This is a genomic window from Paenibacillus sp. NPDC058174 (assembly GCF_042883865.1).
Taxonomy (GTDB): Bacteria; Bacillota; Bacilli; order Paenibacillales; family Paenibacillaceae; genus Pristimantibacillus.
Genome location: NZ_JBHVUY010000002.1, coordinates 648842 through 706142 on the forward strand (window position 1 = coordinate 648842; position 57301 = coordinate 706142).

At 45.0% G+C, this 57301-nt stretch carries 60 protein-coding genes and 5 tRNA genes (1 of these 65 only partly in view); 49 read left to right on the plus strand and 16 right to left on the minus strand.

Annotation, left to right across the window (positions count from 1 at the left end; translation table 11 throughout):
* Positions 1-441: 441 nt before the first annotated feature.
* Positions 442-582 carry a hypothetical protein gene (locus tag ACFVVF_RS14335; protein WP_155985915.1) on the plus strand — a complete coding sequence of 47 codons (141 nt, stop codon included), beginning with the start codon at positions 442-444 and terminating at the stop codon, positions 580-582.
* Here the strand turns inward: ACFVVF_RS14335 and ACFVVF_RS14340 are convergent.
* Complete coding sequence (locus tag ACFVVF_RS14340; RefSeq protein WP_387810459.1) at positions 579-947, minus strand: helix-turn-helix domain-containing protein; 369 nt, start codon at positions 945-947, stop codon at positions 579-581. The two genes, ACFVVF_RS14335 and ACFVVF_RS14340, sit on opposite strands and share 4 nt — an antisense overlap.
* A gap of 248 nt (positions 948-1195) precedes the next feature.
* Between ACFVVF_RS14340 and ACFVVF_RS14345 the strand changes: the two genes are divergently transcribed.
* From ACFVVF_RS14345 to ACFVVF_RS14365, 5 genes are all read left to right on the plus strand, one after another.
* Positions 1196-1618, plus strand: a complete 423-nt coding sequence (locus ACFVVF_RS14345; RefSeq protein ID WP_387810462.1) for a PilZ domain-containing protein — start codon at positions 1196-1198, stop codon at positions 1616-1618.
* Entirely contained in the window at positions 1615-2586 is a 972-nt protein-coding gene (locus ACFVVF_RS14350) for an LCP family glycopolymer transferase (RefSeq protein WP_387810465.1), read from the plus strand. The genes ACFVVF_RS14345 and ACFVVF_RS14350 overlap by 4 nt, the downstream gene beginning before the upstream one ends.
* Positions 2587-2604: 18 nt before the next feature.
* Positions 2605-2787, plus strand: a complete 183-nt coding sequence (locus ACFVVF_RS14355; protein ID WP_387810468.1) for a hypothetical protein — start codon at positions 2605-2607, stop codon at positions 2785-2787.
* Positions 2788-2990: 203 nt separating this feature from the next.
* Entirely contained in the window at positions 2991-3914 is a 924-nt protein-coding gene (locus ACFVVF_RS14360) for an ABC transporter ATP-binding protein (RefSeq protein WP_387811487.1), read from the plus strand.
* A gap of 16 nt (positions 3915-3930) precedes the next feature.
* Positions 3931-4698: an ABC transporter permease gene (locus ACFVVF_RS14365; protein WP_387810471.1), complete on the plus strand. Its 768-nt coding sequence runs from the start codon at positions 3931-3933 to the stop codon at positions 4696-4698.
* 118 nt (positions 4699-4816) lie between these two features.
* Here ACFVVF_RS14365 and ACFVVF_RS14370 read toward each other — a convergent pair whose 3' ends face one another.
* From ACFVVF_RS14370 to ACFVVF_RS14380, 3 genes are all read right to left on the minus strand, one after another.
* Complete coding sequence (locus ACFVVF_RS14370) at positions 4817-5275, minus strand: bactofilin family protein (RefSeq protein ID WP_387810474.1); 459 nt, start codon at positions 5273-5275, stop codon at positions 4817-4819.
* Positions 5276-6310, minus strand: a complete 1035-nt coding sequence (locus ACFVVF_RS14375; RefSeq protein WP_387810477.1) for a M23 family metallopeptidase — start codon at positions 6308-6310, stop codon at positions 5276-5278. It abuts the gene before it with no gap.
* Between the two features lie 152 nt (positions 6311-6462).
* Complete coding sequence (locus ACFVVF_RS14380) at positions 6463-8694, minus strand: O-antigen ligase family protein (RefSeq protein ID WP_387810480.1); 2232 nt, start codon at positions 8692-8694, stop codon at positions 6463-6465.
* 335 nt (positions 8695-9029) lie between these two features.
* Between ACFVVF_RS14380 and ACFVVF_RS14385 the strand changes: the two genes are divergently transcribed.
* The 22 genes from ACFVVF_RS14385 to cls all read left to right on the plus strand — a co-directional run bounded on the left by ACFVVF_RS14385 (position 9030) and on the right by cls (position 32395).
* Positions 9030-9839, plus strand: a complete 810-nt coding sequence (locus ACFVVF_RS14385) for an ABC transporter permease (protein ID WP_387810483.1) — start codon at positions 9030-9032, stop codon at positions 9837-9839.
* A 13-nt stretch (positions 9840-9852) separates the two neighbouring features.
* Positions 9853-11190, plus strand: a complete 1338-nt coding sequence (locus ACFVVF_RS14390) for an ABC transporter ATP-binding protein (RefSeq protein ID WP_387810486.1) — start codon at positions 9853-9855, stop codon at positions 11188-11190.
* Positions 11191-11210: 20 nt separating this feature from the next.
* The gene (locus tag ACFVVF_RS14395; protein ID WP_387810489.1) at positions 11211-12131 is read left to right on the plus strand and encodes a class I SAM-dependent methyltransferase; all 921 of its coding nucleotides are present in this window, start codon (positions 11211-11213) and stop codon (positions 12129-12131) included.
* The gene (locus tag ACFVVF_RS14400; RefSeq protein WP_387810492.1) at positions 12124-13623 is read left to right on the plus strand and encodes a hypothetical protein; all 1500 of its coding nucleotides are present in this window, start codon (positions 12124-12126) and stop codon (positions 13621-13623) included. Before ACFVVF_RS14395 ends, ACFVVF_RS14400 begins: the two co-directional genes overlap by 8 nt.
* Positions 13575-15434, plus strand: a complete 1860-nt coding sequence (locus tag ACFVVF_RS14405; protein ID WP_387810495.1) for a glycosyltransferase family 2 protein — start codon at positions 13575-13577, stop codon at positions 15432-15434. Before ACFVVF_RS14400 ends, ACFVVF_RS14405 begins: the two co-directional genes overlap by 49 nt.
* Positions 15435-15453: 19 nt before the next feature.
* Positions 15454-18135: a YfhO family protein gene (locus ACFVVF_RS14410; protein ID WP_387810498.1), complete on the plus strand. Its 2682-nt coding sequence runs from the start codon at positions 15454-15456 to the stop codon at positions 18133-18135.
* A gap of 54 nt (positions 18136-18189) precedes the next feature.
* Positions 18190-19080 (plus strand): glucose-1-phosphate thymidylyltransferase RfbA, encoded by an 891-nt coding sequence (gene rfbA, locus ACFVVF_RS14415; protein WP_387810501.1) that lies wholly within the window; start codon positions 18190-18192, stop codon positions 19078-19080.
* Between the two features lie 42 nt (positions 19081-19122).
* A complete protein-coding gene (locus ACFVVF_RS14420; RefSeq protein ID WP_387810504.1) occupies positions 19123-20049 on the plus strand; it encodes a glycosyltransferase family 2 protein in 927 nt (308 codons plus the stop codon).
* Between the two features lie 10 nt (positions 20050-20059).
* Positions 20060-20725, plus strand: a complete 666-nt coding sequence (locus ACFVVF_RS14425; protein WP_387810507.1) for an LbetaH domain-containing protein — start codon at positions 20060-20062, stop codon at positions 20723-20725.
* The gene (locus ACFVVF_RS14430; protein WP_387810510.1) at positions 20709-21656 is read left to right on the plus strand and encodes a hypothetical protein; all 948 of its coding nucleotides are present in this window, start codon (positions 20709-20711) and stop codon (positions 21654-21656) included. Before ACFVVF_RS14425 ends, ACFVVF_RS14430 begins: the two co-directional genes overlap by 17 nt.
* A gap of 29 nt (positions 21657-21685) precedes the next feature.
* Entirely contained in the window at positions 21686-22399 is a 714-nt protein-coding gene (locus tag ACFVVF_RS14435) for a WbqC family protein (protein WP_387810513.1), read from the plus strand.
* Positions 22383-22742 (plus strand): EamA family transporter, encoded by a 360-nt coding sequence (locus ACFVVF_RS14440; protein ID WP_387810516.1) that lies wholly within the window; start codon positions 22383-22385, stop codon positions 22740-22742. The genes ACFVVF_RS14435 and ACFVVF_RS14440 overlap by 17 nt, the downstream gene beginning before the upstream one ends.
* On the plus strand, positions 22739-23068 hold the full coding sequence (locus ACFVVF_RS14445) for an EamA family transporter (protein ID WP_387810519.1): 330 nt from the start codon (positions 22739-22741) through the stop codon (positions 23066-23068). The genes ACFVVF_RS14440 and ACFVVF_RS14445 overlap by 4 nt, the downstream gene beginning before the upstream one ends.
* Positions 23065-23598, plus strand: a complete 534-nt coding sequence (locus ACFVVF_RS14450) for an acyltransferase (protein WP_387810522.1) — start codon at positions 23065-23067, stop codon at positions 23596-23598. The genes ACFVVF_RS14445 and ACFVVF_RS14450 overlap by 4 nt, the downstream gene beginning before the upstream one ends.
* Positions 23585-24712, plus strand: a complete 1128-nt coding sequence (gene rffA, locus ACFVVF_RS14455; protein WP_387810525.1) for a dTDP-4-amino-4,6-dideoxygalactose transaminase — start codon at positions 23585-23587, stop codon at positions 24710-24712. Before ACFVVF_RS14450 ends, rffA begins: the two co-directional genes overlap by 14 nt.
* A 190-nt stretch (positions 24713-24902) precedes the next feature.
* Positions 24903-25460, plus strand: coding sequence for a dTDP-4-dehydrorhamnose 3,5-epimerase (gene rfbC, locus ACFVVF_RS14460; protein ID WP_387810528.1), 558 nt, complete (start codon positions 24903-24905; stop codon positions 25458-25460).
* Between the two features lie 9 nt (positions 25461-25469).
* A complete protein-coding gene (rfbB, locus tag ACFVVF_RS14465; protein WP_387810531.1) occupies positions 25470-26492 on the plus strand; it encodes a dTDP-glucose 4,6-dehydratase in 1023 nt (340 codons plus the stop codon).
* Positions 26492-27352, plus strand: coding sequence for a dTDP-4-dehydrorhamnose reductase (gene rfbD, locus ACFVVF_RS14470; RefSeq protein WP_387810534.1), 861 nt, complete (start codon positions 26492-26494; stop codon positions 27350-27352). The genes rfbB and rfbD overlap by 1 nt, the downstream gene beginning before the upstream one ends.
* A gap of 7 nt (positions 27353-27359) precedes the next feature.
* Positions 27360-28319, plus strand: coding sequence for a glycosyltransferase family 2 protein (locus ACFVVF_RS14475; protein WP_387811489.1), 960 nt, complete (start codon positions 27360-27362; stop codon positions 28317-28319).
* 101 nt (positions 28320-28420) lie between these two features.
* Positions 28421-29827 carry an undecaprenyl-phosphate glucose phosphotransferase gene (locus ACFVVF_RS14480; RefSeq protein ID WP_387810537.1) on the plus strand — a complete coding sequence of 469 codons (1407 nt, stop codon included), beginning with the start codon at positions 28421-28423 and terminating at the stop codon, positions 29825-29827.
* Positions 29817-30797 carry a glycosyltransferase family 2 protein gene (locus tag ACFVVF_RS14485; RefSeq protein WP_387810540.1) on the plus strand — a complete coding sequence of 327 codons (981 nt, stop codon included), beginning with the start codon at positions 29817-29819 and terminating at the stop codon, positions 30795-30797. Before ACFVVF_RS14480 ends, ACFVVF_RS14485 begins: the two co-directional genes overlap by 11 nt.
* Before the next feature lie 161 nt (positions 30798-30958).
* Entirely contained in the window at positions 30959-32395 is a 1437-nt protein-coding gene (cls, locus tag ACFVVF_RS14490) for a cardiolipin synthase (RefSeq protein ID WP_387810543.1), read from the plus strand.
* Between the two features lie 40 nt (positions 32396-32435).
* Here cls and ligD read toward each other — a convergent pair whose 3' ends face one another.
* The 3 genes from ligD to ku are packed head-to-tail and all read right to left on the minus strand — an operon-like array spanning position 32436 to position 35268.
* Positions 32436-33362 carry a non-homologous end-joining DNA ligase gene (ligD, locus tag ACFVVF_RS14495; RefSeq protein WP_387810546.1) on the minus strand — a complete coding sequence of 309 codons (927 nt, stop codon included), beginning with the start codon at positions 33360-33362 and terminating at the stop codon, positions 32436-32438.
* Positions 33359-34321, minus strand: coding sequence for an ATP-dependent DNA ligase (locus tag ACFVVF_RS14500; protein WP_387810549.1), 963 nt, complete (start codon positions 34319-34321; stop codon positions 33359-33361). Before ACFVVF_RS14500 ends, ligD begins: the two co-directional genes overlap by 4 nt.
* Entirely contained in the window at positions 34321-35268 is a 948-nt protein-coding gene (gene ku / locus ACFVVF_RS14505; protein WP_387810552.1) for a non-homologous end joining protein Ku, read from the minus strand. Before ku ends, ACFVVF_RS14500 begins: the two co-directional genes overlap by 1 nt.
* Before the next feature lie 110 nt (positions 35269-35378).
* Between ku and ACFVVF_RS14510 the strand changes: the two genes are divergently transcribed.
* Both ACFVVF_RS14510 and ACFVVF_RS14515 read left to right on the plus strand, forming a co-directional pair.
* Complete coding sequence (locus ACFVVF_RS14510; RefSeq protein WP_387810555.1) at positions 35379-35588, plus strand: hypothetical protein; 210 nt, start codon at positions 35379-35381, stop codon at positions 35586-35588.
* Between the two features lie 55 nt (positions 35589-35643).
* On the plus strand, positions 35644-35829 hold the full coding sequence (locus ACFVVF_RS14515; RefSeq protein ID WP_387810558.1) for an H-type small acid-soluble spore protein: 186 nt from the start codon (positions 35644-35646) through the stop codon (positions 35827-35829).
* A 122-nt stretch (positions 35830-35951) separates the two neighbouring features.
* Here the strand turns inward: ACFVVF_RS14515 and ACFVVF_RS14520 are convergent, their stop codons facing one another.
* Both ACFVVF_RS14520 and ACFVVF_RS14525 read right to left on the minus strand, forming a co-directional pair.
* A complete protein-coding gene (locus ACFVVF_RS14520; protein WP_387811492.1) occupies positions 35952-36266 on the minus strand; it encodes a dehydrogenase in 315 nt (104 codons plus the stop codon).
* Positions 36267-36327: 61 nt separating this feature from the next.
* On the minus strand, positions 36328-36774 hold the full coding sequence (locus ACFVVF_RS14525; protein WP_387810561.1) for a cupredoxin domain-containing protein: 447 nt from the start codon (positions 36772-36774) through the stop codon (positions 36328-36330).
* A gap of 148 nt (positions 36775-36922) precedes the next feature.
* Here ACFVVF_RS14525 and uptA point away from each other — a divergent pair, with 148 nt between their 5' ends.
* The 6 genes from uptA to ACFVVF_RS14555 all read left to right on the plus strand — a co-directional run bounded on the left by uptA (position 36923) and on the right by ACFVVF_RS14555 (position 42539).
* Positions 36923-37531 (plus strand): undecaprenyl phosphate transporter UptA, encoded by a 609-nt coding sequence (gene uptA, locus ACFVVF_RS14530; RefSeq protein ID WP_387811495.1) that lies wholly within the window; start codon positions 36923-36925, stop codon positions 37529-37531.
* A 43-nt stretch (positions 37532-37574) separates the two neighbouring features.
* Complete coding sequence (locus ACFVVF_RS14535) at positions 37575-38135, plus strand: thioredoxin family protein (RefSeq protein WP_387810564.1); 561 nt, start codon at positions 37575-37577, stop codon at positions 38133-38135.
* Between the two features lie 24 nt (positions 38136-38159).
* Positions 38160-38798, plus strand: a complete 639-nt coding sequence (locus ACFVVF_RS14540; RefSeq protein ID WP_387810567.1) for an MBL fold metallo-hydrolase — start codon at positions 38160-38162, stop codon at positions 38796-38798.
* Between the two features lie 139 nt (positions 38799-38937).
* The gene (locus ACFVVF_RS14545) at positions 38938-41121 is read left to right on the plus strand and encodes a Tex family protein (protein ID WP_387811498.1); all 2184 of its coding nucleotides are present in this window, start codon (positions 38938-38940) and stop codon (positions 41119-41121) included.
* 95 nt (positions 41122-41216) lie between these two features.
* Positions 41217-41726: an RrF2 family transcriptional regulator gene (locus ACFVVF_RS14550; protein ID WP_387810569.1), complete on the plus strand. Its 510-nt coding sequence runs from the start codon at positions 41217-41219 to the stop codon at positions 41724-41726.
* 168 nt (positions 41727-41894) lie between these two features.
* Positions 41895-42539 (plus strand): nitroreductase family protein, encoded by a 645-nt coding sequence (locus ACFVVF_RS14555; RefSeq protein ID WP_387810572.1) that lies wholly within the window; start codon positions 41895-41897, stop codon positions 42537-42539.
* A gap of 96 nt (positions 42540-42635) precedes the next feature.
* Here ACFVVF_RS14555 and cmpA read toward each other — a convergent pair whose 3' ends face one another.
* Together cmpA and ACFVVF_RS14565 are read right to left on the minus strand one after the other, a co-directional pair.
* On the minus strand, positions 42636-42788 hold the full coding sequence (cmpA, locus tag ACFVVF_RS14560; protein ID WP_155985907.1) for a cortex morphogenetic protein CmpA: 153 nt from the start codon (positions 42786-42788) through the stop codon (positions 42636-42638).
* A gap of 73 nt (positions 42789-42861) precedes the next feature.
* Positions 42862-43212: a hydrolase/acyltransferase gene (locus tag ACFVVF_RS14565; protein WP_387810576.1), complete on the minus strand. Its 351-nt coding sequence runs from the start codon at positions 43210-43212 to the stop codon at positions 42862-42864.
* 139 nt (positions 43213-43351) lie between these two features.
* Between ACFVVF_RS14565 and ACFVVF_RS14570 the strand changes: the two genes are divergently transcribed.
* The 6 genes from ACFVVF_RS14570 to ACFVVF_RS14595 all read left to right on the plus strand — a co-directional run bounded on the left by ACFVVF_RS14570 (position 43352) and on the right by ACFVVF_RS14595 (position 44563).
* A complete protein-coding gene (locus ACFVVF_RS14570; RefSeq protein WP_387811501.1) occupies positions 43352-43831 on the plus strand; it encodes a SprT family protein in 480 nt (159 codons plus the stop codon).
* A gap of 64 nt (positions 43832-43895) precedes the next feature.
* Positions 43896-43971, plus strand: a tRNA-Asn gene (locus tag ACFVVF_RS14575).
* A gap of 1 nt (position 43972) precedes the next feature.
* Positions 43973-44063: transfer RNA gene (locus tag ACFVVF_RS14580), tRNA-Ser, on the plus strand.
* A 183-nt stretch (positions 44064-44246) separates the two neighbouring features.
* A tRNA-Glu gene (locus ACFVVF_RS14585) sits at positions 44247-44321 on the plus strand.
* Between the two features lie 51 nt (positions 44322-44372).
* Positions 44373-44448 (plus strand) — tRNA-Lys (locus ACFVVF_RS14590).
* Positions 44449-44477: 29 nt separating this feature from the next.
* A tRNA-Leu gene (locus ACFVVF_RS14595) sits at positions 44478-44563 on the plus strand.
* A gap of 542 nt (positions 44564-45105) precedes the next feature.
* On the opposite strand, the gene ACFVVF_RS14600 is transcribed toward ACFVVF_RS14595, so the two are convergent.
* The 3 genes from ACFVVF_RS14600 to ACFVVF_RS14610 are packed head-to-tail and all read right to left on the minus strand — an operon-like array spanning position 45106 to position 45943.
* The gene (locus ACFVVF_RS14600; RefSeq protein ID WP_387810579.1) at positions 45106-45300 is read right to left on the minus strand and encodes a hypothetical protein; all 195 of its coding nucleotides are present in this window, start codon (positions 45298-45300) and stop codon (positions 45106-45108) included.
* A gap of 59 nt (positions 45301-45359) precedes the next feature.
* Positions 45360-45488, minus strand: a complete 129-nt coding sequence (locus ACFVVF_RS14605; protein WP_387810581.1) for a hypothetical protein — start codon at positions 45486-45488, stop codon at positions 45360-45362.
* Positions 45476-45943 carry a GreA/GreB family elongation factor gene (locus ACFVVF_RS14610; RefSeq protein WP_387810583.1) on the minus strand — a complete coding sequence of 156 codons (468 nt, stop codon included), beginning with the start codon at positions 45941-45943 and terminating at the stop codon, positions 45476-45478. Before ACFVVF_RS14610 ends, ACFVVF_RS14605 begins: the two co-directional genes overlap by 13 nt.
* A gap of 242 nt (positions 45944-46185) precedes the next feature.
* Between ACFVVF_RS14610 and ACFVVF_RS14615 the strand changes: the two genes are divergently transcribed.
* A complete protein-coding gene (locus tag ACFVVF_RS14615) occupies positions 46186-47082 on the plus strand; it encodes a fumarylacetoacetate hydrolase family protein (protein ID WP_387810586.1) in 897 nt (298 codons plus the stop codon).
* Here the strand turns inward: ACFVVF_RS14615 and ACFVVF_RS14620 are convergent.
* Together ACFVVF_RS14620 and ACFVVF_RS14625 are read right to left on the minus strand one after the other, a co-directional pair.
* Positions 47072-47887 (minus strand): WYL domain-containing protein, encoded by an 816-nt coding sequence (locus tag ACFVVF_RS14620; protein WP_387810588.1) that lies wholly within the window; start codon positions 47885-47887, stop codon positions 47072-47074. The genes ACFVVF_RS14615 and ACFVVF_RS14620 overlap by 11 nt on opposite strands.
* Positions 47862-49178 carry a helix-turn-helix transcriptional regulator gene (locus ACFVVF_RS14625; protein ID WP_387810590.1) on the minus strand — a complete coding sequence of 439 codons (1317 nt, stop codon included), beginning with the start codon at positions 49176-49178 and terminating at the stop codon, positions 47862-47864. The genes ACFVVF_RS14620 and ACFVVF_RS14625 overlap by 26 nt, the downstream gene beginning before the upstream one ends.
* A gap of 612 nt (positions 49179-49790) precedes the next feature.
* Between ACFVVF_RS14625 and ACFVVF_RS14630 the strand changes: the two genes are divergently transcribed.
* The 6 genes from ACFVVF_RS14630 to ACFVVF_RS14655 all read left to right on the plus strand — a co-directional run.
* Complete coding sequence (locus ACFVVF_RS14630; protein ID WP_387810593.1) at positions 49791-50912, plus strand: slipin family protein; 1122 nt, start codon at positions 49791-49793, stop codon at positions 50910-50912.
* A gap of 26 nt (positions 50913-50938) precedes the next feature.
* Complete coding sequence (locus ACFVVF_RS14635; protein ID WP_387810595.1) at positions 50939-51730, plus strand: nucleotidyltransferase domain-containing protein; 792 nt, start codon at positions 50939-50941, stop codon at positions 51728-51730.
* Between the two features lie 206 nt (positions 51731-51936).
* Entirely contained in the window at positions 51937-53277 is a 1341-nt protein-coding gene (locus ACFVVF_RS14640; RefSeq protein WP_387810598.1) for an O-acetylhomoserine aminocarboxypropyltransferase/cysteine synthase family protein, read from the plus strand.
* Entirely contained in the window at positions 53195-55030 is a 1836-nt protein-coding gene (locus tag ACFVVF_RS14645; RefSeq protein WP_387810600.1) for a CocE/NonD family hydrolase, read from the plus strand. The genes ACFVVF_RS14640 and ACFVVF_RS14645 overlap by 83 nt, the downstream gene beginning before the upstream one ends.
* A 43-nt stretch (positions 55031-55073) precedes the next feature.
* On the plus strand, positions 55074-55823 hold the full coding sequence (locus ACFVVF_RS14650) for an HAD family hydrolase (protein ID WP_387810602.1): 750 nt from the start codon (positions 55074-55076) through the stop codon (positions 55821-55823).
* A 31-nt stretch (positions 55824-55854) separates the two neighbouring features.
* Positions 55855-57301, plus strand: the 5' portion of a protein-coding gene (locus ACFVVF_RS14655; protein ID WP_387810605.1) for an ABC transporter substrate-binding protein. 158 nt of this gene lie beyond the right edge of the window; only the first 1447 of its 1605 coding nucleotides appear in the window; it begins with the start codon at positions 55855-55857; the stop codon falls past the right edge of the window.

Sequence of the window (57301 nt, forward strand, 5' to 3'; positions counted from 1 at the left end):
CCACGAGTTCAGTCTGACTTTTCGAAGGTTCCCATCATCCAGTTCGCGGAGCCGAACGTTAAGATGGAATCAAGAACGGCAGAATGAACCGTGATGCGCAGCGAGCGCATACTTTTGAATTCCGAACTAGCACATGCCCCCACGCCATCCCAACAAAAAAAAGGCCTGCAGCCAATTCAGCCGCAGCCCTATTATTTAACTTTCAATCCCTGGCCAATTCCCGGAGAAATAGGTCCGTCATATTAGGACCCGGCCAAGCATATAAAATGAGTATAGAAAAAAAGCTTGACTCATTGACAAATTCAATAAGTCCAGAGGATTAATTTCGACAAAAATTTATCAAAAAAGAAGAAAGTCGCTACCATGATCCGACATATTCCCGACTAATCATTAGGTATAATAACGATGTTGTAGTTTATTATAATAGAGTAGGAGTCGGATATGATGATAGATGGAGAGAGAAACGTCAATACAGATGATAAACGCATCGAGCTGAACATCAGAGAAATTCTTCAGCAGCTGGAAATCCCGCAGGATAAATGGCCGGCTGAACTTATTGTTCCGATATCGATGAACCGTTAGTTCATCATTCTCTCCGCGCGTACAAAGGCAATGAATCGTTTCGTCTCTTCAGCAGTAAGCTTGCGACCGTCTATGCTAAGGTTATACTTTTGCAAAATTTCTTCATCAGATAATTCAAGATGATCGACAAAATCACGAACGTCGTCACTTAAGGCTGACTGGGGGTTTAATGTTCTGCCGACTAAATAATCGATCGAAACCTGATACAGGTCGGCAAACTTTGCTAACGTCTCGCTGTCTGGCTCTCTACGGTTTTTCTCATAGTGAGAAAGTGCTGCTCGAGATATGCCGAGCTTAGCTGCGGTTTGCTCCTGTGTCCAACGTTTTTCATCCCTTAATTGAGCAATTCGGTTTCCGATACTCATCCTTTATCCTCCTAAAATTAACCGATTCCCGCTACACCTATATTAATACGTAAATGTTAAAAAAGCATTAATCTGCAACGAAACGTCGCAAATAACGGCGTTTTTTTTATTTTTAGTTGACATGTTACATATCGTAGCGTAAAGTGAAGAGAGGGTTAGATACGGTTTGTATCTTATTTAAGGATTGACCAATGCACTCTCCTTTAAACGCAGCTGACATTGGTCTCATTTCATATAGGGAGCCGAAAATGGAGACGAACAGCGAACCGCAGCGATCTTTTTTTCGAATGCGTTTAAATGAAGGAATTAAAGCTGAAATGCGTCTGCTTAATCCGCTCGGGCTGCTGTTAAGCCGGAATGCTGCGCATGTGCTGCTGATAAATATTAGTCAGGAGGGCCTTTGTTTTTTGTCTGGACTTAAGCTTCCGGTCGACAAGGGCTATTTGGTCGATTTTCAAATTATATTATCCGGAGTCTCTCTTCAATTGCGCGGTCACATCGTATGGCGGGAGCAAAGGGACAATCAATTTGAATACGGTGTTGCATTCCACCCGCCCAACCGGATGCAGCCCCTTATCATTCGTTTGTTGAACCAGGAGATGCTTCGCCAAAGTCCCAATCAGTTAAAAATCCATCAGCTGTATCGAAAGCTAAGGAGCCGGTCGACATGAAGCCTTGGGTGAAAAAGACAATAATAGGAACGGGAGCTTTCCTATTACTCGTTGCAGCAGGAGCTTTAGGATACAGTTGGTATCTCTATCATCATGTCAAACAAACGGCAGCGGCCATTTACGAGCCGATTCAGCCTAGCGAATATACAAGCAAAGATCCTGAGGTAAAAGCGAAAACGACGACTCAACCGGCTATAAAGGAACGAATCGAGAGCAAACATCCATTTACCGTTCTGGTGATGGGGGTTGATGAACGCGGAAGCGATAAGGGACGGTCCGATACGCTAATTGTGATGGCGGTTAATCCCAACAAAAAGTCGATCCTGATGTTCAATATTCCTCGGGATACGAGAACTGAAATCATCGGTCATGGTACGACGGATAAAATCAATCACGCCTACGCATTTGGCGGGGCGGAAATGTCCAAGCAGACGGTGGAGCATTTCCTCGATTACCCGATTGATTATTATATTCGAGTGAATATGGAGGGCTTCGCCAAAATGATCGATTTGATTGGCGGGGTGCAGGTCGATAATCCGTTTGCTTTCTTTTACGGGGAGCATCAATTCGATAAAGGTCCCTTAAAGCTCAATGGCGAGGAAGCGCTGCTTTATTCCAGAATGCGGTACGAGGACCCGCGTGGTGATTTTGGCCGCAATACAAGGCAGCGTGAGATTTTGAAGCAGGTGCTCAAGCGGGGACTGACATTCAACAGCATCAAACAGATTGAGAAAATTCTTGATCAGTTAGGCAGCACCGTGAAGACGAATATTACGTTTGACGAGATGAAAACATTCATAACCGACTATCGTTCGGATTTGGAGCAGGTGGATACCGTTGAAATTAGCGGCAGCGGGTCAACGATCAATCGTGTCTGGTATTACATCGTCGGCAACGACGAGAAAGAACGAATCCATAATTTGCTGAAAAATCAGATGAACGGCGGCGATGTACCAACCAAGCTGTAGCATCTATTAGGAGAGCGAGTGATTGGAATGAAAGATACCGATTATTTTTACTGCGTGGGCTGCGGCGCAATGGTTCCGGCAGAGCAGGCCAGGGAGATTTTCCGGACCGGTTTTTTCCGGGTTGTACAGCCGCTTGGCTGCTGCGAGGAATGTATGGGGGATGAACCGGACGAGGAGAACAGAATCACGCTTGTTATATAAAGTCCGATGGGGGAAAGAAATAGCATTGAAAGATAAAGAGACATAGGAAAAAGCGAGGGCTCCCTGGGATTGGGAGCTTTTTGCATGAACAATAGCATCAACATTGATATTAGGGGGGGGGGGGATTAGTACCCCAGTTGCTTTCATTTGAAGATGCCGTTGGCTATAATGTAAATTATGTTATTAGCGAGGGGGTTTGCTTTATCTCACAGCCAATCGTACAGCTGCAAAACGTAACGAAACGAATCGAGAAAAAGACGATTATCAACGAGCTGTCTCTAGATCTTCCGGCAGGCGAGGTATTCGGATTTCTTGGTCCTAACGGTGCTGGCAAAACAACAACCATACGAATGATGGTCGGGCTGATGTCACTCACCAGCGGAGAGATTAAGATCGATGGATACAGTATTACGAAGCAGTATCAGAAGGCTATCCGCAATGTAGGCGCAATCGTGGAAAACCCGGAGATGTATAAATATTTGTCTGGTTATCAAAACCTTGTTCATTTCGCTCGTATGATCCCGGACATATCGGATGAACGAATCGAAGAGGTTGTTAAGCTTGTCGGACTGGGTTCGCGTATTCACGACAAGGTGCGGACATATTCGCTCGGGATGAGGCAAAGACTTGGTGTAGCGCAAGCTATTCTGCATAGGCCGAAGCTGCTTATTCTGGACGAGCCGACGAACGGACTGGACCCTGCGGGCATCCGCGAGCTGCGCGACTATCTTCGGCAATTGGCCAAAGATGAGGGCATTTCGATATTCGTCTCCAGCCATTTGCTGGCCGAGATGGAGCTTATGTGTGACCGTGTCGCCATCATTCAGAATGGCAAGCTGATTGACGTCAGACCCATCAAACAGCAAAGTGATGATCAGGCGGATAGCAGACGTTTTGTTTTCGAGGTGGGCAATGTTGTAGAGGCGATTGCGATTGCAGCCCGGCTTGGGCAGCAGGCTGAAGCAGACGGAAAAACAGCGATTGCTGTTGAAGCCGACCGTGAGCTGGTTGCCAAGCTGAATGCTGCTTTTGTAGAAGGCGGAATTTCCGTTTATGGTATTCGCGCGCAAGGCAAATCACTCGAGGATCAATTCCTGGAAATGACGGGAGGCGAACAGCTTGTTTAATTTTGCAGGGCTCGTCATGAACGAAAATATGAAAATTTACCGCAGGGCGCGTACCTGGGTGATGCTAGGCATTATGCTGCTGCTCGTCCTTTGCATCTCAGTAGCTACCCGGTTCATTGCTAACAATCCTCCTTCTATGTGGTCGGTATTTAATTGGGAATCGACGGTGGGTTTTCTGCTGATTACGGTATTTACGACAATCGTTGCAGCGGGCAGCGTTGCGGATGAGTTTACGTCCGGAACGATCAAGCTGCTGCTGATTCGGCCATGGTCGCGTTCGAAAATATTGCTGTCCAAATACGCGGCTGTTCTCTTGTTCGCTTTGCTGCAGACCGTAGTGCTCTACCTGTTCTTGCTTGCTATGAATGCTCTATTGTTTGGCTATGACAGCAGCGCAGCATCCGATTCCATTGCTCCTTTCTATAAAGGAACCGCTGCTGTTTATTTCATTCAATATTATTTCTACGAATTCATCTCCCTGGTCGTAACGGCTACAATGGCGTTTATGATATCCGCCGTGTTCCGCAGCGGGGGACTGGCGATCGGATTATCGCTGTTTCTTATTCTGGTCGTCAATTCCTTCGTAGGACTGTTCGCAATACTGAACTACGCTTGGGTGGATTACCTGCTGTTCATTCATTTGAACCTCGTTCAGTATTTGAATGGAACGCCGCTGCGGGAGGGCATGACGCTAGGCTTCTCCTTGGCGGTATTAGCTGTCTATTATGTGGTGTTTGTCGCATTGACCTGGTTTGTGTTCAACAAGCGGGATGTTGCGGCTTAATTAGATACGAATCCTGTTGGCGAGTACAACTCAATAAAGCCGTCCGGAAGCTTTCCCGTCGTGCATTGAGGGAAGTTCAGACGGCTTTTTATTATGGATGAAAAGAAGAGTGGAGGATTTATCCCGCTTGTCTAGCTTTCTCCTTTTCCTTATGAGACGGCTCCTTAGCTGCTGATTGGTTTGACACGGCTGTATCCGTCTCTGATAAAGGACGGGTTTTGTTCTCGTGAGCGCGTTCCATATGGCAGCTCCCGTTCATCAACCCTCCGTCGTGAATAATAAGCGATTGCGCGGTAATGCTCCCGATAACTTGACCCGTTGCAGTGACGGTAAGCCGTCCCTTGGCGACGATATCGCCGAATACTTTGCCGGCAATCGTAATTTCCTTCCCGTGAATGCTGGAGCGGGCAATGCCGCTTTCTCCGATGATAACATCACCGACGCATTCAATGTCGCCGCTGAATTCCCCCTCAACCCGAAGATTGGCTTCGCAAATCAGCTTGCCTTCCATATGTGTGCCTTGGCCGATCAGTGTATCGGTTGCGGAGAAACGTTTGCTGTCCTTGAACATCGCCATTTAATCCTCCTTTACAAGAGACAAGTAGTTTAACGGATTGACCGCCTCATCTCTCTGCATGACTTGAAAATGCAAGTGAGGGCCCGAGCTTCGTCCTGTCGAGCCGAGAAGCCCGATTTTTTCGCCACGGACAATTGTATCCCCTTCACGCGCTTCAATCTGCTTCAAATGCATATAGACGCTGCGCAGGCCGTTGCCGTGGTCGATGACGATGTGATTGCCCTCCGAGCTGCTGTAGCCGCTCTCCTCTACGATGCCGCTTGCCGCGCTAAAGACGGGATCTCCGATTTGGCCGGCAATGTCGATTCCCGCATGAAAGGTTGCCTTTCCTGTAAACGGGTCCTTACGGTAGCCGAAGCCGGATGTCATCTGATGCGAGCTTGTCGGCCAGCCGGAGGGGATGGCGTCGAGCTCCGCTTGGCGCAATCTGTACTGCCTAAGCGAATGCGCCATCGTCTGCTCCATCTCATCTACCATATCGCTTACGGCATGAAGGTCGAGGGAGGAGCCTTCTGCCAGCGCAGCCATTCGCTTTAGTTCAGCCGAAGGCTGGGACGAATAGGCTAAGGGGATAAGCGATGACGTCTTTCCTCCAATGGGGGCAGAGAGCGACTGAACCTCGCCGCGGATGGAGTCCGAATTGCGGGAGGAGTGGCTTGACCTTGTGACGGCTCCATACTGCTCAATAAACTGCTGAAGCTTATTTTCCAGCACCTGCAGGTCATTCAACTTCGTCTCCATATCCTTTGTTTGCTGAGAAAGAAGCGCGAGTTCTTTTTGCAGATTCAAGATGGCTTCATCTTTGGCGGATACCGTTTGCGCGAACTGGGAGGTTTGCTGTGAGAGCTGGTCTTCCAGGTTGCTGATCTTGAGGGCAGACTTCAGTTGAAGTCCGCCGATGCAGCCGGAAACCGCAAGTACGGCTGCAGCTGGAGCTGCAACGACCGACCGTTTAGAAACATGGAACTGTCTAACAGTCTTGTCGGCGCCGCGCAGCAGCATGAAAGACCATCCAGCTTTCCGTGCTCGATTCAATAGTCGTTCTCCTTCCGGCCGTTAATCACAATCAGAACGTTCTAATGCTATTTATTCTAGGAGAAGGCGAAACATGCCATTAAAAAAATGAGAGCAGCGAAAGAGGGGAGAAAAAAAGCGCCCATCCGGGCGCTTTTTGGAAGATTGCAATGTTATTTAAGACTTTCGATGGCTTGGACGGTTTCCGGGGTGAAGCTGAAGGAACGGCCTTGCATTTGCTCAGGCGGCAATGTTGCGAGTTGAGCTGTTCTGCGCTGTACCTCAGCATCCAGTTCAAGGACGCGCTCGCGGTACTTGTCTTTATTGGCTGCATCCGAAGTCATAGCGCCAATATTGGCGAGAACCGCTTTTTCGTAAAACTGGATGTCCCATTGGAACTTGGAGACGCCTTCGTCGAGAATGGTGAGCTGCTCTGGCAGATTTCCGTCTTTTTGGAAGGCGTCATTCAGCATGAGCAGAATAGAGCGGTTGTAGGGATCATGTTTTTTTGCATTTTTAAGAGTTTGTATGCCTTCGTCTAAATATTTGCGATCTTGAGTTTGATCGTAGGCTTGTCCGAGTACCTCAAATTTCGTTAAGGAAAAGACGGATTGATTAGGTTTTGATTTGATTAGTTTATTTAATCCAGGTAGTAACTCATTAATTGCAATTTGGCCGTTAGATGCTTTCTTTATCGATTGATCGAAGTTGCGAATGGCACCAACACTCCGGAATGAAGCAATCAAAAGAATAAGAGTCAAAAGGCCGATAGCTGACGAATAAATGATTTTGCTATAAGATGTACTTTTTCGATCAGTTAATCGGTTAATAAACATTAGTTTTCCGTAAGGAGCAAGCATTGTTCCTAGGCTGATAAAAACGAGTGCGTTTAAATAAATGTAACTCATATCGAAATCAATAGCGCTATGCAAGAGCAGAGTCAAGGAAATGATAAAGAAGATGAGATGACTTCCCCGGCGCTCCGGATAACGGATATAAGAACGAATATAGAGCCAGTAGATATAGAGCAATAGACTAAACAATATTAGAATACCTAACCAACCGACCTCAACTAGCGTCTGAATAAAGTAACTATGTGCTTGTCTGCTCCAGTACGGATTATGCTGGTATTGCTCATACAGTGCTTGCCAGCCGCCCCCGCCTGCGCCAAGAATTGGATAGTCTTTTGAGACTTTTATGCCATCCTCGTAAAATGTCCAGCGTTCTAATACGCTATGTTGCTGGAGATTGATATTTTCAAAGCGCGCTGCGATCTTATCGGGAAGCAGATCTCTCACGCCGCTGCTTGTAAGCAAGATAACGACTGTTAGTGAACCAATAATAATAATTGTTGCAGGGACCGCAGCGAATGACCATTTGCGTTCGACTAGTATTTTCGTTTTCTTTTCCAGCCAAGGGTAGAGCTTTTTGTGAATGAACAGAATAAATACGGCATTAACAAGTGCTGCTGCTCCTAACAATAACCAGCTTTGCAGAGGAAGCGAGTCAAACATAGAGATTGGACTCGGTGCTTTCGTCTCGCTAGGCTGAACTATTGCTGCGATTGCATCGGTGTTAGCGGTCAACTTGCCTAATATGACAGCTGAGAATAAAACTGTCAGCGCTGCATACACGATATAAGCAATTTGTTGAGCGAATTTTAGAAACGGAACGATTATTAGAACTACGACAGGTATAATGACAATTGCGCCCCGAGAATAGGTTAACAGGAACGAGATAAAAATCGGAACGAGCATAATTGCGTTTGCCAGCCGCATGTACCAGCGTGTACAGGTTGCGGCATAATAAACGGCTGCTAGCAGAATTGCACTAAGGAAACCTGCATACGTGTTGGAATATTGGAAGACAGATGCCAGACGATAGCCATCATGTGCCAGCCACATTCCGTCCCGGAAGTACTCCTGACCAAATAGGATAAGCAAACCGTAAAATACGATTATGTAACAAGTGAGCATGGTAGCATATTCAATGATTTTTCGGGTTTGCAACCGCTCACCTGCATATATTGCTGTTAAAAATAAAGCTGCCATAAGAAACATGACTTTTACCATAAATCCAGCATAATAGCTGGAAACTGCCTGCATGGAAGACAACCAATAAACGACAGGAAGCAACAAGACGAGAATCGACAGCAAACTTCGGTGATTATTGAGGTTCCAGCCGATTCTGTAAACATAGATGGCAGTAGCGGCGAGTAATACAAAACCATAAATGGTTGCATTGTAAATTGCAGTCTCAAAAGCGTATTCGTAACCGTTAAACAATGCTTTGTTATAAGGGAAAATGATGATAAATAGAGCTAAGCCGATTGTAAGCATCCAGTTTAATAGCGGTGATTCAGCAGCAATAATGTTGCTGCGCAGTTCTTTTTTTCGTGCGCTCATGTATGAACTCCTTACTCCGTATTGTTTCACTCCTCTGTGTATTTTAACAAATGAGGAAATAGATTACTACAATACAAGTGAGAGTTTCGTTGGTTGGTTGTATATTTTTTACAAAATTGTATTCAATAAATTCGCGAAAAAGGTTGGAAAATGTCACCGGAATTGGTGTTATCATTGGATAATAAGGTATTCATCGTGTAGAAACTTTGATAGAATGGTTAAGATGCAAAAGTTCTAGAATGATGCGAAAGCTTATTTTATAGTATCAATTCACTGGTCATAAATAATCTATTTTTATGGAATTCGCGGGTATATCGTATAATTTGAAGTTGGAGATGAATGAAGTGCTTTATAAATCAATTGGTTTTTTGAAAAGAAATCGAAATCTTATTTTTCAATTTATTAAGAGGGAGACAATAAATAGGTATAAGGGATCACAGTTAGGGTTTGCTTGGACTATTTTGACTCCGTTGTTAATGCTACTGGTTTATACATTTGTTTTTGGGGAAGTTTTTCAAGCTAAATGGAAAACCGACAGCACTAGTACGATTGAATTTGCAATTATTATATTTTGCGGATTATCAACATTTAATATTTTTTCTGAAGTCGTTGCAAGGTCACCCTACTTAATAACAAGCAATTCAAACTATGTAAAAAAAATTGTATTCCCACTTGAAACATTCCCTATTATTACTTTGGGATCGGCACTTGTTAGCGCTGTGATAAATTATCTCCTAGTGATTGTATTTCAAGCTGTGCTCGGTGGGGGGATTACTTGGACAGTTTTACTTTTGCCTATAGTTATACTGCCAGTTGTTATGTTTAGCTTAGGTTTATCCTGGTTTCTTTCTTCCTTGGGAGTATTTTTGAGGGATATTGGACAAGTAATAGGGATCGCAGTACAAGCGTTGATGTTGTTAAGTCCAATTTTGTACTCAGTAGATATTATTCCGGAACGCTTTAGATGGTTTTATAATTTGAATCCTATAACCCATTTTGTTGAGGATGTAAGAAGTATAATCATATGGGGACACGTGCCTGCTCTAAAACCGTTTTTAATTGAATGTGCTGTATGTGGAGTGGTGGCAGTGCTAGGATTGATATGGTTTAGAAAAACGAAACAAGGCTTTGCAGATGTCTTGTAAGAAAGGTGCACGCATGGAAAACGCTATCAGCATTATTAATGTATCAAAGACGTTCAGAATATATAACAAGCCATTAAATAGATTAAAGCAGTTTTTCTCCAAGGAGAAAAAGTACTATCAGGATTTTACTGCATTAAATGAACTGAGTTTTGAAATAAACAAAGGGGAAACCGTAGGCATTATTGGAAGAAACGGTTCCGGTAAAAGTACGCTTCTACAGATGATTGCAGGCACTTTAAATCCTTCTACAGGTTCTATTAAAGTAAATGGAAGAATTTCTGCCTTATTAGAGCTGGGAAGTGGGTTTAATCCAGAATTTACTGGCAGAGAGAATGTATACTTAAACGCTGCTATTCTCGGTATTGGCCGTGAAGAAATTGAAAGTAAAATGGATGAAATCCTTGCTTTCGCTGATATTGGTGATTTTATAGATCAACCTGTAAAGACATATTCTAGTGGAATGTACGTACGTCTAGCTTTTGCTGTATCCATTAATGTTAATCCTGAGATATTAATAGTAGACGAAGCATTGGCAGTTGGCGATGGAAGATTTCAACTGAAATGTTTTGAAAAAATAAAGGCATTAAAGGAATCGGGAAAAACAATTCTTGTCGTTTCTCATGATTTGCAAACCATACGTCAAATTTGCGATAGAGCTATATTAATCGATCGAGGACAGCTAATTGAAATTGGCAAACCAAATGATGTAGTGAACCATTATACAAAAATACTGTTTTCTAAAATGCCAGCCAATAATGATCAAATAGCTGCAGCTATAGAAAATGATCCTGTAGAAACTCAAGAATCAACTGCGTCGAATGATGAAAACGCAGTATCAAGTTCTGAATTTAAAGGTGCAAATAGTGTTGATATTGAGGCGACTAAGGAGTATAGGTATGGCAGCAGTGAAGGAACAATCGAACACATTTATGTAAATGATGTAGCAAATTCAGAAGCGGATTCCCATACAGTAACATCTTTAGATAATTTGAAAGTCCGATTTGTAGCAAGGGCATTTAAGATTATTGAAAAACCCATTTATGCCATGACTATAAAATCGATTAAAGGATTAGATGTATATGGAACCAATACATACTTTCAAAATTATCCGTTTAAGATGTTAAGCAATAATGATGAAGTAGCTGTGGAGTTTCAACAGGAACTTCGATTAATTCCTGGAGATTATTATATATCTCTTGGTTTTGTAGAATTAGTGAATGGCGAAATTATTCCATTAGATCGCAGGTATGATGTTATTGAGTTGAAAGTACTGGCCAATGAAAATGATAGAAGTTTTGGTATTTCCAATTTGGATAGTAAAATATCTTTGAATTACGGGGAAGACCATTAGTTAGGTAGGTGTAAAGAGAAATGAGAATTGGTAATGTTAATCTAAATTTAGATTATTATTCAGGAAATGATCGATACAGTGATGGTCCTATTGAAGATGAATTATTGCGAATCGTTAAAGAAAAAGTAAATATTGCTGAGTTGTTAACTTTAGAAAATAACTGGCCAATTCTGTATCATTTGTCTCCGATCAGGAGAAATTTGCTGGACTGGATTGATTTTCGTAAAGGCGGAAATCTTTTGGAAATCGGTGCTGGGTGCGGTGCGATGACTGGTCTGCTTTGTGAAAAAGTTCATCAAGTAACAGCAGTTGAATTATCTAAAAAAAGAGCAACAATCACTGCAGAGAGATATAGGGATATTTCTAATCTGGAAATCATAGTTGGCAATTGGAATGACATCCCTTTTGTTGATGGGACCTATGATTATATTACGTTAATTGGGGTCTTAGAATATGCTTCCCAATTTACTATAGGAGAAGAACCCTATCATCAATTTTTAAGTCAAATTAATAGATGTCTTAAACCAAATGGCAGCTTAATTATTGCAATCGAAAATAAATTTGGTTTGAAATATTGGTCGGGAGCCAGAGAAGATCATACAGGTGAATACTTTGATGGACTAGAAAATTATGTAAATAAAAATGGGGCACGTACTTTTAGTAAACCAGAGCTTGAGGGTTTGTTAAGTGAAAGCGGGTTTAATGAAATCGAATTTTATTATCCATTCCCTGACTATAAATTACCTGCATTGATATATTCCGACGATGTACTGCCGTCCGTGGGCTTTACTCAAGGAACTCCTAACTATGATATGGATAGAATCCGCATGTTTGAAGAAGGTTTGGTTTGGGACAATATTATTATGAGTAATCAGTTTCCTTTGTTTTCGAATTCATTTCTCGTATTATGCAAGAAACAAGGAGAGAATGGAAATGGATAGAAAGACACTGTTTGCAAAATATAACAGAGGAAGAAATGAAGAGTATGAAATTAGTACGTTAATCTTCAGTGAAAATAAGATAAGGTATGTTGTAAAGTCGGCACTTACAGAGAAATCCGAACCTCACATACAACAGATTCATGAGAACACGCGTATTTTAACTGACGCGTATTTTAATGTTTCGGTACTTCAAGGCGAGTTGAGTAGCAATGCAATAAGATATCCCTATGTCGAAGGTATTAGCTGGGATGCATTGCTGTTTCAAGAAGTTTTAAAAAAAGATAAAGATAAACTTTTTGAATTGCTTACAGAGTTTTCAGAACTTATTTATAGTTTACAAAAAGATCAAGCTTCGACTTTTATTGCAGATAAAGCGTTTATTGCAGTATTTGGTGAAGTTCCAGCATTTGAAAATGAACGTTGCCTCAGTCCAGGGAATATTGACTTAATTTTTGACAATATTATTGTAAACTCTACCGGTGAAAATATAATAATTGACTGCGAATGGGTATTTCCATTTAGAGTGCCTATTAGATATATATTGTTTAGAAGTCTTTATGCGTTCAGTTTAAAGTACAAGCATTATTTGCTAAATATTACTGACTTAAAAGAAATGTGTGAATTGCTTTCTATAGATGATAAAATGCGTGAAGTTTTTATGCGGATGGAAGAAGTTAACTTTCAACATTTTGTTCGAGGCAAGGGGAATAATGAGTTAAGTAAATATTCGAAAAGTGTTTACACAATCAATCCTGAGATTCCAGTAGTAGATGAGTTTATTACTAAAATATTTGTGCCAAGGGAAGAAGGGTATTCTGAGCATTCAAGTATTGCACAGTTGAGTGAGATGTCTTTGCTAGATAAAGAATATAAATTTAAAATTTCTATTGATCAAATAGGGGAAACTCCAATTAGATTTGATCCAACAGATCGGCCGGCGATTGTGGGAATCAAATCGATTGTTATTTACAGCTACAATCATGAGAAGATCTTAAATGTTGTGCAAATAGAAGGAGAACAAATAAAAAACGTTTTTGGTCACAATGAACATATAATTCCTCTAAGTCGACAAGATGAATATGCCTTTATTGCAATTGATGAGGATCCTCAGTTGTTCTTTGAAGGAAAGAACTTATTTGATCAAGTGGGAGACTATGAGGTTAGAATAACAATGAAAGTAAATAAAGATATTAGTGAGTCGTTGAAAGAATTATATTTGAATTCGGAGGGAAAGTCGTCGTTTCAAAATGAAATACAAATTTTTCATAAGATGGTTGTTGATAAGCAAGAGCTTGAGGAACTGAAGGGGAAATATAACACCCTACAAATAGAACTGGAAGATAAACAGTCTGAGTTAGTTCGGGTGGAAGAAGAATTAAAAGAAAGAACTTTATTGCTGCAAACGAAAGAACGTGAACTTAATGAACTTTTGAATTCGAAATCTTGGAAGATTACCGCACCGCTTCGAGCAATGGGCAGAGCGAGAAAATAAACCATTATAATAGTTGGGGTGTTATTTTGAGAAATCTGGATATAATTTTCGTTTCGTATAATTCGGAAAAATGGATTACTAATTGCTTGAAATCATTAGAAAATCAAACGATTCCCAAGAAAAATATTTTCATAACTTTCGTAGATAACAATTCGACAGACAACACAAGAGTATTACTGAGCGAATATGAAAATAAAGAATTATTTGGGGGCTTTCAGTGTCATTTGCTTGATCAAAACTTGGGGTTTGGTAAGGCGAATAACTATGGTGTAAAGTACACTTTACAAGATTACGTGTTATTTCTAAACATTGATACGGAATTAGAACCAAATGCTCTAGAAGAATTAATGGATGCTGCAGTAAGTAGCAATAATGACGTTGGGCTATGGGAATGCAGACAATTCCCTTACGAGCATCCTAAAAATTACGATCCAGTTACCCTTGAGCTTACATGGGCAAGTGGTGCAGCATGCATGGTGCGAAGGGATATTTTTGTTCGTATCGGCATGTTTGACGAGAAAATCTTTATGTATGCTGAAGATGTGGATCTAAGCTGGAGACTCAGAGCATATGGCTTTAAATTAATCTATGTTCCTAAAAGTATAGTTCATCATTATACGTATGAAAGTGCAGGACAAGTTAAACCAAATCAGTTTTATAATAGTACATATAATAATTTGATGCTCAGGTATAAGTTTGGAAGCATGAAGGATATTATCAAGGGATATATGCTCTACTATAGTCTTTTCTTTAATAGAGTTCCTTTTAGTGGTCATAAAAAAACGGTATTGAAAAAAATGATCAAGAGTATTTCAGAAGGACAACAATTTAGAGCCTGGAAAAGAAAAAATAAAACCTTAGTATTTGAGCCTTCATTTTTATTATGGGATTATGAAATTATTCGTGACGGGGCATTTTATGTTAATACACTCCCGGAAGAGAAGCCATTAGTTTCTATATTGATAAGAACATGCGGCAGGCCGGCAATGCTGAGGGAAGCTCTGCAAAGTGTTCGGAATCAAACCTATACAAATATTGAAGTTGTTATAGTAGAGGATGGCCCCGACATTTCAAGAGGTATGATAGAGAAAGAATTCAATGATCTTACTATTCAATACTACGCTACAGAGGCCAAAGTGGGAAGGTGTGTAGTAGGGAATATCGCAATGGAAAAGGCTAACGGGAAGTATCTAAACTTTCTAGATGATGATGATGTCCTTTATGCCGATCATATAGAAGTATTATGCTATCAGTTGCTTAATAATCCCGATAAAAAAGCGGCATATGCACATGCCTTTGAAACCCCTGTGAAAATTATATCAAGAGATCCGTATGAGTACATAGAGATGTTCCACAATGTGCAGCATAGACAGCCATTTAACCGATTAATACTTATACATCATAATTATTTTCCTATACAATGCGTACTATTTTCAAAAGAATTATTTACTGAATTGGGCGGAATAGATACTGAATTAGAAGTATTGGAAGATTGGGATTTGTGGCTTAAATACGCTCTACAATATGATTTTCATTATGTGGAGAAAGTAACCTCCACGTATCGTGTTCCTTATGAAATGGAGCATCACGCCGACCGGCAGCAATTATTTGATAAATATCTGCAAAAGGTAAGAGGCAAATATACAAATCAAAAGACAGATTTCACATTAGGTGACTGGTTTAATGACGCTGAGCAAATTATAAATCGTCCTCAATCAATTGTTTATGCAATGAGACGAATGACATTAAAGACTTTCGTATTTAAAGTGAAAAATAAAGTATATATGAAAATAAAAAAGTTGTTGAAGTAAGAAGTAAGGAGGATCGAAATTGTCATTTAGCAAATTGAAAAGCAAAAAAATATGGATTCTAATAATTCTTGTACTTTTGGCATGTACGATAGTCTATGGTCAATTTATTACGTTTAGCAAATTATATATATTTAATGATACGGGTAGTGATACTTTTGATGCCTATTGGCCTTTTATTTATGATTTAAACACAAAAATAAAACAAGGCGATGCACCGTTTTGGTCGCATAATATGGGAATAGGGATTAATTATTATTCCTCAAATGTATTTATAGGAGATCCATTTGTCTATCTGTATATGCTCTTAGATCCTGATTATATCGTGTACGCTTTTGGTTTAATAATGGTGGTTAAGATCTTGCTATCAGCTGTCTTTTTCTATCTGTTTACAAGAAAAATGGGGCTTAGTTCGCTGCCGTCTATCATTACTTCTTTCATCTATGCATTTAATGGCTATATCATACTTTGGGGACAACATTACCAGTTTGTAAATGTAATGCTTTATGCCCCGCTCTTATTGCTGGGATTCGAGAGGTTATTAAAGGACAAAAAAGGACTTCTTATAACATTAGCAGTAATGTTGCTTGCATTGAATTCATATTACTTTTTATATATAATCTCAATATTTTTCTTGATTTACGCGGTTATGAGATACTTGGTTGTGAATAGGTTTTCAATAAAGGAATTTTCAAAAGCTTTTATTAAAGCTTTTTCTTACTATACATTAGGAGTTACGACCGCATTTTTTCTCGTATTACCTGCTATATCTTATGTATTAAATAGCCCTAGAATCAGCGGTAAAGCAACTATGGGGGTCTTTAAACTTGGAGATTTGCAGTACTACATAAGTTTAGTGTTAAGAGCCTTTGGCAATGATACAACTGGAATTGCGAATCAATTTTATGGGTATATCAATTATTATGAGTCTCCAATAATTTATTCTAGTATTTTAACCCTGTTGCTGTTACCGCAAATATTTATTCAAGGAACGAGAAAGGAAAAAGTAGTCTATTCTTTAGTATATATGCTAATTTCCGCTATGTTGCTCCTTCCGTTTTTTGCCGTTTTCTTCAATGCGTTTAGTAAAATAGATTATCGTTGGACTTTCGGTATCATTATCTTCAATCTATACACGTTAGCCCATGTTCTGCAAAAATGGATTAGTAATAGCTATAGACTTAATATAAAGGTAGTTATAACTTCTTTAGCTTTGCTGATGATTATTCCATTTGTAGCGCTTTATACTGGAAGGGAAAATTTTGATTGGACTACTGTACAAGTTGTTACTTCTAATAAAGCCATTATCGTTTCATTGGTTTTTTGTATCTTGTATTTCTTGATCTTCCTTTCTATAAATAAAATTAGAAAATTTGATAATAGACACAAGTTTTCGTGGGTTATACTTGCAATTGTTTTTATAGAAGCCGTAACCCTTAACTATCCGACAGTTAATGATCGAATGCTTCTGGATAGTAGTTACATCAAAAATAAAGAGGGCTATTTTGATTCTTCAAATGATGCATTGAATAATATTAAAGAAGTAGATAATGGTTTCTATCGGATTAATAAAACGTTTAATTCTAGATTTTTAAACGATGCATTAATTCAAAAATATAATGGATTCAAAGAATATAATTCAGTAATGCAACCATCGACTATTGATTTCTATAATAAAATGAATGTGACAATAGCAGGTAACAATTCGCTGATTTATGGCCTGGATAATCGAGTAAAATTAGAGACATTTCTTAATAACAAGTATTACTTGTCTATTACAGAACAGGCTCCGTATGGATATAAGTTGCTTGGAAAGTACAACAATATATATGCTTTTGAGAATGAGTTTTGGCTGCCCTTTGGCTACACATATGACAGCTTTATCAAAGAAAGTGAGTTTGATAAGCTAGACACCATGCAAAAAGAAGATTCCTTGTATAAAGCCTTTGTTGTAAACGATGATTCTGCGGAGAATTTTAATGAATTTAAGTCGTATAATAGTGACGAGATAGACAAGCCAAATGAGGAAAAGTTAGAACTTAGTAATGAATTAGGTAGCATGGATAATCGAGTATTCACAGAGACGACTTTTTCTGAACCTTTAACGGGTGAGTTTGTGTTAAGTCTAGACATTGATGCCAAACAAGCGACAACGATGGATATCTATTGGAAAAATAATATAGATGAACATCTTGGACTCAATGTAATGAAATATTCTATTGAAGCTGGCAAGAAAAACTATAATATTCCTCTGAACTATAAACAAAATATTATTGCAGCAGGCTTATCGTTTGAAACTCCAGCAGCTGATCTTCAGATTTCTGATGCCTGGTTATCTTTCAAAAAAATAAATTATAATATTGAAGATATTAAAAAGCTATCACAAAATGAATATAAGCTTTCTACAGTGACAAACAATAAAATTGAGGGAGTCATAGAAGTTGCTGGAGCTAAATTGCTTGCTTTGAGCGTACCGTACGATGAAGGATGGTCTGTAAAAGTTGATGGAAAAGAAGCAAAAGTTCAGAAGGTGAATGTTGGATTTATAGGTGTTTTACTTGAGCCGGGGTTGCATCAAGTTGAATTTAAGTTTACGCCGCCTCTATTTAAGACAGGTTTGATTATTACTATAATTAGTATACTAATTATAGTAACTCTACTGATAATTCAATGGAGAAAACAACGAGTAAATCAAAACACTTAGCTGTGTAGCCGGTGTTAGAATACAAAGCAAAGCTTAAAGAATGGTGGTGCAACTATGAAAGGTATCATACTTGCAGGTGGAAGTGGAACTCGATTATATCCGTTAACCAAGACGGTATCGAAACAGCTTCTCCCTATACATGACAAACCAATGATATATTATCCTCTGTCTGTCCTTATGCTGGCTGGAATAAAAGATATCTTGATAATATCTACCCCTCAAGATACCCATCGCTTTGAACAATTACTAGGAAGCGGAGAGGAATTGGGGATTTCTATTAGTTATAAGGTGCAGCCTTCTCCTGATGGACTAGCCCAAGCATTCATTATAGGGGAAGAATTTATTGGTAATGATAGTGTTGCTTTGATACTTGGAGATAATATTTTTTACGGTCAAGGATTTACAGAAATGTTATTAAGAGCGGCTAAACGTGAATCAGGTGCTACAATCTTTGCTTATAAGGTCAAAGATCCGCAAAGATATGGTGTAGTAAACATTGGAGATGGTAATATTGCTACTTCAATTGAAGAAAAGCCTGAGAATCCTAAGTCTAATTTAGCTGTAACTGGTCTTTATTTCTATGATAATCATGTTATTGAGATAGCCAAAAAAATTACTCCCTCTGAGAGAGGGGAATTGGAAATTACTGACATTAACAACTACTATTTAAATAAGGGTAATCTAAATGTAGAGATGTTTGGCAGAGGATTTGCTTGGTTGGATACAGGAACACATGAATCGTTGATGCAAGCTTCTCACTTTATTGAGACAATTGAGAAAAGACAGGGATTCAAAGTTGCATGTATTGAGGAGATTGCATTTAACCAAGGCTATATCAATAATGAACAGTTGCATAAGCTTGGTCAAGTATTAGCTAAAAATGATTATGGCAAGTATTTAATACACTTAGCAGAACAAGGAAGAGAATCCAATGATGATTATTGAAATATATGATTTAGTCTCACCTATTATTAGGGAGGGGTTTTATTGAAACCTTACTTTTCGGTTGTAGTACCAGTTTATAGATCAGAAAAAACTTTATATGAATTCTGCGAACGCGTAAAAAACTCTCTAGAGAGCTTAGATAAAAATTATGAAATAATATTAGTAGAAGATTGTGGTGGCGACAACTCCTGGGAAATCATTGAGGAGATAAGCAGAAATGACAATCGTGTAACTGGTATAAAATTTACGAAGAATTATGGTCAGCATGCAGCCATAATTTGTGGAATTGCTAATGCTACTGGTGAATGGATTATTACCTTAGATGATGATCTGGAACAAAGACCAGAGGATATTCCAATTCTTTATGCAGAAATATTAAAAGGTTTTGATTTAGTTTATGGTACTTATCAGGAACGAACACATGCCAAATGGAGAAATATTACTTCAATAACGGCAAAAAAGTTGTTTAAAAAAGCTATACCAGATATTAATTATGATTATACTTCATTTCGAATAATGAATAGGAAGATAGGTGAAGCATTAGTTCAGTTTGAATCACCATTTCCATTTGTAGATGGATACTTGTCTTGGATTACTAATAATTACTCAACCGTTACTGTGGAACATGGAATACGGAAACACGGGGGGAGCAATTATAGTTTATCTAAATTAGTTAAACATACAATAAATATATTTGCATCATTCTCAGACATACCATTAAAGTTTGCTTCTTGGATAGGATTATTTTCATTCGCTTCAGGGTTTGTATGGTTACTAATTATCGTAATTAGAAAGTTGTTTATTGGTATTCCTATTGCAGGATATGCGTCGATTGTAGCAGGCATTATTTTGTTTGGTGGAATACAATTATTTGTTCTTGGTATATTTGGTGAGTATCTAGCTCGTATTAATTTTAAAACGACGAAAAAACCTCTATATATTATATCAAGGTCTACAATTGACAGTTAAGAGGTGACCATTGAAAATCATCATTATTGGTGGAAAAGGTACTGCGGTTAATATAGCAAATCAGATAGTTGATGCACAGGCGTTATATTCTGAAAAAATAGAATTTCTTGGTTATTCAATCGATGACCCAGCTCTGGGGAATACTATTCATGGTTATCCTGTTTTATGTAATACAAATGATCTGGATCGTTCATTTAGTAAATATTCAGATGTGAAATATATATATTCTCTGTATAAACCAGAAAAAATGAAAGAAAGAATTGAACTTTTAAAAAGCTATAGGATATCAAATGAGAAGTTCTATACCTTTATACATCCCACTGCTTACGTTGCTGAAAATGTAAATATTGGAAGAGGGAGTGTGGTATTATCCCACTGTTCTATACATTCCAATGTAAGTATTGGAATGTATAACGTTATTAATTCAAACGTAGTGATTGAACATGATACAAAAATTTCTGATCATAACTTTATTGCTGCTTCGGTTTGTATAGGGTCAAATATTATTGTCAAAAATGGCAGCTTTATAGGTCTAAATTCTACGATTAGAGAAAATAGTATAATTAACGATTATGGATTTATTGGTATGGGATCAAACGTAATAACTGATGTTGCATCTAATACTGTTGTTTACGGTAACCCTGCAAAGGAGTATGACCATGGTAACAGAGCCTAGAGCATCCGCAATCATTTACAATATACTTAAGGGCTATACTAGCAATAATACTTTCTTAATGCCATCTAATATTTGCCCAATTGTTCCGATTACCTTTTTTAAAGCAGGTAAAAGTTTTGAGTTTATTGATATATCAAATGATACGCTATGTATGGATGAAGAGATAATAATTCAAAAGTTAAAACGTAATCCAAAAAATTATGCAGGTGTATTCTTTGTTAGAACATTTGGAGTAGAGGAATCATTTGAGTATCTGTTTAAACAGATTAAAGAAATAAATGATGATTTTATTATCATAGATGATCGTTGTCTGTCTACTCCAAGTTTCCAATATGTAGAGACTCAAGCAGACGTTGTTTTATATAGCACAGGTTACTCTAAAGTAGTTGATATTGGTTTTGGTGGATTTGCACAAATCAAAAATAATATTAAATATGATAAATCCCCTCTGACTTATTCTGAAAAAAGTTATGGAGATATAATAAATAGTTATAAGAAAAGTATAGAAAGTAATTCTAAGTATATTTATGAGGATTGTGATTGGTTAGATAATTCAAATTTAAATATTTCTTATGAATGTTACAGTTCGTTAATAGAGAAAGAATTTGCAGCAAGTATACATATAAAAAATGAAATGAATAAGATATACTCAGAAAATCTTCCGAAACAAATACAATTGGATTCTAAATTCCAATCATGGAGATTTAATATTAGACTTTCAAATAGAGATAGCATCATTAATGAACTTTTTAAACATAATCTATTTGCAAGCACACATTATGCATCACTAAAGGGTATCTTTAGTAAAGGGAAAGCACCAAATGCTGAAAGATTGCATTCATCTATTATAAATCTATTTAATGATAAATATTACAATGAAGAAAAAGCATACAGAACTGTTGATATTATAAATAGAATTATTACCAATTAAATGATTTTTTCTTGAAAAAGGAGAGAACCATGAAAAGAGTTGCTGTTATTCAATCTAACTATATTCCATGGAAAGGATATTTTGATATAATTAACGATGTTGATTCCTTTATATTTTATGATAATGTTCAATATACAAAAAATGATTGGAGAAATCGCAATAAAATAAAGTCTGCAGCTGGATCTCAATGGATTACAATTCCGGTCAATGCGCAAAGTGATCAATTAATATGCGATGTTGAAATACCTAACTCGAACTGGGCATCGAAACATTATAAAACATTAAATGCTTTGTATTCAAAAGCTCCTTATTTCAAACAATATAAGTCTTTTCTTGAATATATATATATGGAGCGTAGTTGGTCGAATCTTTCGTCTTTAAATCAATACTTAATAAAACATATATCCCAAGAATATTTAGGTATTACTACTGAGTTTAAGGATTCTCGTGAGTATACTAGTTCAGGAAAAAAACTGGATAGATTAATAGGACTATTAAAAAGCGCACAAACAACTACATATTTATCAGGTCCTGCTGCAAGTGATTATATTGATTCTGCTCGCTTTAATGAAGAGGGAATTGAATTAATTTATAAAGATTACAAAAATTATCCAGAATACAATCAATTTCATCCGCCAATGGATCACTACGTTTCTATTCTTGATTTATTGTTCCATACGGGTCCTGATTCCGCTTATTTCATCTGGGGATGGAGACAGGATCAGAATGCGATACAGTATTAATTATATCTATTTATTTTTAAGTATTTTGCTCCAATCTATGGCGTTTATGTTATCAAAACTAGCTGCATCTGATTTGAAAGAAAGTGGATTTTATTTGGTAGTATTTAATGTATATTATATTGCAGCAATAATTTGTTTAGGTTTACAGGCAGTTTTCTGGCAGCTGACTTTAAGGAAATTAGATCTTTCTATAGCTTATCCTATAACAGCTCTGAATAATGTCTTTATTTTGCTATTCAGTTTTTTTATTTTCAATGAAAGTATAACTTTTAATAATATACTGGGAGTATCAGTGATCATGTTGGGAGTAATCATTTTGAATTTTAAGAGTGAAATTAAATGAGCGTATTAGTTATTGTTATCCTGGTTTTATTTAATAGTTTTGCTCAAATTTTCTTGAAAATGGGAGCATTGCGTACTAAAGAAAAAAATCTATTATCTAGTATCAACATTTACATTATTTTAGGGTATATTCTTTTTTTTAGTGCGACTCTACTTTCGGTATATCTTTTGAAATTGATCAATTTTAAAGATTTAACAGTGATTATATCTTTAAATTATGTAAGTACCTTGATACTTTCAAATGTGATTCTCAAAGAAAAATACTCAAAACAAAAAGTATATGCAACATTACTGATTATTGTGGGAGTGATTATTTTTAATATATGAGAATAACAAAAATACTATTTAGCACATATTCATATTTATTTAATTTGTTTTATTTGCTAATGGAAGTTCTGCCGCCAGTTATCAGAAGTGTTGTTTTCAAGATAGCTTTTAGAAAGTATGGTAAAAATAACAACATTGATTATAAGACATATTTTAGATATCCTTCAAAAATTTCGATTGGGAATGGTGTATGGATAAATAGAGGGTCTCAATTATTTGCTTCCTATTTTATTAAAGATGCAGAAATAATACTAGGAAACAATGTTGCACTGGGTCCCAATGTAATTATTTTTTCGGCTTCACATGATTATAATTATTTGAATTTGCCAGATACGGCAGGTTCTATCGTCATCGGGGATAATGTTTGGATTGGGGGCAATTCTATTATTTTACCTGGGGTTGTTATTGGAGAAGGATGTGTTATTGGTGCTGGTTCGGTTGTAACAAAAAGCATAGCGCCATATTCAATTGCAGTAGGCAATCCTGCAAGAGTCATTCAACGGAGGGAAATCATAGATGATACTATTTAATATTCCTGCCATTACGGGAAATGAACAGGCGTATATTCAGAAAGCTATCGCTAATGGTAAGTTATCAGGTGATGGCGAGTATACCCATTTAAGTAATCAATATATACAAAATAACTTCGATACGCTTAAAACACTGTTAACCACTTCATGTACTCATGCTTTAGAGATGGCAGCTATACTTGCAGATATTAAAGAGGGCGATGAAGTAATCATGCCTTCATATACGTTCGTGTCTACTGCGAATGCATTTGTACTAAGGGGAGCTACAATTGTATTTGTAGATATTCGACCAGATACTATGAACATTAATGAAGCATTAATTGAAGCTGCTATTACTCCTAAAACTAAGGCTATTGTTCCCGTTCATTATGCTGGTGTTTCATGTGAAATGGATAAAATCATGGAATTGGCAGAAAAATATAATTTGGTTGTAATTGAAGATGCGGCTCAAGGGGTTATGAGCAAATATAAGGGACGTTATTTAGGAACTATTGGGCAATTAGGATGTTATAGTTTTCATGAAACTAAAAACTATAACTGTGGCGAAGGCGGAGCACTCCTAGCAAATCATGAGCGATATATTGAAAGAGCGGAGATTATACGAGAAAAGGGTACCAATCGTTCCAGGTTCTTTAGAGGGCAAGTGGATAAATATACATGGGTTGATGTAGGTTCTTCCTATTTACCTAGTGAAATTAATGCCGCATTTTTATACGCACAATTAGAAAATGCCGAAGAAATTAACAACAATCGGTTAGAGATATGGAATAATTATTATGAAGGACTAGGGGAGCTTGAAGCAAAAGATCATATTAAGCTGCCCTATATTCCTGAAGGCTGTATTCATAATGCACATATGTTTTATATTAAATGTAAATCAATAGATGAAAGAACGAAGTTGATTGAATTTCTTAAAGATCATAATATCCAATCGGTGTTTCACTATATTCCACTGCATTCGTCAGAGGCGGGCAGAAGATACGGCAGATTTGATGGAGAAGACGTATATACTACTGTGGAAAGTGAAAAGTTATTAAGACTACCTTTATATTATAACTTACCATTAAATGATGTAGATAAAATCATAAAAACAATCAAGAAATTTTATTTTTAGATACTGGCGGGGTATGCCTAAAATTTGTACTTCAGGGGTTGCATGTGGGGGAATGAAAAACCGCAAACACCTAAGGGTAAAGATACTATAACTGAATATATATGTAAGGTATTCAGAATTTTAAAATTGCAAGAACTCGTAGGATCTAAAGTTATGGCAAACTAAAACTGAATGAATTGCAGGTGACTTTATGAGAGTATTAGAGACAAAGCTTCCAGATGTTAAACTAATTGAACCTATTGTGTTTGGAGATAACAGAGGGTTTTTCACAGAAAGCTATAATGAACAAATTGCGCATAGCAACGGGATACCCTATAAGTTCATTCAAGACAATCATTCCTTATCTGTAGAAGCAGGCGTACTTCGTGGAATGCACTATCAATTGAATCCTAAAGCTCAAACCAAGTTAATTCGAGTGACAGCAGGTGCAATTTATGATGTCATTATTGACATTAGAAAAGGCTCACCTACTTTTGGACAATGGCAAGGTTTTATTTTAAGTTCAGCAAACAAAAGACAGTTGTTGGTACCACAAGGATTCGCACATGGGTTCTGTACATTAGTACCGAATTGTGAAGTACAATATAAAGTTAATGAGTATTATTCCCCCGAGCATGACCGAGGCATCGCATGGGATGATCCTGCTTTGGCGATTGACTGGCCGACTTCGACACCTGTCTTATCGGACAAAGACAAGAAGCATCCTGTACTAGCAGATGCAGAAATAAATTTTGTATTTGAAAGGTGAGTTATAACTGTGAAAATATTGATCACTGGCGGAGCCGGATTTATCGGAAGCAACTTTGTTCTCTATATGATTGAGAAATACCCAGACTACCAAATTATTAATGTGGATGCCCTAACTTATGCAGGCAATTTAGAGAATCTTAGAGCAATAGAACATCATGCCAACTATACATTCGTGAAGGCAGATATCGCAGATAGGGTTGCCTTAGAGCCATTGTTCGAAAATGGAGATATAGACGCGGTATTAAACTTTGCAGCGGAATCCCATGTGGATCGCAGCATTCTGCATCCGGAAATTTTTGTTCAGACGAATATTCTCGGAACACAAACACTGCTTGATCTGTCTAAGCAGTATAATATCAACAAATTTGTGCAAGTATCGACAGATGAGGTATACGGCACGCTTGGCGACACAGGCCTCTTTACAGAAGAAACAGCATTAGCGCCTAACAGTCCTTATTCAGCAAGTAAAGCGGGAGCAGATCTGCTCGTTAGAGCCTACCATGAAACCTTTGGTCTTCCGATTAATATAACACGCTGCTCCAACAATTACGGACCTTACCAATTCCCGGAGAAGCTTATTCCGCTTATGATCCAGAATGCACTTCAAGATAAGCCGCTTCCAGTGTATGGCGACGGTCTTAACGTTCGCGACTGGCTGTATGTGGAAGATCATTGCAGCGCAATCGATCTTGTACTTCATAATGGCCGGAACGGGGAAGTATATAACGTCGGCGGCAACAATGAGCGAACGAACGTCCATGTTGTCAAAACAATTCTTGAAGAACTGGGTAAACCGGACACATTGATTACCTATGTGAAGGACCGTCTCGGCCATGATCGCCGTTATGCGATTGATGCTGATAAAATCCGCAATGAACTGGGTTGGCAGCCGCAGTATCCTTACGAGAACGGAATTAAGGAAACGATTCGCTGGTACCTGAACAATACGGAGTGGATGGAGCAGGTCGCATCGGGCTCCTATCAGCAATATTATGATACGCAATATAAGGATCGCCTGGAGGCGAAGTAATGACAGCTACAAAAATTAAAATTGCCGTAACGGGAGCAAACGGCCAGTTAGGCCGTGAATTGGTGGAATACAAGTTAGGAGAAAATACGGTTGAAATCATCGGTTTCAGCCGTAATGAGCTGGATATTACGAATTTACAACAGTGTAGGGCTGTGCTTGCTAAGCATCGTCCCGACGTTGTTATTCATTGTGCAGCCTATACAGCTGTCGATCAGGCCGAGTCCGAACCGGATGAGGCTTTTCGTATAAATTCGGCTGGATCACGCAACGTTGCAGTCGCTGCAAGAGAATTCGGAGCTAAACTTTGCTATATCAGTACCGATTATGTGTTTGATGGTACGGCTAACGTACCATACAATGAATTTGATCGTACTCATCCCCAGACGGTATATGGAAAGTCGAAGCTGGCAGGAGAATATGCCGTCCAGACGCTTCATGACCGTTTTTTTATTGTAAGGACGTCTTGGGTATTCGGCAAATACGGCAACAATTTCGTAAAGACAATGCTGAAGCTTGGGAACGAAAAGGATCGTTTAAAGGTTGTAGCAGACCAAATTGGTTCTCCGACGTATACGTATGACCTGGCTTCCTTTCTTATCGAACTCGTTCAAACGGATAATTACGGAATCTATCATGCATCAAATACAGAGAGCTGTTCATGGTTCGGTTTTGCAAAAGCTATATTTGAAGACAGCAGTATTCCGATACAGCTCGACCCATGTACGACAGATGAATTTCCGCGTCCAGCTCCAAGGCCGTTTTTCTCTGTTATGGACCACAGTGCTATTCGCAGCAATGGATTTACTCCGCTTAGACCTTGGAGGGAAGCGCTGCAACATTTTTTGAAGGATTGTGAGTGATGGTCGGATGGCAACGGTAAGCATTTGTATTGTCACGTATAACAGCGCCGAGGATATTGAAGCTTGCCTTGATGCCGTATTGAGTCAGGTTCATCCGATTGAACGGATTGTTATTGTCGATAACGCTTCTGCAGACGGTACGGCTGCGTGTATAGAGCGTTATAACGGTGGTGAACGTATTATCCTTGTGAAAAATACGATAAACAATGGATTCGCAGGAGGTCAGAATCAGGCGATAAGCTACACCGATTCTGATTATATTCTAGTGTTGAATCCGGATGTAACGCTGGACTCCGGTTATGTGTCTAATTTAATCAAATTTATGGAAGAAAACGGGCAGGTTGGCAGTGCTACAGGCAGGCTGGTGCTGTCAGCCGATCTGTCTATTATGGACAGTGCCGGTCTCGGCATGCGGCGAACGAGACAAGCCTATGATCTTGCAGCAGGGGAGCCGGTAAGCAACTGGTTGCAGAAGAAGCAAGTGTTTGGGGTATCTGGAGCTGCTGCATTTTATCGGATGAACATGATCCGGGATATTCAGATAGACGGTCAATTTTTCGATGAGGATTTCTTCGCATACAAAGAGGATGTTGATGTTGCTTGGCGCGCCCAACAGTTGGGATGGCGTTCCTGTTATATTCCAGAAGCTAAAGCAGTTCATCACCGTGGATGGAAAAAGGGAGGAAGAGCTGCGATCCCTTTATTTGTGCGCAGACATTCCTATCAGAATCGTTTTTTCACACTTGTGAAAAATGAGCAGATCGGATGGCATCTACTGAAATTAATTCCTTTGCTGACAGTAGTGGAAGGAGCTAAGCTGGGCTATATTGTTCTTAGAGAACCGGGGTTATTGCGATGCTGGCCCGTCATATTCCATTCAATCCCTAAAATGCTCCGTAAACGAAGAATAATTCAAGATCAAGTAAAGCACAGTCAAACGCAACTAAAGTCATCTAATCAACGTTAAAGAATATAGATATTGGTAATAGACGGGGTTCAACTATCTCCTAAATTTTGTTACAATGCAAATAGAATCGAAATTTAAGAGAAAGTAGTGAAAGCGGTCCTATGATTCGACAAAATCAAAAAATATTAACGCAATTATATGTACTTTCGGATCTTCTTTGTACGTTAATTGTGTTCTTAGCCGCGTATTGGCTTAAATTTCATAGCAATTTGCTTCCGTATCAAAAGGGGGCGCCTTTCTCAACCTACCTGCTCTGGGGAACCATCTATTCCTTTGCTGCCGTCGTTGTCGGCTTCTATCTCCAGTTCTACGCACCGAAGCGGCGCAAGCGCTATACGCTGGAAGTGTTAAAAATACTGCAGATCCAGACAATCAGCTTTCTCGGTCTGCTGAGCTTGTTCTACTTCACGAAGGAAGTACATATTTCCCGGGAATTTCTCGGTATATTTTTTGTTATGAATGTCATGATCATCACCATCTACCGCTTTGTGGTGAAGAAGACGCTATCGGCCTTCCGGCGCCGCGGCTTCAATAAACGTTTTGTACTTATCCTGGGCGCAGGCTCTGTAGGACGCAGCTTTTACACCAATCTTCGCAATTATCCCGATCTTGGTTATGAAGTCGTAGGTTTTCTTGACGATTACCAGTCAAAGCATGCGCCGGAGCTAGAGAATATGAAGCCGGTTTTAGGCTCTTTAAATGATCTTCAGGGGCAGTTGGAACGGTATCCGATCGACGAGGTCATCATCGCTCTCCCGCTGGATGCGCACAAGAAATATGCGGATATTATCGAAATATGCGAGCATGCCGGTGTGAAGACGCTCATTATCCCGGACTATTTCGATCTGCTGCCGGCACGGCCGTTTTTCGACAATTTTGCCGGTATTCCGTTAATTAACGTTCGTGATGTGCCGCTCGATGAGCTGAGCAACCGGATGCTAAAGCGGACGTTCGATATTGTATTTTCGCTTATCGCTATTATAATTACTTCGCCAATCATGCTGTTTGCCTACATCGGCATTAAGCTGACTTCTCCTGGTCCTGTGCTGTTCAAGCAGGAGCGGATGGGGCTGGACCGCAAATCCTTCTATATGTATAAGTTCCGCTCAATGCGTATATCGGCGGATAAAGTGGCGGATACGCAGTGGACGGTGCAAAATGACCCGCGGCGCACCCGGTTTGGCAGCTTTTTGCGCAAGACGAGTATCGACGAGCTGCCGCAATTTTTTAATGTGCTGTTTGGTCACATGAGCGTTGTAGGTCCACGGCCGGAACGTCCATTTTTCGTGAACCAGTTCAAAGAGGAAATACCGAAATATATGATTAAGCATCAGATTCGTCCGGGCATTACGGGCTGGGCGCAGACGAACGGATTGCGTGGAGATACGTCAATCCAAGACCGGATTTTACATGATTTATTTTATATTGAGAACTGGACTTTTCTATTCGATTTGAAAATCATCGTAAAGACGGTCGTGAAAGGGATTGTCAACAAGAATGCATACTGAGTTTGCCGACAAGGCTAAAGTTTCCGTTATTATACCAACGTTAAACGCCGGGGCGGCATTCCAGCAATTGCTCCAGCAGCTGCAAAATCAATCCCTTCCGCCTCATGAAATTATCGTTATCGATTCTGAATCTACGGACGGTACAGCGGAGGTCGCACAGGAAGCGGGCGCAAAAGTGCTGCGCATTTTGCGTACGGAGTTCGACCATGGCGGCACCCGTAATTTTGCGGCTTCGCAGGCATCCGGCAACATCTTTGTGTTTATGACACAAGATGCGATGCCTGCTAATGACCAACTGCTTCAAGAGCTCATCAAGCCTTTAACGACAAATGAGAAAACGGCATATGCCTATGCAAGACAAATTGCCTATCCCGATGCCAATCTTATCGAACGATTAGCCCGGGAGAATAATTACCCGCTGCAGGCAGCTGTGAAACGAAGTGAAGATATTGAGCGTTTAGGGCTAAAAGCCTTTTTCTGCTCCAATGTTTGCTCTGCTATCCGCAGAGATATATTTAACGATATGGGCCGCTTTCCGGCACCTGTTATTTTCAATGAAGACTTGTTTATGGCTGCAAAATGTATGCTGGATGGCGGCTATCAAATCGCTTACGCTGCAGAAGCTGCCGTATATCATTCGCATAATTACACAATTAAGCAGCAGTTTAAGCGGTTTTTCGATAACGGTGTGTCGATGCGGCATAATGAATGGATTATGAAATACAGTGCTGTAGGGCGTGCAGGCTCTAGTCTGGTTCGTACCCAGCTGAAAGGGATATCGGCAGCGCGCCAATGGGGATTGGTTCCGCGTTTAATTGCGGAATCCGCAGCGAAGCTGATCGGTTATAAGCTAGGGCTGCATTATAAACGGCTTCCTCACGGACTAAGAAGAAGGTTCAGCATGCATAAATTAATATGGACGCATATTGAAGCAGCCCGTCCTTCCGTTACGAAAAGCAATAATTTTTGACTCCATTCTTTCACAGAAAGATGGAGTCTTTTTTATGACTTAAGATGTGTAAAGTGCATAGCGTTTCCCTCCTCCGGGCAACACTAGAACCACTCCCTTTGCTGATAAGCGGCATTTCAACAGTCAATCAGTCAAGGATGTTCAAAGGTGTGGTGCAGGAAATGACAGGATGGCTCACGGCAGCGGCTGTCTTTTTTTTCGGTTTAATTATTCAATTAGTCATCATTATTGTGCTGGAAAGGAAGCGTCCGGCGAAGCTGGCAGCATGGCTGACGATCTCACTGCTGCTTCCCTATGCGGGATTTATGGCAAGACTCATTCTTGGACGCACGATAACGGGAAGAGTTAAGAGGCTATTGCCTTATGAGTCCCAGGGCTGGTTGAAAGCTCGAAACAGCTCTCTCTGCGCACAGCAGGCAAGCGATGCAGGCAACGCCAATTTTGCCGGGGAAAAGAAGCTGTACACGCTGCTGACAGCGGAGCCAGGTCAGCAGATCACACTGCGCAACCGTACGAAGGTACTCACGAATGGCGAGGCTAATTACGAAACAATATTAACCTCCATCACCAATGCGAAGCATCATATTCACCTTGATTATTACACGATAAGAGATGATGAGATTGGCAGGCGCTTTCTAGCGCTATTAACGAAAAAGGCAAACGAAGGTGTCGAAGTGCGTGTCCTCTTCGATGGAGTCGGCAGTTATCGGCTAAGCCAATCCTATGTAAAGCAGTTAAAAGCCGGAGGTGTGCAGGCTTTTTGTTTTCTCTCCTTTTACCAGTCAATATTCAAGAAGCTTCTAAACAACCGCAATCATAGCAAAATTGCCGTTATTGACGGAACCGTAGGCTTCGTTGGCGGAATGAACATTGGAGACGAATATTTAGGCAAGGAGAAGAAGCTGGGTTTCTGGCGCGATACGCAATTACAGCTGGAGGGAGATTCGGTCTACTGGCTGCAGGAGCTATTTTTGAAGGATTGGGCGTTTGCTGCAGGGGAACGGCTGAATCCGTCCGGCTACATGCCGCCGCATGCGGTATCAGAAGCAGAAGAGGCTGTACTGATCGTCTCCAGCGGCCCGGACCGGAGCGGCGCTCCGATACTGGAAACGGTGTTCGCGGCGGTGTCGGCTGCCCAATCGCGCATCTATTTGACGACGCCCTATTTCATTCCGGATGCCAGCCTGCTCGCAGCACTCTGTACTGCGGCAAAAAGCGGAGTAGACGTGCGGATCATTATTCCGGGCATTGCAGACACTCAGCTGGTTTTATGGGCAACTCTATCCTATGTCGAACCGCTGCTGCAATCCGGCGTGAAGGTATACCGTTACCGTAAAGGCTTCATTCACGCTAAGGTTCTGCTTGTCGACCAAATGGTGGCCGCAGTAGGAACCGCCAATATGGATATGCGCAGCTTTCACAGCAATTATGAGCAGAACGCAATGCTTTTTGATGAAGCGGTCATTGCACGGCTTGACCGCGATTTCGCTCAGGATTTGCTCGATAGCGAGCAGCTTGCGCTGGAGAGCTTCCGGCAGCGGCCAAGAGTGGAGAAGCTGAAGGAAGCGGCAGCTCAACTGCTGTCTCCGCTTTTATAAACAGGAAAGGGAGCCTGCGAAGGACTCCCTCTACTGATGTTTATTGATGTGAGGCGACAAATTGAAGTACAGAATCCAATTTTTGCGGTGGAACACTTTCCATCAAATCGCCAAAAGTTTGCAGCCTCTCCGTAATATTGAGCAAGTTGAAATCGCGAGGGCGGTAACGGCCGCTATGCACTTCATCCCATGTTAGAGGAGTTGAGACGGGAGCGCCGCTTCTTGCTCGCGGAGTGTAGGGAGCGGCAATCGTTTTGCCTGCAAAATGCTGCAGATAGTCCACATAGATGAGGTCGCCGCGATTTTTTGTCAGCCGCTCAACCGTGAACAGCCCCGGATGGGCACGGGAAAGAAAATCGCCAATAAATTGTCCCAGCTGCCGTAATTCCTCGAACGGACGAGGCTCAGCCAGCGGAACAATAATTTGCAGACCGGTAGCGCCGGATGTCTTCGGTATGGACGCAATTCCAAGCGATTGCAGCAGCTTTCCGACGATTCCCGCTGCTTCCATTATGCGAGGCTCGTCCTTCAAGGTGGGATCGAGATCAAGCACCCATTCCGGGGCATACTCGGTATCTCCAATCAGATCGAAGGATGCATGAAATTCCAGACAAGCAAGATTACCGAGCCAGAGCAGCGTAGGCAGCGAATCCAGCTGCACATAGGAGATGCCGTTGCTTTCGGCGACCCGTACGAAATCCGGCTTAGGGAGCGGACAGTTTTTCTGATAAAACGATTTGTCGCCAATGCCATGAGGGAAGCGAATGGTCGTAAGATACCGGTTCCGGCAATGCTTGGTTAGAAAAGGGGACAGAAATGCAAGCTTCTCCATGTATTGGAGCTTGGTAATTCCATCCTCCGGCCAAAGCGGCTTGTCCGGATTGGTCACTTTGATTTGTTCGTCTTCCACCAACAGAATTGCCGGCTTGGATTTTACATAGCTGGAGGAGGGACGCAGTTCACTCATAAGACCGCTCCCGGGCGTCCAAAGGAAACAAGCTTAGGATGCCGCAGCAATCCTCCAGAGGTCATTTCCAGCCCTGTGACACGGCAGGGCATAGGAGCGGGAAGCCAAATAATTTCCTCACCCTTCAGCTCAGCAGGCAAGCTGTGGAACGGCATCGGCCAGGAAGGGGGATGTTTGCTGCTCAGTTGAAGCATGTCGCCGATCGTTCTCCTCATTTCATCGTCGAGACCAAGCGAGACACTGCCAAGGAAGCAGCCGCTGCCGGGATCGGCCATCACGAGGCTGGCAGCCCGGCCTTCGCGGCGCTTTACGCCGACGATACCGACATCGAGCAGCAGCGCTGTTTTTTTCTTCAGCCAGTCCTGATGTTTTTTACCCTCACGATAAGGGCTGTCTGCCCGCTTGCTGACGACCCCTTCCCAGCGGTTCTCCACAACCCACTTCCATAAAGCCTCAGCATCGGTAAAAAGCTCCGTCGTCAGAATACGCTCGGAGCGAACCGGATCAAGCTTGGCGAGAAGCCGCTTATGACGCTCGAGAAAAGGGAGAGGACGAAGATCCTCCTGTCCGTCCTGAAGCAGATCGAATACGACGTACAAAACCCGGCCTTTATTACTGCTGGTTTCATTGGATACCATGCCGCCAATCCGCTCCCGCTGCAGCACCTTTTGAAAATTAGGCCGAACACCATCCCAGTAGACGACTTCTCCATCGAGCACGCAGGGCCCAAGCTCTTTAGCCAGTGCCGAAAGGGAACGAACGATTTCCGGGTAGACGGCTTCCTTATGCAGCAGCTTTCGCGAATACAGCTGAACTTCTCCTTTACCGTCCAGCCAGGCAACCATTCGAACGCCGTCCCATTTCAGCTGATAGACCCAGCCGGATCCCTGCGGCAGCCTGTCCGTGCTGACGGGGATCATCGGCTCACTTATCGAAATCGCATTAGCGGCGATCACCATCAGGATACAGTTTCTTTCTTCGTTTTAGTGGAGGCTCTAGGCTTCCGCGGTTTAGGAAGCTGAGCTTCTCCTGCTTCTCCGTTTGCTGTTCCGTCCGCTTCTGCAGCAGCTTCACTGCTTGCTGCCGCCGCGGGTTTAGCGCCTGCCCCCGTATCCAATCCGGCAGCACCTTTAGGCGGCAGCTTGGCTGCTTCCAGACTTGCTTGCAGCGCCGCCATCAGATCGATTACATTCGTTTGCTCCTGCTGCGGAGCGATACGAATTTCCTCGCCTGTAATCTTGCTGTTGATCAGATTGGTCATATTAACACGATAATCATCAGTATATTTTTCTGGTTCAAACGGGGTGGACAACTGCTCAATCAGCAGCTTGGCCATCGTCAGCTCCTTGTCGTTCACTTGGACGGCGTCCGGCAGTCCCGGTACTTGCGAGATGGAGCGAATCTCGTCGGGATAGTATATCGTCTCCATCGCCAGACAATTGTCGATGACGCGAATGGCGGCCAGACTGCTTTTAGAGCGGATCGATACTTTGGCTATGCCGATACGGCCGGAGTCTGACATTGCTTTTAATAGCAAATGATAGGCGTTGCCGCCTGCCTGATCTGGGGACAGGTAATACGTTTTTTGAAAATAGATCGGGTCAATTTCCTCCAGCGCGACGAAATCAAGGATTTGAATCGTGCGGGATTTTTCCCCGGCGAGCTGGTCCAGCTCTTCTTTTTCGAACAGGACATAGCGGCCCTTATCATATTCGTAACCCTTCACGATATCCTCCCAGTCCGTCTCGACGTCGCAATTGTTGCAGCGCCGAACATAGCTGATGGGACCGCCGCATGTTTTATGTAGCATCCGCAGCGAAATATCCTTGTCTTCCGTAGCTGAGAACATTTTAACCGGTACATGCACGAGACCGAAGCTGATTGCACCCTTCCATACCGTATGCATACGATTCATCCTCTCCATTTTGGTTGTTATTATTGTTGCCGGAATGAATGGAATCCAGTCAGAACGGGCATATTTTGCTGGAGTACACTAGGCTGGGAGGAGGAAAACAAATGGCAGACGAGAACAAAGCCGCCGAGGAATGTACCGGCGATGGTTGCCATGAAGGCCGCAACGATTATTTTATGGACATCGACCGGATGGTGAACGAGGGACTTGGCGGCGGACAGGTAACGATGCATAACGGGCTGATTGAAGAGACGACAACCGATACGATGGATTTGGAGCGCAAGGCTCCCGACAGCGTGGCTGTAGAAGAGTAAGCCCGTATTAGAGCTATGCCTACTCTATATTCCGAAAGAAGGTCTATGAACGATTATGGAAGCAACGAGAGCGAAGCAAATATACGAGTCCAAGCAAACGATTGGCGTGCAGCTGGACGGCGAGAAGTCAGTCTGGATCGAAAGCGTCGATGAGGCCAATGGAATGGCGACCGTACAAGTGGGTTCTGACCCGCTCAATACGCATACTGTGTCTGTAGACAGGCTGAAAGAAGAGGCTTGATTCGCTGAGAAAAGAGGGCTGTATCCGCAAGATCCATTCTGTTTAAAGCAGAACGGAGACCTAATGCCGGATACAGCCCTCTTTATGCTGCCGCCGTTATCTTGCATAGCTCAGCAATACATCTACGTCCCGCCGAAAGCTTCACGGAACGCCAGGCGCAGGCGGGCCGGATCGACCTCCCACAGCTCGGCGATTTCGGCGCTAACGTGTTCGTCCCACCAATCTGACAGCACTTTCCGGTTGCTCTCATGCTCAGCGATCCACGTTAAATTCAGGATGACCTTTTTATAATACAGGGCTTCGGCTTGCTCCATTTTGTCCTTAGGCACCCACAGCTTGAGCCGTTTGGCGGTGCGGTACAGCTCATTGCTGCAAGCACGTCTTATTTTACGCGCGGTTGGGAGATTGGGGGCATGCTTTTGGGCGGATGGCTTCATCATTGACCAGCTCCTCTCTACCCATATGTATGCGATAGACTAGAGGGCGGTCACAGCCGTCCTAATCGACGACGATATAGCCCACCATCGGCCCGTTGTGACGCATATCGGTGTGGGACAGGCATATAATCGGATAGGTGCCTTCACGGTCGGCGGTAAAACGGACAACAGTTGTTTGTCCCTTTTTCACTTCGCCTTTTACCCCCAGTCCTTCGATCACGAAAGGATGACTGTTTCCTTGAAAGCCGTTGATGCGCAGTTCAATGGACTCTCCCTTTTGAACGATAATGGTGCCTGGATCCCATCTGTACACTTCTTGCTCCTTTCCGTCCTTCCCGGTCGTTTTGAATTCGACGGTTACGAGCTCAATAGGACGGGGCTCGGGCGAACTGCCGCTTGCTGCTTTGGAGCGGTCCCAGCTCCAGAAGGCCATGGCAAGAATCAGAATCAGGGCGACAAATGCGAGCCACTTCAGATGCTTTTTTTGAACAAACAGTACTTTGGACATATCCTCCAATCACCTCTTTGGAAATCGATTTTGTGCTAGTCTATGCGGGGGCTTGTCTGTACATGACTTGCAGGCGATGGCTGTCTTTGCTTGGATATGGTAGAATACAGGCGGGAAACAAACGATAGAGAGGCGGATGAACGGATTGATGGAATGGATTTCTGGTGTACTGCATGACCTGTTGTTATGGATCGAGAGTCTTGGCTATTTTGGTATTTTGATTGGACTTATGCTTGAAGTTATACCGAGTGAGATCGTGTTGGGCTTTGGCGGTTATCTGGTATCCAAAGGAGACATTTCGTACATAGGGGCAGTGATATTCGGTACGATTGGAGCCGTTGGCCAGAACTGGATTTTGTACGCGATCGGCCGCTTTGGCGGACGTCCTATTGTCGAGAAATACGGTAAGTATATTAAAATAAAGCCGAAGCATGTGGACCTGGCTGAGAGCTGGTTCAACAAGTACGGCTCCGGCATCGTGTTTACGGCCCGTTTCGTTCCCGTTATGCGTCAAGTCATCTCCATTCCGGCCGGCATGGCCAAAATGCCTTTCTGGCTGTTCACTGGACTGACAGCGGCCGCTTCGCTGCCATGGTCGCTTCTATTTGTCTACTTGGGCATGAAGCTCGGCGATCAATGGGAGACGATCGACGAGGTAGCAGGCAAGTATGTGCAGCCGGCAATTCTGATTGCACTGGCACTATTGATCGTGTACGTCATCTTCAAGATTGTGCGTTCACGCGGTAAATCGGTATAATTGAAGGACGAAATAAATTTGCATATCAGGAAGGATGATTCACGTGACCAAGAGCATAGCGGAAAAACAAAATAAAGGCATCACCCCTCAGCAGTTTATCGAAGGAATGACTAAAAACCAGGAGGCCTTTCTCGGCTGGTCCGATAAATTTGTCTGGAATGAGGACCGCGCTTTCTTTGAATCGCTTCAGAAGCGCGACGACTTGCGCGTTCATATTCTAATGGCCGACTGGTGCGGCGATGTTGTACGCAACATTCCGGTTGTATTCAAGGCGCTGGAGGCAGGAAACGTGCCAGTAGAAGTGCTCATTATGGAAGAGCATCTGGATACGATGGATCAATATTTAACGATGGGCGGACGTTCCGTACCAGTCGTTATTTTCGCAGATCCGCAAGGCAATGTCCTCGGTCAATGGGGACCGCGTCCGACCTATATTCAAGAGCCGATGGTTGCTTTCAAGCAAGCGAACCCGGACCGCGAAGCGGCTGATTATCAAGCCAACCTTGCGGAGACTCGCCAAGAAATTATGCGCCGCTACGGCGAAGGAACGGAATATCAGACGTTGATTATTAAAGAGCTGCGGTCTCTTATTGAGTCGTTCTAATACCGGATAGGAGCCTGATTATCGATGCGTATTGAATCCTTCGTACTGGGACCGTTGCAGACGAACTGTTACTTATTGACGAACAAAGAGGAAGAAAGCGGCAGGGAGCGCGGTATCATCATTGACCCTGGCATGAACCCGAAAAAGCTGCTGGAGCGGATCGCAAATGTTCAGATCGAGGCGATTTTGCTGACGCATGCTCATTTCGACCATATGGGAGGCGTCGATGAAGTTCGGGCGGCAGCCGGCTGTCCTGTCTATATTCACGATCTGGAGGCCGACTGGCTGACTGATCCGAAGAAAAACGGCTCGGCGCGTTGGCCCGATGCTACCCCTCCGCTTACTACAGAGCCGGCGGAATATGAGCTGGCTGAAGGCATGACGCTGAAGCTGATCGGCGAGACCTTCCAGGTCATGCATACGCCGGGGCATTCCCCGGGCAGCGTCAGCTTCCTGAACGGTAAAGATTTGTTTTCCGGAGACGTGCTGTTCCGCTCGTCCGTGGGGCGCACCGATTTGCCGGGAGGCCGTGAGCGTGATTTATTCGATTCAATTCGAATCAAGCTATATACACTGCCGGATGACGTTACCGTCTATTCCGGACACGGGCCAAAGACGTCTATCGGTTTTGAGAAAGCCAATAATCCGTATGTGCGGCCGTAGGCTATAGGCTGCCATAGACGGGGATGAGAATATAAGAGTGAAGAGGGACGGTGCATCGCATTTGGCAGGAACGACGGCAAAGCAAGGCGAGGTCGCTGCAGAAGAAGCCTCGGGCAAGACGGTACGTACGGCGGAGCAGATTGCAGCCGAAAATGAACGCATTATAAAAGGGATCGCGTCGACCCTCTCCATTCCGCTCTCAAAGGTGAAATCGGCGGTGTCGCTGCTGGATGAAGGCAATACGATTCCGTTTATCGCCCGTTACCGGAAGGAAATGACCGGGGAGCTGGACGAGAATGAGCTGCGCTCGATAGAGGAGCGGCTGCAATATTCGCGTAATCTGGAGGAGCGCAAGCGTGAGGTCATCCGGCTTATTGACGAACAGGGTAAGCTGACAGAAGCGCTCCGGGCTTCAATCGAGTCTTCAGCGAAGCTTCAAGAGATTGAAGATTTGTACCGGCCTTACCGGCAGAAGCGGAAAACCCGCGCAAGCGTAGCCAAGGAACGCGGCCTGGAACCGCTTGCCGATTGGCTCTGGTCGCAGCCGAAGCAGGGCGAGCCGCTTGCTGAAGCCAAGCGTTATATAGACGCGGAGAAGGGCGTTGCAAGCGCGGAGGATGCGCTGCAAGGCGCGATGGATATACTGGCCGAGAATATTGCAGACGAGGCGGCAATCCGAGCCTGGGTACGCAAGCATACGTTCGATCAGGGCTTGATTCAAACGGCAGCGAAGAACAAAGACGCCGAGTCGGTCTACGAAATGTATTACAGCTACGAAGAACCGATTCGCAAGCTGCCTCCGCATCGCGTGCTGGCCATTAACCGGGGCGAGCGGGAAGATATATTGCGGGTGTCGTTTGCGATTCAGGCGGAACGGATCCATGATTACATCCAGCGGAAAATATTGCGCAACTATACGGCCGCTGCCGTACGCGAAGTGCTCGTTGCCGTTATTGAGGATGCTTACAAGCGTCTCATCGCGCCGTCGATTGAGCGTGAGGTGCGCGGCGAGCTGACTGAGAAGGCGGAAGAGCATGCGATTTCGATCTTCTCGGAAAACCTGCGCAACCTGCTGCTCCAGCCGCCTGTACGCGGCCATATCGTCCTTGGCGTCGATCCGGCATTCCGTACGGGCTGCAAGCTGGCGGTCATAGACGATACCGGAAAGCTTCTTGAGGTAGCGGTATCTTATCCGACACCGCCGAATAACAAGGTTAGAGAAGCCGAGCTGCTGATAAATGGATTAATTGACAAGTACAAAGTCGAATTGATTGTCATCGGCAACGGCACGGCTTCGCGTGAAACCGAGCAGTTTATCGCTTCTCTTATCGGCAAGCGGAAAGAAGCGGGACAAGCCGGCAGCGGAGATTTGAAATATATTATCGTCAGTGAAGCGGGTGCCAGCGTCTATTCGGCATCGAAGCTGGCTGCCGAGGAATTCCCGCAGCTGGATGTTGCGGAACGCAGCGCGGTATCGATTGCACGGCGTCTGCAGGACCCGCTGGCGGAGCTTGTGAAGATTGAGCCGAAAGCTATTGGCGTAGGGCAATACCAGCATGACGTAAGCCAGAAGCGGCTGGATGAGAGTCTTGGCGGCGTTGTAGAGTCAGCGGTTAACCATGTAGGTGTAGACGTCAATACGGCGTCGGCCTCGCTGCTTTCGTATGTAGCCGGCATCAATGCAACAATTGCCCGTAATATCGTGAAGTACCGGGAGGAAAACGGACGGTTTGCGAAGCGCGGCCAACTGCAGAAGGTGCCGCGGCTTGGTGCGAAGTCGTACGAGCAGTGCATCGGCTTTCTGCGCATACCGGAAGCAGCGAATCCGCTCGACCAGACACCGATTCACCCAGAGTCTTACGACGTCGTAGACAAGCTGTTTGCCGAGCTTGGCGTTAAGCCGAAGCAGATCGGTACAGATGAGCTGAAGGAGAAGCTTGCGGCTGTTCAGCCGGATGCTGTTGCCTCGGCGCTTGGCGTCGGCGTTCCGACGCTCAAGGACATTATCGACAGCTTGCTCCGACCGGGACGTGATCCGCGGGAGGAGCTGCCTGCGCCGATTTTCCATACCGATGTGCTGAACATTGAAGATTTGACGCCGGGGATGGAACTGCACGGCACGGTTCGCAACGTTATCGATTTCGGCGCTTTTATCGACATCGGCATTAAAAATGACGGACTCGTCCACATTTCGCAAATGAGCGACAAGTTTATCAAGCATCCGATGGATGTCGTTTCTGTCGGCGACACGGTTACTGTTTGGGTGCTGAACGTCGATTTGAAAAAAGGCCGTGTTGGCTTGACGATGCGCAAGCAGGGCTAAAATAGGAATCAACTGGGCTTGCCTGTCAAAAGGCAGGCCCTTTATAATGAGTATAGAACCTCTAATATCCTATAAGGGAAGGAGAGGATGCATGTATGCAACCGGATAACAAGACGGATAAGACAGGCAAATGCGTCGTATCGCCCACTCATAAATGGTTCGGACTGTCGCTGCAGGCGATGGTTGTCTTATCGCATAAGCAGCAGCAGGCTTGCTCAAGCAATGAACTAGCAGGATATTTGAAGTCGGAGGCCACCATGCTGCGGCGTGTACTAGCGAAGCTGGCCCGTGAAGGACTGCTGGAGACGAGAGAGGGACGTGACGGCGGCTATCGCTTAAACCGTTCGCCTGAGGCGATTACGTTGGCTGACGTCTATCTCGCGCTCAAGGTCGGGGAACCGCTGTGCAGCGGGATGCTGGATACAACAGGCGTACACGAGTTTGGGCAAGAAATGAAACAAGCCTTTGTTGAAATTACCGATGAAGTGGAGCGTAAAACGGTTGAAACGCTGCAGCAGACGACCCTTTTGCAGCTCGCGGACCGCGTATGCGCGCTGAAGCACTTGAACAAGGAAGAAACGGCAAGTACGGTGCTGGGAGTATAGTTATTTTTACCCGATTGACAGAAGAGAAATGGCGATTTATACTGAGCATAATTCATCACAGTTACTTCGGTTTTAACTGTGTGAAATCGTACACAGTAAGAAATGCATTTTTTTGCGTTAAACTGAGCAATATGAAGCACAGATAAAATTTATTGGAGGGATTCCATAATGACTACTCAAACAGAAGCACAAGTACAAACCTTTTTAGAAGTGCTGGAAGGCCGGCATTCCGTTCGCCACTACGATCCGGAATTCAAAATCGCCAAAGAAGAAATTGAAGAGATTTTGAAGCTGGCAACGAAATCGCCGTCTTCCTCGAACACGCAATCGTGGCGTTTCCTCGTCGTAACGGATCAGGAGCTGAAGAAGCAGCTGCTGCCAATCGCCAACAACCAGCAGCAAATTGTTGACTCCTCGGCTGTTATTGTCCTGCTCGGCGATTTGGAACTGTATAAGCATGTGGAAAAGATCAATAACCTGGCTGTTGAAGCCGGTTATATGACAGAGGAATTTGCGAAGCAATTTACGGAAAACTCGGTTAAGCTGTATACATCGATTCCGAAGGAGCGTTTGCACGAAGTAGCGGTATTCGACGCGGGTCTTGTCGCGATGCAAATTATGCTCGTTGCCAAATCGAAAGGCTATGATACGGTTCCTATGGGCGGTTATGACCGTCAGAAGCTGAAGGAGTTCTTCAACATTCCGGACCGCTACGCGCCAACGATTCTGATTCCGATCGGCAAAGCGGCGACTGAGGGCCGTTTGACTTCGCGTCTGCCTATCGAAGATATCACGTTCTGGAACAAAATCTAAGTTCGGCATATAGGCATATCCGGCAAAAACCCGCTAGCCAAAATTCGGCTGCGGGTTTTTATTTGTGTATCAAGCTGTAAGTATCATAAATCGCTATTAATGAAGCGTAGTCAGCTCAGAGCTGTCTTCTTCACCTTTAGGACTTTGTCTGTTGCGGTAGAAATACCAGCATTCATTCAACAGCTTGATCTGTCTGCGGTCCTTTTTCAGAAAGGCGCGCATCATTTGGTTGCACAGCCATTGCGGCATACGGATCGTCCTCCTCCCGGCCTAACATGATGTATTACTACCATATGGAGGAGGGCGGGTATCCGTGCAGGTCCTAGATCATCTCATCTTCATACCACTGCTCAAGCTGTGCTTGAAGCGCCCGAATCTCGGTAAGCAGGGCGATCAGCGGGTAGGCGGATTCTTTCACGCTGGCGAAGTCGCTCTCGAGCTGGTTAATGTAGTCCAGACCGGAAATAATCGCAAGCTCGGCGTCGTGAAGCTCGACGTTGTCGCATTCGGCTACAGCATAAGGCAGCTGCGGAACGCGGTCAGCCGTCAGTTTATCGATCTCTTTATGAAGGCGCAGGTTTAGCGCGCTTAATTGATAAGCGTGAGTTTCCGGCATTTCGACGAAAAACAGGTTTTCTTGGTCCTTCATGATTACATAGCGCATAGTTGGCATCTGAAAATAAGCTCCCCTCGGTTCGATCCATGACGCGTATTCGCGCGGCAAATCGCCGATCGATATAATTGCTACTTGAAGTGTAGCGTATGAACGCTTTAAAATTCAAGTAGTGGAGGAGAATACGATGACATTATTAATGAATGATCAAACGCTGCAGCTCTGGGTAGAGCGAGTGTCGCTGGAAAGCTTCGGCCGGCCCTTCAAGCATAAGGCAACGTTCAACCGCAGGCTGAAGGCGACGGGCGGACGTTATTTTACGAAATCACATAATATAGAAATCAGTCCGCATCAGCTCGAAAACTTCGGGCAGGAAGAAACGGAAAAAATAATTAAGCATGAGCTGTGCCATTATCATCTTCATATTATGAAGAGAGGCTATCAGCATCGTGATCAGGACTTCAAGCAGCTGCTGGCACATGTAGGAGGTTCCCGCTATTGCAAGTCGCTTCCTGAGCGGGCGGAGCGCAAGCCTGCGCCGTTTCGGTACAAGCTGGTATGCGGCAATTGCGGCATGGAATACCCGCGCCGGAGAAGGCTAAATCCAGCCCGATATGCCTGCGGAAAATGTCGCGGAAAATTATTTTTAAAAACGCTTGACCTCATGGAGAAGCCGTGATATATTATTACTTGTCGCCGCTGAGTTACACGGCAGACACACGAAATAAATAATTAGCACATATTCCCTGATAGCTCAGTTGGTAGAGCACTCGACTGTTAATCGAGTTGTCACAGGTTCGAGTCCTGTTCGGGGAGCCATGGAGAGATACCCAAGTGGCTCAAGGGGACCCTCTGCTAAGGGGTTAGACTGCGTAAGTGGTGCGAGGGTTCGAATCCCTCTCTCTCCGCCATATTTTTTCTAAGTTATTGTGACGGAAAGGCCGTTCAACAGCTGGTCTTTTTTTTACGCCTCAAATAAGCATGAGATGAATCAAACCAATAAATGGATTGAAGAAATCGAAAAAAAAGCTTGTACTGAAGCGGAAAAGATGTTACAATAAAAAACGTCGTCTGAACGACAGTAATTGAATTAAGGCCCGTTGGTCAAGGGGTTAAGACACCTCCCTTTCACGGAGGTAACAGGGGTTCGAATCCCCTACGGGTCACCATTTCCTCAATGTAAGTGAAGCAGCTCTCAAGAGTTCGTTTTACAATCATGAGAGCCATTAGCTCAGTTGGTAGAGCACCTGACTTTTAATCAGGGTGTCGAAGGTTCGAGTCCTTCATGGCTCACCATTTTCTTTAAAAGGTTTTCCCCTATACGTGCGGTAGTGGTGGAATGGCAGACACGCTATCTTGAGGGGGTAGTGGGCGTACGCCCGTGGAGGTTCGAGTCCTCTCTACCGCACCATAACCTAACAATTAAACCCTTGCGACGCAAGGGTTTTTCTTATGTTTATTGAAATTTTCGTTGGCAATTCACGCGGATATCTAGTATCGGATTTGATCAGACTGCTGGAAAGACAGCTAGAAAGCAAGTAGATCAGAGTACTGAACTAATTATACCTTGCTGAGCAAGCTGCCCAATGCCGCCACACCGGCTATGATTACCACAATAACGGCCGCGAGACCGATGACGACAACCTTTGATCTTTTCATAGGACCTCCTAGAGCTGAGAATAAATTCTATTATACTACGGATAAAGATGCAGTTGTTAACGAAGCAGGTTCGCTGTATAGCGAACCTGTTTTCGTTGCAGCGGGCATAGTGGATGCCCTTAACTTAATTTAGCGAAGCCATTTTCGCTTTCCGTGAACATAGGTTCTCGAATAGCGAAATTCACTTCGCTGTAGAGTGAAGGTGACCCCCAACCCGGCCGTGCAGCGAAAAAGGGTTCGCTAAATAACGAACCAGCTTCGCTATATGTAGTTGTCCAGCAGGGAGGATGCATATCATGCATACCAATGGCTGATCAGGCTTGAAGCAAGCAGATTCGTACCTGTCCCCGGCCCCGGCCCCAGCCCTGTTTCCAGCGTCAGCTCTGGCCTCAGCCCCGGCCCTGTTTCCAGGGTCAGCCCTGAGTCAGCTCTAGCCCCAGCCCCAACGTCGGCCCAGCCCATCCGGTATTCACACACCATTACGCTCATTACGCACGCATTAAAAAAAGGAAGGGCGCTTATCCAGGCGCCCTTCCTTTTTCGTCCCATTAGGAACTTGTTAAAGTAAGCTTCATAACGATCCACACCATCGTAATGACAATGGCGACGCTGGATACGACGGACAGCCATTTGAAAAACCAATACGATTTAGTGTTTTTATGCTTTATGCGATCCACGCTCCTCTCGCTTCCGGGGTGAGGCGTATTGACTCGACACGTATGCGGACAACGCCCGCTGGGGTCTCGACGGTTACGACATCGCCAGGCTCAGTCAGCAGCAGTGGGTAGCCGACAGGCGACAGAAACGAGATGCGATTATATTCTGCGTTTGCTTTATTGGGAAAATCGATCGTAAATGATTCCGTTTGCTCCGATTGTTCCGATATATAAGAAATCGTAATTTGGCTGCCGATGAGGACAACGTTGTTTAACACTTCCTCATTGTCTTCGGCAGACTCGAGCAGTTTTTCCACCGCCCTCGTATAGTTGGACAGGTAGCTGTTCATCTCATTTCTTTTTTTGCCGTAAACGGGAAAATAGCTATCGAGAAACTTTTTCTTTTCTTCGCCTAATACGACGAGCTGACGGACGAGCCGAGACTTCAAGCCGGACTCCGGAATACTAAGGTTCATAGTAGATTTCACCCCCGGTCCGAACATGATTGTGCTGTACGGGTTTGCTTGCTGTTGTTGTTGCCATAGCAGTCACTCTGATCTCCTCCTAATAGTAATAAAGACCCCTTGGTTAAGAGGTCTTGATGCTACTCTAACATAGATTGCCCATAAGAGCCAGTGGAAGCGCTTTATTGCCTGTACAGAAAAAGTTGCACGGTTGAAACTGAACCGTCACAATAGAGGAAAAGGAGGAGATCAAGATGGATTTGTTGACCTATATGGAAACGGACGGCCTTCGTCTAGGCGTTCGTACAGCTTCAGGAGTGTTGGATGTAAAGGCGGCCGCGGGGAAAATAACGGCAAGCCTTAATGCAGCAGTGCCAGCTACACTGCAGGAGCTGCTTGACGGGGGAGATGCGGCACTGGCTTCTTTGCAGTCCCTCGTTAATCAGGCTGAGGGAGACCGCTTATTATTTAAAGAAGAGCCGGACTTAACCCTGGGGCCATGCGTACCGAATCCGGGAAAAATCATATGCATCGGCCTGAATTACCGTAAGCATGCGGAGGAGACAAATTTGCCGCTTCCGGCCTATCCGATTCTGTTCAATAAATTCGCCAATGCATTGGCGGCACATGGAGAGGACGTTCCTCTGCCCCGCAGCAGCGATAAGATCGATTATGAAGCGGAACTTGCCATTGTCATCGGCAAGACGGCCAAATATGTAAGCAAGGAAGAAGCGCTGGATTATGTATTCGGCTATTGTGCTGCCAATGATTTGTCGGCCCGGGATTTGCAAAGCCGGACAAGCCAGTGGCTAGCCGGCAAGTCTTGCGATAAATTTGCGCCGCTTGGCCCGTATCTCGTCACGAAAGACGAGATTGGGAATCCGAATGATCTGGCCATCAGCTGCAAAGTGAACGGCGAGCTGCGCCAAAACTCCAACACCTCGGACATGATTTATAATTGCGAAGAAATCATCAGCTACATTTCCCAGTGCATGACGCTTGAGCCGGGGGATGTTATTTTGACAGGAACGCCAGAAGGGGTTGTGCAGGGCTTTCCGCCTGAGAAGCAGGTGTACTTGAAGCATGGAGACGTCGTGACAATCGAGATCCAGCGTCTTGGCGCCTTGACGAACCGGATGGTTACGGAGTAATACCATATCGCATCAGCGATTTATGAGCGGTTTCGTACATACGCTTGCGCAGATAGTCGCCTTCCGTGACGAGAATTCGTTTGCCGAGAAACCGGATACGGGATAGCACAAAATCGCTCTCATCCCTTAAGTAAACGAGCGTAATCCAGTACGTATCGGCAGATTCCTCATAGCTTACCTCTTTATCGAAGCAGGAGAACGCGTATAAAATGCGGGACAGCTCCCGGTTGAAATGAGGCATGATTTGGATGACCGCCTGCTGCTGCTTTGAGGCATAGTAGACGGTCATCTTTTTTTCTGCCGCTTCAGCCTGCTGGGCTGGAATAGGGGCTTCCGCCGCCTCTGCAATGTTCTGCAGCTTCGTTGTCATTATGGAACGATTGCGCAAATGGAACCAGAGCAAATACCACTCTCGTTTGACCATAGAATATTCGAGCTTATACGGATAACCGTGCTGGCGCTCGCGGACGGTGCCGTCTTTGATCGCATAAGTCAGATGAAGGCCAAGCTTGCGTGTTAACGCTTCGCGAAGCGGCCGCAGCAGCGGATGGTAAAGCTGGCCCGTCTGACTGGCGGCTTTTTCTAAAATTTCTTCTGCGTCCCGTGCACTCTCGTGCTTGTGCTCTTCCTCACCTGCAAGAGCTCGAAGCTTGACGAGTGTAGACGGTGAAAAAGCATGCTCAGCCTCCGACCGTCGCAGCATGTCTGACAGCCATTCACGTTCTTGCGCCGTAACCGCGATCGCCCCGGCTTCCTCTAGACGCGCTATCATTTGGTAGTTATAGATTTTCTCGAACAGGCTCATAGCCGGCGGCCAGCTCCTTCCATTCCTCGATGAACTCCTTCCTTAATGAGCGGGGTTCCAGTACCTCGCAGCTGGAGCCGAAGCTCCGCAGCCAAGGCTTAATCTCCATCGTGCCGTTAACGGCAATCTCATAGATGAAAGTCTGCTCGCTTTCCTCTGTAATCGTTCCCCATTGTCCCTGCAGCCGTACCCGATCCCGTACGAAATTCGCGGCGGAGCCTTCCGGATTGTAAAATCTCGCTTTTACCGTCACTGTTCTGCCTGTGTCGACGAGCCAGCTAAAGCGTATTTTCTGCTGCAAAGCTTGCAGCTTCTGTTCAAATTCAGCTTCCTCTACGGCAGTACTCTCTTGCAGCTGTGTTAATCCTTCCATCCGGTAAATCGCTATCCCTTGACGGCTATTATGACAAAGCATATACCAGCGCCCGTATTGATGATCGTAGGCGACACGCAGCGGCAATACGGTATGCTGCCGTCCTTCCGATTCGCGCTCGAACAGCGGATTCGTATTTTTGGAGCCGTAGCTTTGCTGGGCTTTTGGCGTGAAATAGAGGAAGGTGACTCTTTTCCGCTCGCGAATCGCTTTCAGAATCGGATAGAGATGTGCTTCGTCCAAGATGCGTGAAGGGTAATGGTATTTATAGAGAAAGGAGCTTTCCGGGACCGCGCGCTGCTTCATCGTTTTTTTCAAGCTGTCCCGTAGCAGATAGCCTTGTACGGATGGAATTTGCGTATTCGCCATGACGTCGATAAAGGCATATAAATCGTTCAGCTCCTCATCCGACAGCTCCGTTATAAATCGATTGTCAGCGGTATAGCGATGGGGGCGTGAGCCCTGCTCCTTATGGATAACTCCGGTTTCCTCCAAATATTTGAGGTCGGTGCGGACCGTTTTCTCATCGGGCATTGCCATATCCTCAGACATGCCGTCGCAGCATTGCTGAAGCACTTCGGCTGCCGTTAAAGATTTTCCCTGCAATGCAATGATGATCTGCGACAGCCGTATGCTTTCGGATTCCTTGACCGATTTGGAGCGGAACAGAAACAGCAGAACCGGATCGGCGGATTCATAGTACCCGGTGCGAAGCAGCTCGGCCAAGGGGAGGTTTTGCTCCTCTTTCGCCTGCTGTCCTGCCGTCTCCGCAATTTCCTTCAAGCGGCGCATCGTTTTATCGAAGGTATGTACGGAAATGCCGAGCCGGTCGGCGAACTGCTGCCGGCTGTAAGCCCCGCTCGTTAAAGCAAGCATGCGCAGAAACTGGATCTCTTTATCAAAGCTTTCCCTTGCCAATCTGCCGTTCCCTCCCATTCCATCATTACACTCTATTGTAGCAAGAGTAGCGGGGCCAGAGTGATTTTTTATGAAAAAAGGCAGAGTCGTCATACTTTTGCCATGTTCTGCATGGCGCTTAGGCGCAATAATAGGGAAAGCGAGAGAGGAGCTGGCCCGGACCCGGGCAGGGATTTCATTCCGCAGGAATAATCCCGCAGTGCCGGCGCGGTATCCGCGCAAGGCATGCTGTTCAGGAGCAAAGCATTCTCGCTGAGGGGTTCGAATCCCCGCTCGCAATTTAAGCGATTCATTGGTGATGAATATTGAGCATTTTCCAACAAAATCAGCGATTGGCAGCGCTGCTCAGCAGGCTTAGAGAGCTGCACCGAAGCCCGGCTATGCAACCCGCGGATACCGAATGGCTGCTGCGACAACCAGCTGCTGTTCCGAGCTGCCATACTGGCAAGCCCAAAGAAAGCAAGGCTTGGACGTATGGCGGCAAAGAGCGGCCGTATTGACACGAACGCCATTCTTAAGCCGGATTCCGCCAGGGAAGCGGGAGCAGCGCGGCCAATCGCAACAACCGAAATTAACTTTATTGCGACAGCAATAAATGAGGAGGATATACATATGAACAAATGGACAATTCAAAACGATCAAAGAGGGCTGTTGTTCAAGAAGGGCAGCTACGTTCGTCTGCTTGCGCCGGGGAGCTACAAGTTTCTGCCATGGTCCGGCTATTCTGTTGAAGTACTGGAGCTTGCAAGACCTTTCGAGGTGCCGGGCAAGGAGCTGGAGCTGTTTCTTCATGACAGCCGTCTGCTTGAGGAATTGGTTATCGTCGATGTGCAGGATGATGAATATGTGCTGCATAACGAGGACGGACATTGCAGAAGCATACTGATGAGCTCCGGCAAGCATGCCTTCTGGAGGGGTCTGAAGCAGCATACCTTCGTCCATTTCGATATCAGGCAGCCGGAGCTTCCGGCTAAGCTGAGTGCAGCCGTTCTGAAGAAGCTCTCCGGACTCTATCATACGCATGAGGTTGCAGACCGGGAGATAGGCTACCTGTTCTATGACAATGTTTTGCAGCGGGAGCTGGGTCCGGGCAAGTACCGCTTCTGGAAGGGGCCGGTTTCAACTGCAGTTCAAACCATAGATACTCGCCGCCAGCAGCTAGATCTGACTGGTCAAGAAATGATGACGGAGGATAAAGTGACGCTGCGGCTTAACTTCGTCTGTCAGTATAAGATCGTAAATCCGCTCAAAGCGCTGGAAATCAAGGGGTTCGAGGACCAGCTCTACATTCAGCTTCAGCTTGTTTTACGGGAATATGCCGGGACGCTTAAGCTCGATGAGCTGCTGCGCACAAAGCAGGAGATCGGGACGTTCGTGCTGGAGAGGCTGAAGCAGAAGAGCGAGGAGTATGGCGTGGAGTTCTGCTCCGCGGGAGTTAAGGATATCATTTTGCCTGGCGAGGTTCGGGACATCATGAATACCGTACTGCTCGCTGAGAAGAAAGCGCAGGCCAACCTGATCACTCGCCGTGAAGAGACGGCATCTACCCGAAGCTTGCTTAATACGGCGAAGCTGATGGATGAGAATGCGACGCTGTTCCGGTTGAAGGAGCTTGAGTTTTTGGAAAAAATAAGTGACAACGTCGGCAGCGTCTCGCTTACGGGCGGCGGCAATCTGCTGGAACAGTTGAATCAGCTGCTGGCAGGCGGCAGACAGGCCAAGTCTATCGAATAAGTTCGGGGAAAGGGGGAGACTTGACGATGACAAAAGATTACACACGTTTAATTCAGAATGAACTGGCGCGGATAGAAGGCGAGGAAGGCGTCCGGATCGTATACGCCTGCGAATCGGGCAGCAGAGCTTGGGGCTTTCCTTCACGGGACAGCGACTATGATGTCCGCTTCATCTATATTCGTCCGGTCGAATGGTATTTGTCCATTACGGAAAAGCGGGATGTGATCGAGCGGCCGATCAGCGACATGCTTGATATTACCGGCTGGGATTTGCGCAAAGCGCTCCGGCTGTTCCGCAAATCGAACCCGCCGCTGCTGGAGTGGCTGCAATCGCCTGCGGTCTATCAAGAAACTGGTTCTGCGACGGAGGCGCTGCGCAGCTTGTCGCCGCTTACCTTTTCCCCAAGATCATGCTTGTACCATTATTTAAATATGGCGAGAGGCAATTATCGCGATTATCTGCAAGGAGACCGGGTTCGGTTGAAAAAGTATTTTTATGTGCTACGCCCGATATTAGCTTGCGAATGGATCGAGAAGCGCAATGAAATGCCGCCGATTGCATTCGAGGAGCTGATGCGGGAGCTTTTGCCTCCAGACAGTGAGGTTGGTATGGAAGTGAGCGGACTGTTGGAGCGAAAACGCGCAGGGGAAGAATTGGACAGCGGCCTGCCATTGCAAGCGATAAATGATTATTTGGAGGAACGGATTCGTTATTTCGGGCAAACGGCTTCAGATATGCCGGCTGTTCAAGAGGAAACTGAGCAACAGCTGGACATTCTCTTCCGCCAATTGTTGACCGAAGCGTGGCAACCGGATTGAAACGGACTGTAAATAAAAGGATTGACAGCCATTCAAACAATCGTTACACTAATCACATATATCCGCTAGGATTAATTGGTTATCGAAATAATCACACAAACGATCATTGCGAAGCAGTTCGCCAGAACACTGGAGACTGATTGGATTCCGTATGGAAATCCGTCAGTCTCCTTTTTATTTTCAAAAAGAAAAGGATGGGTGGAGACATGGGAGAGCAGGGGAAAAGAGAATGGAAATTCGATACGCTGCAGGTACACGGAGGACAGACGGCAGATCCGGCAACTGGCGCGCGGGCGGTGCCGATCTATCAAAGCACCTCCTTCGTCTTCAAGAGTACTGACCATGCACAGGCGGTCATCAACTTCGATGAAGCCGGCAATACGTATTCCCGCATCGGCAATCCGACTAATGAAGTGCTGGAGCAGCGGATTGCAGCGCTGGAAGGAGGCGTTGGCGCATTAGCGGTCGCTTCGGGCTCGGCAGCCGTTACCTTTTCAATTATTAACATTGCCGAAGCGGGAGATGAGGTGGTGTCCGCCTCTACGCTTTATGGCGGAACCTATAATCTGTTTGACGTCACGCTCCCCAAGCTCGGCATTCATACGACGTTCGTCAATCCCGACGACCCGGAAAATTTCCGTAATGCGATCACGGACAAGACGAAGGCGCTGTTCATCGAGTCAATTGGCAATCCTGGCTTGAACATCCCTGATATTCAAGCGATTGCCGACATCGCTCATGAGCACGGCATTCCGCTTATAGTTGACAATACGTTCGGCACGCCGTACTTGATCCGGCCATTCGATTACGGTGCTGATATCGTCGTTCACTCCGCAACGAAGTATATTGGCGGTCACGGTACGACGATCGGCGGACTTATCGTCGATGGCGGCCGCTTCGACTGGGAGAACGACAAGTTCCCCGGCTTTACGAATCCCGACAGAAGCTATAACGGCTTGAGGTATGTTGAGAAATTCGGAGAGCTGGCCTATATCACGAAGGTTCGCATTCAATATTTGCGCGATATCGGCGCATCGTTAAGTCCGTTTAACGCCTTCCTGCTGCTGCAGGGGCTAGAAACGCTCTCCTTGCGGGTCGAAAAGCATATCAGCAATACGAAGCAGATTGTCGATTATTTAAACGGTCATGCCGAAGTCGCTTGGGTCAATTATCCCGGACAGCCGGACAGTCCGTATTACGCGCTGTCGCAGCGGTATTATCCGAAGGGGCCGGGATCGATTTTCACATTCGGGTTAAAGGGCGGCTATGAGGCGGCCAACGTATTCATCAATCACTTGCAGCTGTTCTCTCATCTTGCGAACGTGGCTGACGCCAAGTCGCTCGTTATCCATCCCGCTAGTACAACGCATGCACAGCTGTCGCCTGAAGTGCTGCTTCAGACGGGCGTTGGCCCCGACTTGATCCGCTTGTCGATCGGAATCGAAGATGCTGAAGATTTGATCGATGATCTGGAGCAGGCGATACAAGCGGTTGTGCAGTCCGGTGCTGCAGGCAGCGTTGCAAATTCAGCGGGCGCAGCAGGTTAAAGGAGGCGGGAATGAAAGAATGCCGGAACTCGCACAATGGCTGGAAATAGAGCAAGAGCTTGATGTCCCGGTAACGATGCGGGACGGAGTCAAGCTGCTGGCGGATATCTACCGCCCGCAGGAAGGAGGGCCTTACCCGGTTCTCCTCATGCGGACGCCTTATAACAAATCGGATGCGCAGACGATGAACTATGCGCATCCCTCGTGGTATGCAAGGCATGGCTATATCGTCGTCATTCAGGATACCCGGGGCCGATGGCGCTCAGAAGGAGAGTTCCGGCCCTATGAGCATGAAGCGGATGACGGCTATGACACCGTTGAATGGGCGGCCTCCCTTCCGAATGCTTTGCCGAAGGTCGGCATGTACGGCTTTTCCTATGTCGGAGCCGTTCAATGGCTGGCGGCGGTCAACCGTCCGCCCCATCTGACCTGCATCGTTCCCGGCATGATCGGCTCCGATGCCTATCAGGGCAAAGCTTACCGGAACGGAGCTTTTGCGCTGGCGCTGTCGCAATCCTGGGTGTTGTTCGCTGCGCAGGACACGGCGCTAAGGCGCAACCGGCTGGATTGGGCAGCGGAGCTTGGCGCGCATTATGCAGGAATACATAGCGTCTACCGCAAGCTGCCGTTAACCGCTTTGCCAGACGCCGTGAAGGAGACGGCACCTTATTATTTCGAATGGTTTGACCATCCGACCCGTGATGCCTATTGGACAAAGCTATCGCTTCAGGAGCAATACGAACGGGTTCAAGTTCCGGCGCTCCATATCGGGGGCTGGTATGACATTTTCGTCGACGGTACGATCGATAATTTCAACGGCGTCCGGCAGCATGGCGGTACGGCTGTTGCGAGAGGCCATCAATATTTGCTGATTGAGCCATGGTTCCATATGCCTTGGTCGCGATATGCCGGCGAGCTGGATTTCGGAGAGGAAGCGTCCAACCGGATTGACGTGCTGCAGCTCGAATGGTTCGACTATTGGCTGAAAGGAACGCGCAGCAATCGTTTCGAGCAGCAGCCGGCGGTTCAATATTTCGAGATGGGCAGCAATCGCTGGCGGACTTCGGAGAGCTGGCCGGTTCCCGGAACGAAAGCGACGCCTTACTATTTGCGCAGCTCGGTACGCGCCAACTCTATTAACGGGGACGGTTTGCTAAGCTTGACAGCGCCTGCCGCTGAGCCGCCGGACGTCTATGTGTACCACCCGTCGATTGCGGTGCCGGCTTTGGGAGGGCGGTCAGGCGCTGTTCCCGATTTGACCCCAATGGGGCCGAAAAACCAGCTGCCGGTCGAAATCCGCAACGATGTGCTCGTGTATACGTCGGCAAAGCTGGATCGGGAGCTGATTGTGGCCGGGGAAGTTACGATCGAGCTGTACGCAGCGACCAGCGCAGAGGATACCGACTTTGTCGCCAAGCTCGTTGACGTCTATCCCGACGGCAGAGCCTACAATATCGCGGAAGGCATTATTCGTGCGAGCTATCGCTATGGCTTAGACAGGCGGGAGGCAGTGCCGCCGGGAGAAGTCGTTGCGTATTCCTTCTCGCTTGGTCCTACAGCCTACGCTTTTAAGCCCGGGCATGCTATTCGTCTGGATGTGACCAGCTCCTTGTTCCCCACCTTTGACCGTAATCCCAATAAACTGGTCAACCCCGGCCAGGCGACCGAGGCGGATTTCGTGACGGCGACACAAACGATCTACCACGATAAGGCGCGTCCGTCCAGAGTATGGCTGCCTGTCGTCCAGCGGTAGCAAGTGACGAGGCAGCAACAAGTAAGAGCAGCAGGAGGCAGACATGCAGAAAACGTTTATTTGGTTCGACTTAGGCTACACGCTCGTCTATCAGAATCGCGAGCTGCTCTATCAGCGGTTTCTATTGGAAGAAGGAATTAATAGATCTCTGGAAGAGATTGAAGCAGCCTATCATTTAACCGACAAGCTGTTCATGCGTCAATATCCGGGAGCGCTGGGCAGGGGACTGCATACATTTTACCCCTGGTACATTGGCGTATTGAATTACACGTTACAAGTTCAGTTCGATCTTCATACGCAAGCTGCAAGGCTGCATGAGCTGCAGAGGGAGGAAGGCGGCCAGACATGGCGGGCGTTTCCATTCGTCCGGGACGTGTTCGATGCTTTAAAGGATCAGGGGTATGGCATCGGCCTGATCAGCAATTGGGATGCGGGCTGCAAAAATGTACTGTCAGCCAACGGGCTGATTGATTATTTCGATGAACTCATCGTCTCCGCCGAGGTTGAGCTGGAGAAGCCGGATGAACGTATTTTTACACTTGCCATGGAGAGGGCAGGTATCGGTCCGGAGCAAAGCGTCTACGTCGGTGACAATTATTATGACGATGTGGTGGGCAGTGCAAAGGCCGGAATGGACTGTTATTTAATTAACCGGTTCGGGAGACTGGGAGTCGAGGAGCTGCAATATGACCGGCTGATTTCGTCCATTCAGGAGCTTCCTGTGCTGCTGCAGCAGCAGAGAGGAAACCGGATTGCACGGCGTACTATCGCAAACCTCCATTTCGAAGCTTAATTTAAAACCTATCATTGAAGGGGATAGAAACATGTTAAACAATAAACGTCATTATTTATGGATATCGGTCATTTTATTGCTTGCGCTCGTAACAGCCGCTTGCGGCAGCAGCAACAGCGGCAGCGGCGATAAGAATAACGTCAGCGGAAAGGAGACGGCTGCTCCAAGCGCAACTGCCGAGACGAAACAAGAGGAGAACAAGACAGAGGGCGGCAAAGTCGAGGGCGGCAGCGTCGTCGTATCGATTCCGCAGGATTTGGACTATCTGGACCCCCATCTGGCGGTAGCGGCGGGCACGCAGGAAGTGTTGTTCAACGTGTTCGAAGGGCTGCTCAAGCCGAATGAAAAGGGCGAGCTGTACCCGGCAATCGCAGAATCATACGAAGTGTCGCCGGACGGGCGTGTTTACACGTTCAAGCTGCGCTCCGGCGTGAAATTCCATAACGGCAATGCAGTGACAGCGGAGGATGTGAAGTTCTCATATGACCGTCTGGCTGGAACGGCAACAGGCAAGCCGCTGTCTCCTGCATTCAACAGCGTGGAGTCCATTGAAGCGCCTGATGCCTCTACCGTCATTATTAAGTTGAAGGAAAACAACACCTCGTTTCTGACTTCTCTTACGGCAGCCGTAATTCCTAACGGCTATGAGGACAGCAACAAAAACCCGATCGGCACGGGACCGTTCAAGTTCAAGGAGTACTTGCCGGGCCAACGGATTAGCGTTGAGAAATTCGCAGATTACTACGTGAAAGGTGTTCCTGTGCTCGACAAGGTTGAATTCCGTATCATAACTGATCCGGAAGCTTCGCTGCTCGCATTGAAATCCGGCGAGGTGGACATTTATCCGCGAATCGGAACGGAGAAGCTGGAGGAGCTCGGCGATGGATTCCAGGCGGTAAGCGCACCGCAAAATCTGGTACAGCTGGTGACCTTCAATATCGACCGGAAGCCGTTCAACGATATTAAAGTCCGTCAGGCGATCAATTATGCCGTTAATGTCGACGAGATTATTGCCGGGGTAGCGCTGGGCAAAGGCACGAAGCTCGGTTCCAATCTCAGTCCTGTACTGGCGAAGTATTATCAGGAGGGACTTGAAGATACGTATGCGACGGACATCGAGAAGGCGAAGAGCCTGCTTGCCGAAGCGGGACTTAAGGATGGATTTGAGACGACGCTATCCGTTCCTTCGAACTATCAGTTCCACGTCGACACCGCCCAAGTTATTGCACAGCAGCTGGGGAAAATCGGCGTTAAGGTAAAAATCGAACCGGTCGAATGGGCCGTGTGGCTGGAACGCATTTATAAAGGAAGAGATTATGAGCTGACCATCATCGGCTTGGACGGCAAGCTTGACCCTTATCAGATTTTGAATAAATATTTATCCGATTCGCCGAACAACTTCTTCAATTATAAAAGCACGGAGTACGACAACACGCTGCAGTCGGCAGTTGCCGAAGTGGATGATGCCAAGCGCGTAG

Bases quoted from the DNA above. Each gene is read 5' to 3' on its own strand.
- ACFVVF_RS14335 (WP_155985915.1), top strand. From the start codon at position 442: ATGATGATAGATGGAGAGAGAAACGTCAATACAGATGATAAACGCATC.
- ACFVVF_RS14340 (WP_387810459.1), bottom strand. From the start codon at position 947: ATGAGTATCGGAAACCGAATTGCTCAATTAAGGGATGAAAAACGTTGG.
- ACFVVF_RS14345 (WP_387810462.1), top strand. From the start codon at position 1,196: ATGGAGACGAACAGCGAACCGCAGCGATCTTTTTTTCGAATGCGTTTA.
- ACFVVF_RS14350 (WP_387810465.1), top strand. From the start codon at position 1,615: ATGAAGCCTTGGGTGAAAAAGACAATAATAGGAACGGGAGCTTTCCTA.
- ACFVVF_RS14365 (WP_387810471.1), top strand. From the start codon at position 3,931: ATGAACGAAAATATGAAAATTTACCGCAGGGCGCGTACCTGGGTGATG.
- ACFVVF_RS14370 (WP_387810474.1), bottom strand. From the start codon at position 5,275: ATGGCGATGTTCAAGGACAGCAAACGTTTCTCCGCAACCGATACACTG.
- ACFVVF_RS14380 (WP_387810480.1), bottom strand. From the start codon at position 8,694: ATGAGCGCACGAAAAAAAGAACTGCGCAGCAACATTATTGCTGCTGAA.
- ACFVVF_RS14385 (WP_387810483.1), top strand. From the start codon at position 9,030: ATGAATGAAGTGCTTTATAAATCAATTGGTTTTTTGAAAAGAAATCGA.
- ACFVVF_RS14390 (WP_387810486.1), top strand. From the start codon at position 9,853: ATGGAAAACGCTATCAGCATTATTAATGTATCAAAGACGTTCAGAATA.
- ACFVVF_RS14395 (WP_387810489.1), top strand. From the start codon at position 11,211: ATGAGAATTGGTAATGTTAATCTAAATTTAGATTATTATTCAGGAAAT.
- ACFVVF_RS14400 (WP_387810492.1), top strand. From the start codon at position 12,124: ATGGATAGAAAGACACTGTTTGCAAAATATAACAGAGGAAGAAATGAA.
- rfbA (WP_387810501.1), top strand. From the start codon at position 18,190: ATGAAAGGTATCATACTTGCAGGTGGAAGTGGAACTCGATTATATCCG.
- ACFVVF_RS14430 (WP_387810510.1), top strand. From the start codon at position 20,709: ATGGTAACAGAGCCTAGAGCATCCGCAATCATTTACAATATACTTAAG.
- ACFVVF_RS14435 (WP_387810513.1), top strand. From the start codon at position 21,686: ATGAAAAGAGTTGCTGTTATTCAATCTAACTATATTCCATGGAAAGGA.
- ACFVVF_RS14440 (WP_387810516.1), top strand. From the start codon at position 22,383: ATGCGATACAGTATTAATTATATCTATTTATTTTTAAGTATTTTGCTC.
- ACFVVF_RS14445 (WP_387810519.1), top strand. From the start codon at position 22,739: ATGAGCGTATTAGTTATTGTTATCCTGGTTTTATTTAATAGTTTTGCT.
- ACFVVF_RS14450 (WP_387810522.1), top strand. From the start codon at position 23,065: ATGAGAATAACAAAAATACTATTTAGCACATATTCATATTTATTTAAT.
- rffA (WP_387810525.1), top strand. From the start codon at position 23,585: ATGATACTATTTAATATTCCTGCCATTACGGGAAATGAACAGGCGTAT.
- rfbC (WP_387810528.1), top strand. From the start codon at position 24,903: ATGAGAGTATTAGAGACAAAGCTTCCAGATGTTAAACTAATTGAACCT.
- rfbD (WP_387810534.1), top strand. From the start codon at position 26,492: ATGACAGCTACAAAAATTAAAATTGCCGTAACGGGAGCAAACGGCCAG.
- ACFVVF_RS14475 (WP_387811489.1), top strand. From the start codon at position 27,360: ATGGCAACGGTAAGCATTTGTATTGTCACGTATAACAGCGCCGAGGAT.
- ACFVVF_RS14480 (WP_387810537.1), top strand. From the start codon at position 28,421: ATGATTCGACAAAATCAAAAAATATTAACGCAATTATATGTACTTTCG.
- ACFVVF_RS14485 (WP_387810540.1), top strand. From the start codon at position 29,817: ATGCATACTGAGTTTGCCGACAAGGCTAAAGTTTCCGTTATTATACCA.
- cls (WP_387810543.1), top strand. From the start codon at position 30,959: ATGACAGGATGGCTCACGGCAGCGGCTGTCTTTTTTTTCGGTTTAATT.
- ligD (WP_387810546.1), bottom strand. From the start codon at position 33,362: ATGAGTGAACTGCGTCCCTCCTCCAGCTATGTAAAATCCAAGCCGGCA.
- ACFVVF_RS14500 (WP_387810549.1), bottom strand. From the start codon at position 34,321: ATGGTGATCGCCGCTAATGCGATTTCGATAAGTGAGCCGATGATCCCC.
- ku (WP_387810552.1), bottom strand. From the start codon at position 35,268: ATGCATACGGTATGGAAGGGTGCAATCAGCTTCGGTCTCGTGCATGTA.
- ACFVVF_RS14510 (WP_387810555.1), top strand. From the start codon at position 35,379: ATGGCAGACGAGAACAAAGCCGCCGAGGAATGTACCGGCGATGGTTGC.
- ACFVVF_RS14515 (WP_387810558.1), top strand. From the start codon at position 35,644: ATGGAAGCAACGAGAGCGAAGCAAATATACGAGTCCAAGCAAACGATT.
- ACFVVF_RS14520 (WP_387811492.1), bottom strand. From the start codon at position 36,266: ATGAAGCCATCCGCCCAAAAGCATGCCCCCAATCTCCCAACCGCGCGT.
- ACFVVF_RS14525 (WP_387810561.1), bottom strand. From the start codon at position 36,774: ATGTCCAAAGTACTGTTTGTTCAAAAAAAGCATCTGAAGTGGCTCGCA.
- uptA (WP_387811495.1), top strand. From the start codon at position 36,923: ATGGAATGGATTTCTGGTGTACTGCATGACCTGTTGTTATGGATCGAG.
- ACFVVF_RS14540 (WP_387810567.1), top strand. From the start codon at position 38,160: ATGCGTATTGAATCCTTCGTACTGGGACCGTTGCAGACGAACTGTTAC.
- ACFVVF_RS14550 (WP_387810569.1), top strand. From the start codon at position 41,217: ATGCAACCGGATAACAAGACGGATAAGACAGGCAAATGCGTCGTATCG.
- ACFVVF_RS14555 (WP_387810572.1), top strand. From the start codon at position 41,895: ATGACTACTCAAACAGAAGCACAAGTACAAACCTTTTTAGAAGTGCTG.
- cmpA (WP_155985907.1), bottom strand. From the start codon at position 42,788: ATGCCGCAATGGCTGTGCAACCAAATGATGCGCGCCTTTCTGAAAAAG.
- ACFVVF_RS14565 (WP_387810576.1), bottom strand. From the start codon at position 43,212: ATGCCAACTATGCGCTATGTAATCATGAAGGACCAAGAAAACCTGTTT.
- ACFVVF_RS14570 (WP_387811501.1), top strand. From the start codon at position 43,352: ATGAATGATCAAACGCTGCAGCTCTGGGTAGAGCGAGTGTCGCTGGAA.
- ACFVVF_RS14600 (WP_387810579.1), bottom strand. From the start codon at position 45,300: ATGAGCGTAATGGTGTGTGAATACCGGATGGGCTGGGCCGACGTTGGG.
- ACFVVF_RS14610 (WP_387810583.1), bottom strand. From the start codon at position 45,943: ATGAACCTTAGTATTCCGGAGTCCGGCTTGAAGTCTCGGCTCGTCCGT.
- ACFVVF_RS14615 (WP_387810586.1), top strand. From the start codon at position 46,186: ATGGATTTGTTGACCTATATGGAAACGGACGGCCTTCGTCTAGGCGTT.
- ACFVVF_RS14620 (WP_387810588.1), bottom strand. From the start codon at position 47,887: ATGAGCCTGTTCGAGAAAATCTATAACTACCAAATGATAGCGCGTCTA.
- ACFVVF_RS14630 (WP_387810593.1), top strand. From the start codon at position 49,791: ATGAACAAATGGACAATTCAAAACGATCAAAGAGGGCTGTTGTTCAAG.
- ACFVVF_RS14635 (WP_387810595.1), top strand. From the start codon at position 50,939: ATGACAAAAGATTACACACGTTTAATTCAGAATGAACTGGCGCGGATA.
- ACFVVF_RS14640 (WP_387810598.1), top strand. From the start codon at position 51,937: ATGGGAGAGCAGGGGAAAAGAGAATGGAAATTCGATACGCTGCAGGTA.
- ACFVVF_RS14645 (WP_387810600.1), top strand. From the start codon at position 53,195: ATGATCTGGAGCAGGCGATACAAGCGGTTGTGCAGTCCGGTGCTGCAG.
- ACFVVF_RS14650 (WP_387810602.1), top strand. From the start codon at position 55,074: ATGCAGAAAACGTTTATTTGGTTCGACTTAGGCTACACGCTCGTCTAT.